The sequence below is a fragment of the Bradyrhizobium sp. 62 genome, assembly GCF_023073035.1.
Classification (GTDB): Bacteria; Pseudomonadota; Alphaproteobacteria; order Rhizobiales; family Xanthobacteraceae; genus Bradyrhizobium.
In genome coordinates this window covers 657,862-705,030 of sequence record NZ_JADPIT010000032.1, presented here as the reverse complement: position 1 = coordinate 705,030, position 47,169 = coordinate 657,862, and the positions used below count along the sequence as shown (strand labels likewise).

At 63.8% G+C, this 47,169-nt stretch carries 48 protein-coding genes and 1 pseudogene; 28 read left to right on the top strand and 21 right to left on the bottom strand.

The features are described from left to right. Positions 1-112, bottom strand: a pseudogene (locus IVB47_RS32690) (ferredoxin--NADP reductase); the annotation flags it as partial. Between the two features lie 208 nt (positions 113-320). On the opposite strand from IVB47_RS32690, the gene IVB47_RS32685 reads away from it, so the two are divergent. The 5 genes from IVB47_RS32685 (at position 321) to IVB47_RS32665 (ending at position 5,017) form a co-directional block, all read left to right on the top strand. Continuing rightward, positions 321-617 (top strand): gamma-butyrobetaine hydroxylase-like domain-containing protein, encoded by a 297-nt coding sequence (locus tag IVB47_RS32685; protein ID WP_027569172.1) that lies wholly within the window; start codon positions 321-323, stop codon positions 615-617. Between the two features lie 259 nt (positions 618-876). Next, positions 877-1,656 (top strand): Crp/Fnr family transcriptional regulator, encoded by a 780-nt coding sequence (locus IVB47_RS32680; protein WP_247288898.1) that lies wholly within the window; start codon positions 877-879, stop codon positions 1,654-1,656. A gap of 165 nt (positions 1,657-1,821) precedes the next feature. Next, the gene (locus tag IVB47_RS32675) at positions 1,822-3,243 is read left to right on the top strand and encodes an ABC transporter substrate-binding protein (RefSeq protein ID WP_247467627.1); all 1,422 of its coding nucleotides are present in this window, start codon (positions 1,822-1,824) and stop codon (positions 3,241-3,243) included. Between the two features lie 68 nt (positions 3,244-3,311). Continuing rightward, positions 3,312-4,148: an ABC transporter permease gene (locus IVB47_RS32670; protein WP_035963082.1), complete on the top strand. Its 837-nt coding sequence runs from the start codon at positions 3,312-3,314 to the stop codon at positions 4,146-4,148. Then, positions 4,145-5,017, top strand: coding sequence for an ABC transporter ATP-binding protein (locus IVB47_RS32665; protein WP_027569169.1), 873 nt, complete (start codon positions 4,145-4,147; stop codon positions 5,015-5,017). The genes IVB47_RS32670 and IVB47_RS32665 overlap by 4 nt, the downstream gene beginning before the upstream one ends. Before the next feature lie 77 nt (positions 5,018-5,094). Here IVB47_RS32665 and IVB47_RS32660 read toward each other — a convergent pair whose 3' ends face one another. Both IVB47_RS32660 and IVB47_RS32655 read right to left on the bottom strand, forming a co-directional pair. After that, positions 5,095-6,153, bottom strand: a complete 1,059-nt coding sequence (locus IVB47_RS32660; RefSeq protein WP_247288896.1) for a putative sulfate exporter family transporter — start codon at positions 6,151-6,153, stop codon at positions 5,095-5,097. A gap of 130 nt (positions 6,154-6,283) precedes the next feature. After that, positions 6,284-6,502 (bottom strand): hypothetical protein, encoded by a 219-nt coding sequence (locus tag IVB47_RS32655; protein ID WP_007593267.1) that lies wholly within the window; start codon positions 6,500-6,502, stop codon positions 6,284-6,286. Between the two features lie 201 nt (positions 6,503-6,703). Here IVB47_RS32655 and IVB47_RS32650 point away from each other — a divergent pair, with 201 nt between their 5' ends. After that, the gene (locus IVB47_RS32650) at positions 6,704-7,339 is read left to right on the top strand and encodes a DsbA family protein (RefSeq protein WP_247288895.1); all 636 of its coding nucleotides are present in this window, start codon (positions 6,704-6,706) and stop codon (positions 7,337-7,339) included. 9 nt (positions 7,340-7,348) lie between these two features. On the opposite strand, the gene ald is transcribed toward IVB47_RS32650, so the two are convergent. Continuing rightward, positions 7,349-8,464: an alanine dehydrogenase gene (gene ald / locus IVB47_RS32645; RefSeq protein WP_247467624.1), complete on the bottom strand. Its 1,116-nt coding sequence runs from the start codon at positions 8,462-8,464 to the stop codon at positions 7,349-7,351. Positions 8,465-8,598: 134 nt separating this feature from the next. Between ald and IVB47_RS32640 the strand changes: the two genes are divergently transcribed. From IVB47_RS32640 to IVB47_RS32625, 4 genes are all read left to right on the top strand, one after another. Then, positions 8,599-9,078, top strand: a complete 480-nt coding sequence (locus IVB47_RS32640) for an Lrp/AsnC family transcriptional regulator (RefSeq protein ID WP_247467622.1) — start codon at positions 8,599-8,601, stop codon at positions 9,076-9,078. Positions 9,079-9,216: 138 nt separating this feature from the next. Further along, entirely contained in the window at positions 9,217-9,708 is a 492-nt protein-coding gene (locus IVB47_RS32635; protein ID WP_247359813.1) for a (2Fe-2S)-binding protein, read from the top strand. After that, positions 9,705-10,721 (top strand): xanthine dehydrogenase family protein subunit M, encoded by a 1,017-nt coding sequence (locus IVB47_RS32630; RefSeq protein WP_027569163.1) that lies wholly within the window; start codon positions 9,705-9,707, stop codon positions 10,719-10,721. The genes IVB47_RS32635 and IVB47_RS32630 overlap by 4 nt, the downstream gene beginning before the upstream one ends. Positions 10,722-10,728: 7 nt before the next feature. Then, complete coding sequence (locus tag IVB47_RS32625) at positions 10,729-12,933, top strand: xanthine dehydrogenase family protein molybdopterin-binding subunit (RefSeq protein ID WP_247467620.1); 2,205 nt, start codon at positions 10,729-10,731, stop codon at positions 12,931-12,933. A gap of 61 nt (positions 12,934-12,994) precedes the next feature. Here the strand turns inward: IVB47_RS32625 and IVB47_RS32620 are convergent, their stop codons facing one another. Beyond that, the gene (locus IVB47_RS32620) at positions 12,995-13,207 is read right to left on the bottom strand and encodes a hypothetical protein (RefSeq protein WP_027569161.1); all 213 of its coding nucleotides are present in this window, start codon (positions 13,205-13,207) and stop codon (positions 12,995-12,997) included. A gap of 186 nt (positions 13,208-13,393) precedes the next feature. After that, complete coding sequence (locus IVB47_RS32615) at positions 13,394-14,443, bottom strand: hydroxyacid dehydrogenase (protein WP_247467618.1); 1,050 nt, start codon at positions 14,441-14,443, stop codon at positions 13,394-13,396. 267 nt (positions 14,444-14,710) lie between these two features. Between IVB47_RS32615 and IVB47_RS32610 the strand changes: the two genes are divergently transcribed. The 3 genes from IVB47_RS32610 (at position 14,711) to IVB47_RS32600 (ending at position 16,345) form a co-directional block, all read left to right on the top strand. Further along, complete coding sequence (locus IVB47_RS32610) at positions 14,711-15,277, top strand: thiamine pyrophosphate-binding protein (RefSeq protein ID WP_247467616.1); 567 nt, start codon at positions 14,711-14,713, stop codon at positions 15,275-15,277. A gap of 11 nt (positions 15,278-15,288) precedes the next feature. After that, positions 15,289-15,891 carry a thiamine pyrophosphate-dependent enzyme gene (locus IVB47_RS32605; protein ID WP_247467614.1) on the top strand — a complete coding sequence of 201 codons (603 nt, stop codon included), beginning with the start codon at positions 15,289-15,291 and terminating at the stop codon, positions 15,889-15,891. Positions 15,892-15,967: 76 nt separating this feature from the next. Then, positions 15,968-16,345, top strand: coding sequence for a VanZ family protein (locus IVB47_RS32600; RefSeq protein WP_247288887.1), 378 nt, complete (start codon positions 15,968-15,970; stop codon positions 16,343-16,345). Positions 16,346-16,387: 42 nt separating this feature from the next. On the opposite strand, the gene IVB47_RS32595 is transcribed toward IVB47_RS32600, so the two are convergent. The 11 genes from IVB47_RS32595 to IVB47_RS32545 all read right to left on the bottom strand — a co-directional run bounded on the left by IVB47_RS32595 (position 16,388) and on the right by IVB47_RS32545 (position 29,356). Next, positions 16,388-16,771, bottom strand: coding sequence for a DUF1236 domain-containing protein (locus IVB47_RS32595; RefSeq protein WP_007593296.1), 384 nt, complete (start codon positions 16,769-16,771; stop codon positions 16,388-16,390). A 115-nt stretch (positions 16,772-16,886) separates the two neighbouring features. Beyond that, the gene (locus tag IVB47_RS32590) at positions 16,887-17,774 is read right to left on the bottom strand and encodes a 2-hydroxy-3-oxopropionate reductase (RefSeq protein ID WP_247467612.1); all 888 of its coding nucleotides are present in this window, start codon (positions 17,772-17,774) and stop codon (positions 16,887-16,889) included. Positions 17,775-17,786: 12 nt separating this feature from the next. Continuing rightward, positions 17,787-18,572, bottom strand: coding sequence for a hydroxypyruvate isomerase (gene hyi / locus IVB47_RS32585; RefSeq protein WP_247467610.1), 786 nt, complete (start codon positions 18,570-18,572; stop codon positions 17,787-17,789). Positions 18,573-18,584: 12 nt separating this feature from the next. Then, positions 18,585-20,375: a glyoxylate carboligase gene (gcl, locus tag IVB47_RS32580; protein WP_247288884.1), complete on the bottom strand. Its 1,791-nt coding sequence runs from the start codon at positions 20,373-20,375 to the stop codon at positions 18,585-18,587. 153 nt (positions 20,376-20,528) lie between these two features. After that, complete coding sequence (locus IVB47_RS32575) at positions 20,529-22,331, bottom strand: adenine deaminase C-terminal domain-containing protein (RefSeq protein WP_247467609.1); 1,803 nt, start codon at positions 22,329-22,331, stop codon at positions 20,529-20,531. A gap of 85 nt (positions 22,332-22,416) precedes the next feature. Further along, a complete protein-coding gene (locus tag IVB47_RS32570) occupies positions 22,417-23,217 on the bottom strand; it encodes an NYN domain-containing protein (protein WP_247467607.1) in 801 nt (266 codons plus the stop codon). Positions 23,218-23,269: 52 nt separating this feature from the next. Next, positions 23,270-24,769 (bottom strand): tripartite tricarboxylate transporter permease, encoded by a 1,500-nt coding sequence (locus tag IVB47_RS32565; protein ID WP_247467605.1) that lies wholly within the window; start codon positions 24,767-24,769, stop codon positions 23,270-23,272. Further along, the gene (locus IVB47_RS32560; RefSeq protein ID WP_085352319.1) at positions 24,769-25,254 is read right to left on the bottom strand and encodes a tripartite tricarboxylate transporter TctB family protein; all 486 of its coding nucleotides are present in this window, start codon (positions 25,252-25,254) and stop codon (positions 24,769-24,771) included. The genes IVB47_RS32565 and IVB47_RS32560 overlap by 1 nt, the downstream gene beginning before the upstream one ends. Next, positions 25,251-26,219 (bottom strand): tripartite tricarboxylate transporter substrate binding protein, encoded by a 969-nt coding sequence (locus IVB47_RS32555; RefSeq protein WP_018458586.1) that lies wholly within the window; start codon positions 26,217-26,219, stop codon positions 25,251-25,253. Before IVB47_RS32555 ends, IVB47_RS32560 begins: the two co-directional genes overlap by 4 nt. 103 nt (positions 26,220-26,322) lie before the next feature. Next, complete coding sequence (locus IVB47_RS32550; protein ID WP_027569149.1) at positions 26,323-27,165, bottom strand: IclR family transcriptional regulator; 843 nt, start codon at positions 27,163-27,165, stop codon at positions 26,323-26,325. 61 nt (positions 27,166-27,226) lie between these two features. After that, the gene (locus IVB47_RS32545; protein ID WP_247288877.1) at positions 27,227-29,356 is read right to left on the bottom strand and encodes an acetate--CoA ligase family protein; all 2,130 of its coding nucleotides are present in this window, start codon (positions 29,354-29,356) and stop codon (positions 27,227-27,229) included. A gap of 350 nt (positions 29,357-29,706) precedes the next feature. Here IVB47_RS32545 and IVB47_RS32540 point away from each other — a divergent pair, with 350 nt between their 5' ends. The 4 genes from IVB47_RS32540 (at position 29,707) to IVB47_RS32525 (ending at position 34,111) form a co-directional block, all read left to right on the top strand. Further along, on the top strand, positions 29,707-30,399 hold the full coding sequence (locus tag IVB47_RS32540; RefSeq protein WP_197031202.1) for a GntR family transcriptional regulator: 693 nt from the start codon (positions 29,707-29,709) through the stop codon (positions 30,397-30,399). Positions 30,400-30,478: 79 nt separating this feature from the next. Beyond that, entirely contained in the window at positions 30,479-32,212 is a 1,734-nt protein-coding gene (gene oxc, locus IVB47_RS32535; protein ID WP_247359825.1) for an oxalyl-CoA decarboxylase, read from the top strand. Positions 32,213-32,277: 65 nt separating this feature from the next. Continuing rightward, entirely contained in the window at positions 32,278-33,555 is a 1,278-nt protein-coding gene (gene frc / locus IVB47_RS32530) for a formyl-CoA transferase (protein ID WP_007608365.1), read from the top strand. A 373-nt stretch (positions 33,556-33,928) separates the two neighbouring features. Beyond that, entirely contained in the window at positions 33,929-34,111 is a 183-nt protein-coding gene (locus IVB47_RS32525; protein WP_007608360.1) for a hypothetical protein, read from the top strand. 66 nt (positions 34,112-34,177) lie between these two features. On the opposite strand, the gene IVB47_RS32520 is transcribed toward IVB47_RS32525, so the two are convergent. The 3 genes from IVB47_RS32520 to IVB47_RS32510 form a co-directional block, all read right to left on the bottom strand. Next, a complete protein-coding gene (locus IVB47_RS32520; protein ID WP_027569146.1) occupies positions 34,178-34,402 on the bottom strand; it encodes a hypothetical protein in 225 nt (74 codons plus the stop codon). Between the two features lie 54 nt (positions 34,403-34,456). Then, entirely contained in the window at positions 34,457-34,699 is a 243-nt protein-coding gene (locus IVB47_RS32515; protein ID WP_007593322.1) for a hypothetical protein, read from the bottom strand. Positions 34,700-34,797: 98 nt separating this feature from the next. Further along, positions 34,798-35,007, bottom strand: a complete 210-nt coding sequence (locus IVB47_RS32510) for a cold-shock protein (RefSeq protein WP_007593324.1) — start codon at positions 35,005-35,007, stop codon at positions 34,798-34,800. Positions 35,008-35,404: 397 nt separating this feature from the next. Here IVB47_RS32510 and IVB47_RS32505 point away from each other — a divergent pair, with 397 nt between their 5' ends. After that, entirely contained in the window at positions 35,405-35,848 is a 444-nt protein-coding gene (locus IVB47_RS32505; RefSeq protein ID WP_247467603.1) for an SRPBCC family protein, read from the top strand. A 40-nt stretch (positions 35,849-35,888) separates the two neighbouring features. On the opposite strand, the gene IVB47_RS32500 is transcribed toward IVB47_RS32505, so the two are convergent. Continuing rightward, the gene (locus IVB47_RS32500; protein WP_247288867.1) at positions 35,889-37,220 is read right to left on the bottom strand and encodes an Hsp70 family protein; all 1,332 of its coding nucleotides are present in this window, start codon (positions 37,218-37,220) and stop codon (positions 35,889-35,891) included. A gap of 278 nt (positions 37,221-37,498) precedes the next feature. Between IVB47_RS32500 and IVB47_RS32495 the strand changes: the two genes are divergently transcribed. The 10 genes from IVB47_RS32495 (at position 37,499) to IVB47_RS32450 (ending at position 46,824) form a co-directional block, all read left to right on the top strand. After that, complete coding sequence (locus IVB47_RS32495) at positions 37,499-37,636, top strand: hypothetical protein (RefSeq protein WP_197031186.1); 138 nt, start codon at positions 37,499-37,501, stop codon at positions 37,634-37,636. A gap of 251 nt (positions 37,637-37,887) precedes the next feature. After that, complete coding sequence (oxlT, locus tag IVB47_RS32490) at positions 37,888-39,174, top strand: oxalate/formate MFS antiporter (RefSeq protein WP_027569143.1); 1,287 nt, start codon at positions 37,888-37,890, stop codon at positions 39,172-39,174. A gap of 260 nt (positions 39,175-39,434) precedes the next feature. Further along, a complete protein-coding gene (oxlT, locus tag IVB47_RS32485) occupies positions 39,435-40,757 on the top strand; it encodes an oxalate/formate MFS antiporter (protein WP_027569142.1) in 1,323 nt (440 codons plus the stop codon). A gap of 176 nt (positions 40,758-40,933) precedes the next feature. Further along, positions 40,934-41,359, top strand: coding sequence for a CBS domain-containing protein (locus IVB47_RS32480; RefSeq protein ID WP_027569141.1), 426 nt, complete (start codon positions 40,934-40,936; stop codon positions 41,357-41,359). Positions 41,360-41,463: 104 nt separating this feature from the next. Next, positions 41,464-42,483 carry a 2-dehydropantoate 2-reductase gene (locus tag IVB47_RS32475; protein ID WP_247467601.1) on the top strand — a complete coding sequence of 340 codons (1,020 nt, stop codon included), beginning with the start codon at positions 41,464-41,466 and terminating at the stop codon, positions 42,481-42,483. Beyond that, positions 42,483-43,268, top strand: a complete 786-nt coding sequence (locus tag IVB47_RS32470; RefSeq protein WP_247467599.1) for a fumarylacetoacetate hydrolase family protein — start codon at positions 42,483-42,485, stop codon at positions 43,266-43,268. The genes IVB47_RS32475 and IVB47_RS32470 overlap by 1 nt, the downstream gene beginning before the upstream one ends. Positions 43,269-43,550: 282 nt before the next feature. Beyond that, positions 43,551-44,957 carry a hypothetical protein gene (locus tag IVB47_RS32465; protein WP_247467597.1) on the top strand — a complete coding sequence of 469 codons (1,407 nt, stop codon included), beginning with the start codon at positions 43,551-43,553 and terminating at the stop codon, positions 44,955-44,957. Between the two features lie 19 nt (positions 44,958-44,976). Beyond that, the gene (locus IVB47_RS32460; RefSeq protein WP_247467595.1) at positions 44,977-45,735 is read left to right on the top strand and encodes a hypothetical protein; all 759 of its coding nucleotides are present in this window, start codon (positions 44,977-44,979) and stop codon (positions 45,733-45,735) included. Between the two features lie 170 nt (positions 45,736-45,905). Beyond that, positions 45,906-46,106: a hypothetical protein gene (locus IVB47_RS32455; RefSeq protein WP_247467593.1), complete on the top strand. Its 201-nt coding sequence runs from the start codon at positions 45,906-45,908 to the stop codon at positions 46,104-46,106. 67 nt (positions 46,107-46,173) lie between these two features. After that, the gene (locus tag IVB47_RS32450) at positions 46,174-46,824 is read left to right on the top strand and encodes a hypothetical protein (protein WP_027569137.1); all 651 of its coding nucleotides are present in this window, start codon (positions 46,174-46,176) and stop codon (positions 46,822-46,824) included. The last annotated feature ends 345 nt before the right edge of the window (positions 46,825-47,169 follow it).

The window sequence follows — 47,169 nt, the reverse complement described above, 5'->3', positions numbered from 1 at the left end:
CGAACTGGCCGTTCTGGAAGCGGAAGCCCGGATCGCGCGTCGCGGTGAAGCTGAACAGGCTATCGGTCCAGTGCCTGACCGACAGGACCGTTTCCTTCTGAAATGCGTTCATTGTCTCTCCTGATCTCGATTGCGCACAAGGTTTCGGAGAGACAGGAATCCGGCAACGCCGAACTGAAATTCCCGGTCGATTAGTTTCACATTTCGTGCGCAATGATCGAACGGCAGGCAGCGAAGATCAGCGTCGCGCACCTGCGCCTGGCAATTAGTTGCTATCGCAGCAGCGCTGCGGCAACGTAGAGAAGGGTCGGAGACACGTCATGACCTTGGTGGCACCGACCGTGGCAGATTACGAAGCAAGCGCCGACCTCGCGACGCTCCGCGTCCGCACCGCTAAGGACGACACGCTGGACTTGCCGGCGGAAACGCTCCGCCTCTCCTGCAAATGCGCCCACTGCACCCGCGCCCGCTTCGACGGCCGCTTCCCCGAGCGGTTTCCAGGCATCGCGATCACCGAGATCGGCGATCTCGGTTACGGGCTGAACATCTCGTTTTCGGATGGGCACAATCGGGGGATTTACCCGAAGCCGTATTTGTTGAGTCTGGCGGGGCGGTAGACGCCACAGGTCGTCCTCCAAACTCCGCTGTCATTCCCCGCGACCCGGCTACGCCAAGGCTTCGCCGGGGTTCAGGCCCAGGGGCGCCGAAGCTTTTAGCGTAGGCGGCAGGCGGGGAATCCCGTACGCCGCGGCTTCTCGATAACCCATTGACGTCTCTGGAATACTGGATCGCCCGGTCAAGCCGGACGATGACAGAGGAGTGAATCTGGCACGGACATTGCTCCTCTTTAGAACGATTTGAACGTTCCGGAGGCAGATGATGTTGCAGGCAGCGGCCAATGTGGTTCGCGGGACGGTTCCCGCAACGGTCCGGCCTGCCGGCGGTTCCTCGCTGCTGCTCACCGAGAACCAGCAATGGATCGGCGGACCGCCGGCGTTGATGGATAAGCTCAGCCAGCGCGAGCGGGAGTTGGTGCTGAAGCAGGGCCGCCGAAAAGTGCTCAACCGTGGCCAGACGCTGTTCAGCCAGGGTGGCAAGCATGACGGTATCTGGCTGATCGAAAGCGGCCGTATCCGGGTGTTCTACACCTCCCCGCTCGGCCGCGAGATCACGCTGGCCTATTGGCATGTCGGCAATTTCGTCGGCGGGCCGGAAGTGTTCGAAGGCACCGTGCATCAATGGTCCGGCGTTGCATCCAGCAATTGCAGCGTGGTGCATCTGCCCGGAAAGGAGCTGCGATCGCTTGCGGTCGAGATCCCGAACCTCGCGATCGGCCTGATCGAAGGTCTGACCTTCAAGGGGAAGTGCTATTCGGCTCTGGCCCAGATGCTGGGAACGCGCTCGATCACACAGCGCCTTGCGCATCTGTTGCTGCATCTCGTCGACCTCTATGGCGTCGATGACGCCGACGGCCGGGTGATCGCCGCCGCCTTCACCCATGCCGATATCGCCCACATGGTCGGCGCCACCAGGCAATGGGTCACGATCAGCCTGAAGCGCATGCAGGAGAAGGGAATCGTGCTGACCAAGCGCTCCCAGATCGTGGTCTGCCGGCCCGACGTGCTGGAAGAGATGCGAGGGCAAGGGTCTGACTAGGGCCGCTGCCCATGCAAGCAGCTTTATAGTGCAGGACTGCCCAAGGAGTATGCAATCAACTTTTCCCGGCAACTAATCGACTGTGGCGCTCATTCCGGATTTGCCCTGCCCACGCCCTCACCCAATCATGGCAACCACAGCACATCCAACCGAATGAGGATGAGAATGGTCCGCCATCTTCCCACGCTCTCGATCGCGATGTCGGTGACGTCGCTGGCGCTTCTCCTCGCGCAGCCGGCCGCGGCGGAAACCGTCACGCTCGGCATCGGAACGCAGGATACCACGACCAACACGGTGACCGCCGGGGTCGTCATCCGCCAGCTCCGTCTCCTCGAAAAATATCTGCCGAAGGACGGCAAATACGCCAACCTCAAGTTCGAGCTGGAGTGGCAGAACTTCACCTCCGGCCCGCCCGTCACCAACGCGATGATGGCGAACAAGCTGCAGATCGGCATGATGGGCGACTATCCGCTGATCGTGAACGGCTTCACTTTCGACAGCAATCCGGAGAGCAAGAGCCGGCTGATCGGAATCGCCGCCTACAGCCTGTCGGGCTCCGGCAACGGCATCGTCGTTCACAAGGATTCGCCCTACTACGATCTCGCCGATCTCAAGGGCAAGCTCGTGAGCGTACCGTTCGGCTCTGCCGCGCACGGCATGGTGCTGAAGGCGATGCAGGACCGCGGCTACGCGTCGGACTTCTTCCAGCTGGTCAGCCAAAGCCCGGAGGTCGGCTCGACCAATCTCCAGGAGAAGAAGATCGACGCTCATGCCGACTTCGTTCCGTTCGCCGAGTTGCTGCCGTTCCGCGGTTTTGCGCGAAAGATATTCGACGGCGTCGAGACCAATCTCCCGACCTTCCACGGCATCGTGGTCCGCACCGATTTCGCCGAGAAATACCCTGAGGTCGTCGTCGCCTACTTCAAGGCCGTGATCGCCGCCAATCAATGGCTGCGAGACGATCCCAAGCTCGCCGCCGAGAAGATCCAGGAATGGACCGGCATCAGCAAGGAGGTCGTCTACATCTTCCTCGGCCCCAGCGGCAACATGACCACCGATCCCTCGATCAAGCCGGCACTGATCGATGCCGCCACGGCCGACGTCAAAGTGCTGCAGAACCTCGGCCGGATGAAGGAGTTCGACCCGAAGAAATGGGTCGACGACAGCTACATCCGAAAAGCGTATGCCGAGATGAAGCTCGACTATGACGCGCAGCTTGCGAGCACCAAGAATTACGAGATCTCCGGCGACGATTCCTTCTGCAAGAAACCGATCTCCGATCCGCGCAAGGCCGGCGAGGTCTGGGTCGACGACTCAGGCATCATGCCCTTCTCGTCAGCCAGCTGCACGCTCGGCGCCTATGCCGACTACAAGGCCAAGGGCAAGAAGATCAACGTCGCCTACATCTTCGATACTACCCGCGGTATCAAGCTGTTCGCCGACCAGGCTTTCTTCGCGGTCGGCAATGGCGAGGTTGCGCCATTCCTGCTGAAGAAGGACGCCGAAGCCTATGCCGTCAAGATCAGCGGCAAGGTGCTCGGCTTCGACGACGCGGTAAAGGCGGCGGTCGGCGGGGGCAAGACGTGAGCAGTCCCGCCCTCCTCAGACATTCCGAGGACAGCATGCCGGCAAGTGCAATCGCGGAGGCAAGCGCCATGCCCGCCTCCACGCCACCCGCGTCTCCACCCTCCTTCGGCACGCTCGCACTGCGCTGGTACCGGCTCAACCGGGGCGGGCTGCGCGCGACCGCGATCGGCATCATCTCGCTGCTCGCCTTTCTTCTGGTCTGGCATCTGCTGACGACCTATCGCGTCGTGTTCTTCGTGCGCTTCACCAACGTGCCTTCGCCGCTCGCGGTCTATGCGAGCTTCACCAAGGCGATCCACGATCCGAAATTCCTGCTGCACGTCCTCTTGAGCTGCCGGCGCATCTTCTTCGGCTTCTCGCTTGCGGCGATCGTCGCGGTGCCACTCGGCCTGATCATGGGCCGCTTCAAGCTGATCCACGAGATCATCTTCCCAGTAGCGGAGGTACTGCGGCCGATCCCGGCGATTGCCTGGGTGCCGATGGCCATCATGCTGTGGCCGACCAACGAGCAGAGCATCGTCTACATCACGTTCCTCGGATCGTTCTTCCCGATCCTGGTCAACACGCTGCACGGCATGTCGCTGGTGGATCCCGTGCTGGTGCGTGCCGCGCAATGTCTCGGCGCGCGGGAGCGCTCGATCTTCCGCGATGTGTATTTTCCGGCCTCGCTCCCGCACATCTTCACCGGCCTGACCGTCGGCATGGGCGTGGCCTGGGTGTCGCTGATCGCCGCCGAGATGATCTCGGGGCAGTACGGCATCGGCTATTTCACCTGGGAGGCCTATTCGCTGGTTCAGTATGCCGACATCGCGCTTGGCATGATCGCGATCGGCGTGCTCGGGCTCGGATCGAGCATGTTGATCCGAGGCGCCGGACAATTGGTGATGCCGTGGAGATCAAGATGAGTGAGATCGTTGTCAAGGCACCGCAGGGCCATATCGAGGTCAAGAACTTCTCCCTCAGCTACGACAGCATCGAGGGGCCGGTCGAAGCCGTCACCGATACGCAGATTCATGTGAAGCCTGGCGAGTTCGTCTCGATCGTCGGACCCTCCGGCTGCGGAAAGTCGACGCTGCTCAACGCGGTCGCCGGCTTCCTCAAGCCGACCACGGGCATCGTCACCGTCGACGGCGAAAAGGTGAACGGCCCCAGTGCGGAGCGCGGCATGGTGTTTCAGCAATATTCGCTGTTTCCCTGGAAGACCGTGCGGGAGAACGTCGAGTTCGGCCTGAAGATGCGCGGCATGCCGCGCTCGCAGCGCGAGCGCGCCGCCCGCACGCTGCTGGGACTCGCAGGCCTCGAAGCCTTCGAAAAGCATTACCCCGAGAAACTTTCGGGTGGCATGAAGCAGCGCGTCGGCATCGTCCGCGCGCTCGCGACCGGACCCAAAGTGTTGCTGCTGGACGAACCCTTTGGCGCGCTCGATGCGCAGACCCGGGTCATCATGCAGCAGATCCTCACCAACATGTGGCAGCGGCTGAAGATCTCGGTACTGTTCGTCACCCACGACATCGACGAGGCGATTTTCCTGTCCGATCGTGTCTACTGCATGACCGCACGCCCCGGCTCGATCAAGGCGGAGATTCCGATCCCGCTCGAGCGGCCGCGGCAGCAGGCGATGATGATGTCATCGGAGTTTTTGGCGCTGCGCCGCGGACTGATGTCGCTGATCCGCGAGGAGAGCATCAAAGCGATGGGCGGCGAGCTCAACGACATGGGCATGCAGGGGTTGAACATCGAGCTGCACGGGCATTCGCTCGCGGATGTGATTTAGCGATTTCTCGACGCTTACCCTCTTAGTTCCCTTCTCCCCTTGCGCGAAGGAAGAAGAGTTCGCGGCTACAGCCGCCTTCACTTGAACCAGTGCACCAGTGCGATGCTGATGCCGAGCAGCAGCATCAGCGACAGCGTCACGGCCGCCGTCACCCTGCCCCCGACATTGGCCAGCACACGAACGTCGACACCCAGACCCAGCGCCGCCATCGACACCACCGTGAGAAAGCTGGTGATCTTCGTCACCGGACCAACCACCGTGCCTGGCACGATCTCCAGGGATCGCAGGGTCGCCAGCGCAAGGAAGCCGAGGATGAACCACGGGACCAGGCGGAAAAAGCCGACATTGGTCTTCTTGGCGTCGCTGTGCCAGCGCGAGGCCGTCAGCGAGAGGCCGACGACGACCGGCCCGAGCATCAGCACCCGCATCAGCTTGACGAGCGTGCCGATCTGCGTCGAGACGAGCCCCGCCGGCACAGTCGCCGCAAGCACCTGCGGCACGGCATAGACGGTGAGGCCTGCGAGGATGCCGTATTGCGTGGCCGATAGCTGCAGCAGCGGGATCAGCAGCGGCAGGCCGAGCACCATCATCACGCCGAGGATGGCGGTGAAGGAGATCGAGGATGCGATCTCGTCATTGTTGGCGCCGATGATCGGCGCCACCGCCGCAATCGCCGAGTTGCCGCAGATCGAGTTGCCGCAGGCGATCAGGATCGAGAGCCGCGTCGAGAGACCAAGCAGGCGGCTGATGCCGAAGGAGACGCAGAGCGCGACCACAACGACGGCCGCGATCGAGGCCAACAGCGCGACGCCGGACGCCGCGATAGCAGCAAAGCTGATCGAGGCCCCCAGCAGCATGACGGCGACTTCGAGCAGCTGCTTGGCGCTGAAGGCGATGCCGGACTGCCAGCGCGGCGCGGGCTTCCAGAAGCTGCGCACGGCCATGCCGAGCAAGATCGCCATCACCAGCGCCTCGACATAGGGATGCTCGAAGACGCCCAATTCCGCCCGTTCGAGCAGGGCCGAAACACCGGCCACGGCGATGCAGAGGAGGATCCCGGGAATCAGCGCGACAATGCGGCCAGTAGCCGTGGTCGGCTTGGCGTCGGCCGGGCTGGATGCTTGATTCTGCGACACAAATCTCTCCCCGAGGAGAAGGATTTATACGCAGCGCCATCCGATTGGGAAATAAGTTTTCGACATATCAGGGCTCAGGGAAGTTCTATCCTCAGCCCGGGATAATCCGGCTCGGAAGGTCAGGCGCGCCTTAGAAGATCAGGCTCTTGGCCAGCGAGGCGACGCGGCTGAAGCCGTCATAGACGCCGGGTTCGAAGAAGGCCGCACGCGCCAGCACGATGCCGGCGACCAGTGACCAGAACAGGCCGGTGCCGACCCGCAGCAGCAGCTTTGACCCACGCGAGCGCGGCTGGGTGTCCGTTGCGGACACCAATTGCTCGCCGAAAGGCTCAAACCTGGTGCGTTCCATGGCAGTCAATCCATCAATTTCTGATGGAAATGTCGTCGTTTCAGCCCCAAACAGCAATGGAAGCGATTGGCTTTTTTGTCTCCCGAAGGGGAAACTCCTTCCGCCGGACGGACCCGGGGCAATAGTTTTCTTCTTCCGGCCTATTTGAGCACCGGCGCCACGGCGAGCAGGTAGCGCCGCGCGTATGAAAGGAAACTGCCAATGCCAAACCCCCGCGTGCGCATCTACACCGACTACAAGAGCCCCTACGCATTCGTGGCCAACAAGCGCCTGTTCGAACTCGAGGAGACGCACGGCGTCGAGCTCGAGTGGCTGCCTTATACGCTGCGCGTTGCCGAATTCATGGGGACCGTGGAAGAGCGCACGCCGCATTTCTGGCGCAAGGTGCGCTACGCCTATATGGACGCCCGGCGCTATGCCAATGCGCAAGGGCTCGTCATGAAAGGGCCCCGGCGGATCTACGACGCGTTCTATTCCAGCGTCGGCATGCTGTTCGCCCAACAGCACAGCTTCTTCCGTCCGTATCACGATGCGGTGTTTCGGCGCTTCTGGAGCCATGAGCTCGAGATCGACGATCTCGCCGCCATCACGGACGTCATCACGTCCTGCGGTGGTTCAGCCAGTGAGTTCAAAGCCTACATCCATGGCCCCGCCCGCGCCGAGCATGACCGCATCATCGACGAGGCCGAAGCGCTCGGCGTGTTCGGCGTGCCGACCATGGTATTCAACGGCGAGCTGTTCTGGGGCGGCGACCGCATCGACATGCTGATCGAACGCATCGAGAAGCCTGAGACGATCGAAGCCGCGCTCGGCAGCCGCCATCGCAAGCCGGTATGAGCAGCAACGCTACGCCGCCAGCCCGCTCCCCACCGGAGCAAACTCCAGCCCGAGGCTTTCGGCCACCGCCTTGTTGGTGATGCGGCCGCGATGCACATTCAGCCCGTTGCGCAGATGTGGATTTTCCAGCACTGCAGCAAAACCCTTGTTCGCAAGCATCAAGCCGAACGGCAGCGTCGCGTTGTTCAGCGCCTGGCTCGACGTCACCGGCACCGCGCCGGGCATATTGGCCACGCAATAATGCACGATGCCGTCGACCAGATAGGTCGGATCGGCATGCGTGGTCGGGTGCGAGGTCTCGAAGCAGCCGCCCTGATCGATCGCGACGTCGACCAGCACGGCGCCCGGTCGCATCGATGTCAACATCGCACGCGTGACGAGCTTGGGCGCGCTCGCGCCCGGCACCAGCACCGCGCCGATCACGACGTCGGCAGCGAACACCTCCTCCTCAACTGATTCGATGGTGGAGAAGCGGGTGCGTACGCGCCCGGCAAAGAGATCATCAAGCTGCCGCAACCGAGGAATAGAGCGGTCGATCACGGTGATCTCCGCGCCAAGGCCCGCGGCCATGCGCGCGGCTTGCGTTCCCACTACGCCGCCGCCGAGAACGACGACCTGCGCCGGCTGCACGCCGGGAACGCCGCCCAGCAGCAGTCCGCGGCCCCCAGCCGAGCGCTTGAGCGCGGCGCCGGCGGCCTCGATGGCAAGGCGGCCGGCGACTTCGCTCATCGGCGCAAGCAGGGGGAGGTGACCGGCCGCGTCGGTGACGGTTTCATAGGCGATCGCAGTACAGCCGGAGGCGAGCAAACCCCTGGCCTGTTCGGGATCCGGCGCGAGATGGAGATAAGTGAACAGGATCTGGCTGTCGCGGAGCTGGGCCCACTCGCTTTTCTGGGGCTCCTTCACCTTCACGATCATGTCGGAGTTCGCGAAGATGTCGCGTGCGCTGTCGGCAATGATCGCCCCTGCCCGCCGGTAGACTTCGTCGGAGGCGCCGATGCCGCCACCCGCACCGGTCTCGACCGTCACCTGGTGCCCCGCCGCGACATATTCGCGGACTGCACCCGGGGTGAGCCCGACGCGATATTCCTGCACTTTGATTTCCTTGGGCACACCGACGCGCATCCCGGGCCTCCTTTTGATTCACGTCATGATCGTAGCGACCTGCCCGGTTTGGTTTCGTGCAAATATCCGCTAGCTTTGGCGTCCCTGCGCCGGTTTCCGGCGCGCAAACGCCCTTTCACGCTGGAAACGAAACTTTGGCCCTGGACCGGAAAGATCTCGCCATCCTCGCGGAACTCACGACCAATGCGCGGGCCAGCCACACCGAGCTCGCTAACAAGGTTGGGCTATCCAGCACCGCGCTCGCGCGGCGGCAGAAGGCACTTGAGGACGACAGCTACATCCAAGGCTATCAGGCCACGCTCGACCTCGCGCAATTCGGCCTCACCACCACGGTACTGGTCCGCATCGCGCTGGAAAGCCAGAGCGATGAGGCGTTGAAGGCGTTCGAGGCGGAGGTGGTGAAATGCCCGTCCGTCGTGCGCTGCTTCTTGATGTCGGGGACCGACGACTACATTTTGATCGTGCTCGCCCGCGACATCCAGGATTTCGAGCGCATCCACCGCATGGAGCTGTCGCGCCTGCCGCGCGTCGCGCGGGTCCAATCGAGCTTCGCGCTGCGCGAGGTCGTCAACCGCGCCGTGCCGAAGGTGGTGTTCGGCGAAGCAAAGCGCTGACGCAACCTCTCGGAAAGGCGAACTGCCTGCAAGGAACCAACCGGTCGGTGGTCCGTTGGGCGCTATTGGCCGGCGGAGGCGTGCCCCCGCGTCAACACGGCTGACGTCCGGCACGGTCGCCGTCGCAGGGAGCAGGACATGGGCGATGTCACGCATCAGATTTCCGAACGAATCCCGATCCATCTTGTCGTCAACGGCGTCAGTCACACGCTCGATCTCGTGCCATGGACCACGCTGCTCGACGCCTTGCGGGACCATCTTGCGCTGAGCGGCACCAAGAAGGGCTGCGACCATGGTCAGTGCGGCGCCTGCACTGTGCTGGTGGATGGCCGGCGCGTCAATTCGTGCCTCACGCTCGCCGTCATGAAGGACGGCGCAGAGATCACGACTGTCGAAGGTCTTGCCAAGGACGGCGCACTGCATCCCGTGCAACAGGCGTTTATCGACCATGACGCCTTCCAGTGCGGCTATTGCACGCCGGGACAGATATGTTCGGCGGCCGGACTGCTCGCCGAAGGCCGTGCCCGTGATTCCGACGAGATCCGGGAACTGATGAGCGGAAATCTCTGCCGCTGCGGCGCCTATCCGAACATCGTCGCCGCCATCCAGCAGGCAATGGGCCAGCCATGAACAATTTCCAATACGCCCGAGCCACGGATGTCGCCGACGCGATCCGCCTGCTCGCCGCCGATCCCGGCGCCAAGCTGATTGCCGGCGGCACCAATCTGATCGACCTGATGAAAGAGAATGTCGAGCGCCCCTCCCGGCTGATCGACATCTCCCGCCTGCCGCTCCGGGAGGTCCAGGAGACGACCGACGGGTCCTTGCGCATCGGCGCCCTGGTGCCGAACTCGGACCTCGCCTACCATCCATTGATCGAGCAGCGCTATCCCCTGCTCGCCAGCGCGATCCTAGCCGGCGCGTCGGCGCAATTGCGCAACATGGCCTCCGTTGGTGGCAATCTGATGCAGCGAACGCGTTGCGCCTACTTCTATGACACGGCCACGCCCTGCAACAAGCGACATCCCGGCAGCGGCTGCTCGGCGATGGACGGGCTGAACCGCAACCATGCGATCCTGGGCACGAGCGCCGCCTGCATCGCGACCAATCCATCCGATATGAGCGTGGCGCTTGCCGCGCTGGACGGGCTCGTGCACGTCGCGGGTCCTTCCGGCGAACGCACCATCGCGCTGACCGATTTCCATCGGCTGCCCGGCGACAAGCCTCATGTCGATACCAATCTCGGCACCGGTGAGATCATCACGGCGATCGAGCTGCCGCCGCGCGGCTTTGCACAAAACTACAGCTACCTAAAAATTCGCGACCGGATGTCTTATGCTTTCGCTCTGGTCTCGGTCGCCGCCGCGCTCGAATTGGAGGGCAACGCGATCAGCGGGGCACGCCTGGCGCTCGGCGGCGTGGCGCACAAGCCCTGGCGCAGCCTCGAAGCCGAAGCGGCGTTGCGGGGCCAGGCCGCAACGCCCGATCACTTCTCGCACGCCGCGGATCTCTTGCTCCAGGGATCAACGGCCCGCTCACATAACGGCTTCAAGGTCGAGCTCGCACGCCGCGCCATCGTGCGGACGCTCACACAGGCGGCGAACGCCACGCCGCAATCCCAGGCCCACAAGAAGATCGCGTGAGGACCCCATGAACGCTTATGTCGGAACGCCAACGTCGCGTGTCGACGGCCGGGCCAAGGTCACCGGCGCCGCCAAATACGCCGGCGAATTTCCGGCCGACAGGCTCCTCCATGGCTTCGTTGTCGAGGCCACCATTCCATGCGGGCGCATTGCCCGCCTCGACACCAATGCGGCGCTGCAGATCAAGGGCGTGCTCGACGTGCTCACGCATGCGAACCGTCCGCCGCTGGCCGATAAGGACGAGGCGTGGAAGGACGAGGTGGCGCCCGAGGAAGGCTCGCCTTTCCGTCCGCTTTATGACGACAAAATCAAGTTCAATGGCCAGCCGATCGCACTGGTCGTCGCGGAGGACTGGGAAACCGCGAAATTCGCCGCGACGCTCGTGCGGGTCGACTATGAGCAGCATGGTTTTGCGACCGACCTCGAAGGCGAGCGCGGCAACGCTGCCGAGAAGGACAAGCCGCATAAGCCGCGGGGCGACGCCGCAGCCGCCCTTGCGGGAGCTGATGTGCGCCATGTGGCGGACTACGTGATACCGACCGAGCATCACAACCCGATGGAGCTCTATGCGACCACGGCGGTCTGGGACAGCAATGGCAAGCTCACGATCTATGACAAGACGCAGGGCGTCCAGAACGTCCACAAATTTCTCTGCGGCGTGTTCGACAGGAAGCCGGAGGACATTCGGGTGATCTCGCCATACGTCGGCGGCGCCTTCGGTTCCGGCTTGCGGCCGCAATATCAGGTGGTGTTGGCAACGCTCGGCGCGCTCGCGCTGAAACGGTCCGTTCGCGTCGTGCTGACACGGCAGCAGATGTACGGGCTCGGCTACCGGCCAATGACCATCGAGCGCGTCGGGCTCGGCGCAAAGTCAGATGGTACGCTCGATGCGGTCACGCACGAGGCCATTGCCGTCACCTCGCGCTACGAGGATTTTGCCCGCAACGATACCGGCTGGGCCGAACAGCTCTACCGCAGCCCGAACAGCCGCTTGTCCCACAAGCTGGTCCACCTTGACGTCTCCACCCCCTGCGACATGCGCGCACCGGGCGCGGCGTCGGGCGTCTGCGCGCTCGAATGCGCGATGGACGAGCTTGCCGTCGCACTCAAGCTCGACCCGGTCGACCTGCGGCTGAAGTGCTACTCGGACCGCGACCAGAGCGAAAACCTGCCCTACACCAGCAAGCAGTTGCGGGCATGCTACGCGCGCGGCGCGGACGCCTTCGGCTGGAGCAGACGCAATCCTGCGCCGCGCTCGATGCGCGACGGCAGGGAGCTGGTCGGCTGGGGCATGGCCACTGGTGTGTGGGAAGCACTGCAAATGCCGGTCGCTGTCCGTATCGTGCTGACGTCGAACGGACATGCCGAGGTGTCATGCGCCGCATCCGACATCGGCACCGGCACCTACACGATCGTGGCGCAGGTCGCAGCCGATGCGCTCGGCCTGCCGATCGAGAACATCAGCGTCAGGCTCGCAGATTCCAGTCTGCCGCAGGCGCCTGTCGAGGGCGGCTCCTGGATGGCTGCCTCGAGCGCACATGCGGTGCTCGCAGCCGCTGAGGAGGTGCGCAAGGAACTGTTACGCCTGGCCGGGAAGATGCCAGGCTCGCCGCTCGCCGGCGCCGAGTTGGCCGATATAGTGCTGACCGACGGCAGCATTGCCAGGGCCAGCGACAACAGCCGCGCGGTCTCGATCGCCGACGCAATGCGCCATGGCGGGGTCGAACGCATCGAGAAGGAAAAGCTCAACCAGTTCGATGAGGACAAGAAGCACGCGCGCAACACCCATTCGGCCGTCTTCGCCGAGGTCAAGGTCGACGAAGAGCTAAACGTCGTTCGCGTGACGCGGGTCGTCAGCGCCGTCGCGGCCGGGCGGATTCTGAACACCAAGACTGGCCGCAGCCAGATCATGGGCGGCGTGGTCTGGGGAATCGGGATGGCCCTGCACGAGGAGACGGTGATGGATCACCGCTTCGGCCGGATCATGAATGCGAATATCGCCGAATACCACATTCCGGTGAACGCAGATGTTCGCGACATCGACGTGATCTTCGTCGACGAGCCGGACGCGCACATCAACGCGCTCGGCATCAAGGGCATTGGCGAAATCGGCATTGTGGGCGTCCCGGCGGCGATCGCAAACGCCGTCTATCACGCCACCGGCAAACGCATCCGCCGCTTCCCGATCACACTGGACAAGCTGCTCGACTGAGACGGTGCAGCGGTCCCGCTCGGCGCCAGCGTGACCTCACGGCGCCCGGCCGCCAAGCCCCTCACGACGGAAAGTCAGCCGGTCTGACCTGGATGCGGTCGGCATGCAACGACCAGTGGTGCAACGCCTGGTCCGCGCAAAACCTTGCCTTCGCCCGCTCTCTGGCTTCGTCCTCGTCGGAAGCGTCGACCTCGAGCGTGCCTTGGCACACCTCGATCTGTCGGCCGTATTGGCCGAGCACGTCCTTCATGAACCTGACCACATAAGTTGACATGGGACCTCCTGCCTGCCCCGGCGGCGCTCACTCTAATCCCATTTAGCCGGATTGCGGGAGGGAGATTTTGACGCGGATCAAAGTCGGGCGCGATTCCCGCCCGCCGGTCATTCGGTGGCGCATAGCGCTAACCGGGACATTGGGCAGCAGGAGCATCGCACCCCGGAAGGACAAAGCGACCATCGACTACGCCGGCGTCGCACCAAACGCCTGCTTGAATCGCTCCGCGTAGCGTGGCCAGACCTCGGGATTGATGATGCGCGGCGGGCGCTTGCCGTCCAGCGTCTGCAGCACCTGCTCGGCGGCGATCCGGCCCATGTTCTGCCGCGCCTCGATCGTGACGCCCGCGGTATGCGGGCTCGCCAGCACGTTGTCGAGCTGGAGCAGCGGATGCTCCGGTGGCGGCGGCTCCTTGGACCAGACGTCGAGACCGGCGCCCGCAATGCGCTTGTCACGCAACGCCTGGAGCAGCGCATCTTCGTCGTGGATGAAGCCACGCGCCGTGGTGATAAAGTACGCATGCGGCTGCATCAACCCAAACTCGCGCACGCTGATCATATTGCGGCTGCCCTTGTCGAGCGGACAGGAGATCGAGACGAAGTCCGCGCAGCGCAAAAGCTCGTCGAGCTCGACCTTCTCGCCACCCCGCTCGGCCATCACCTCGGCCGTCAGGTACGGATCGTAGGCCAGCACCTTCATGCCGAACAGGCCCTTGCACAGCGCGGCGATGCGCCGGCCGACATTGCCGAGGCCGATGATGCCGACCGTTTTGTGCTCGACCTCGTTGCCGACGAGCTCGTTGCGGTTGACGTTGGCCTCCCTGCGAAGCTTGCGGTCGGACTGGATGATGCGCTTGGACAACGTCAGCATCATCGCCAGCGCGTGCTCGGCGACGGAATGGGCATTGCCGCCGGACTGGTTGACGACCAGCACGCCGGCATCGGTGCAGGCCTCGACGTCGACAGGATCGAATCCCGCGCCGTTGCTGGAGACGAGCAGCAGGTTCGGCGCGCGCTTCAGGAAGGCAGCATCGACATGGAAGTGCGGGGCCAGTTCGTCGCGGGTGGCGCCGATCTGGTAGACATGAGCCGCTTCGATGATCGGCGCGAAAAAGTCCTCGAGGCTCTCGTTCTCGATGCGATCGAGCCGGACGTCGGGCCGCGCCTTCAGGATGTCGATGTAGATCGGATTGGCCAGATATTTGACGTAGAAGACGCGCTTGCTGTTGACGGACATCAGGACCCTTCCGGCTCTCTCCAGGAGATCCGCAGGGCCAGCGCTTCGCGCGCTCCTGTCATGCGTTCCTCCGTTCTCTTGTTATTGCCGCTTATGACACGGCGGCACCGGCCGCGGCAGGTCGTCTGGCGCAGATCACGGTGCAGCCCGGGCATGTTGACAATCCCGCTGCCTGCGTCAAGTTCGGCAGACCGCCGCGACGGCCAAGACGATGGCCACGACAAAGGCAAAACACCAAGAAGCATGCGCGGCCGAAGGGAGAACGCAATGGCGATTGCGGAGCAACAGACCTCGTCCGAGGCGGCGCAGACCTCCAGCGACAAGAGCTGGCACGGCATCGTCCTGCAAACCCTGAAGCGGAACGAGATCAGCCTCGTCCCTTACGTGCCCGACCGCGTGCTGACGCCGCTGATCAAGAACCTGCACGCCGATCCGTTCTTCACCACCTTTGCCACCGCCCGCGAGGAGGAGGCCGTCGGCATCGTCTCGGGCGCCTGGATGGGCGGACGGCGCGGTGCGGTGCTGATCCAGACCTCGGGCTTTGCGACGCTCGCCAACGTGCTGGCCTCGCTCGCGGTGCCCTACCAGATTCCGCTGATCATGTTCGTGTCCGAACGCGGCACGCTCGGCGAATTCAACTACGGCCAGTCACTGGTCTGCCGCACCATGCGTCCGGTGCTGGATTCTCTGGCGCTGGAGCATCACACCATCACCCGGCTCGACGAGCTCGAATTCATTGCCGACCGTTCGATCAAGCAGGCCGTGACGACGCAGGCGCCGGTCGCGCTGATCCTCAACCCGCTGCTCACGGGCGGCAAGGTGTTCGACAAGTGAGGCCGGCGCAAATGAATACAGACGCGCGCAACACCAAAGTGATGAACCGCTTCGACGTCACCTCGCGCCTGATCGCGAAACTCGAGCACGAGGAAGCCGTGATCGGCGGCATCGGCAACACCAATTTCGACCTCTGGGCCGCCGGCCACCGTCCGCAGAATTTCTACATGCTCGGCAGCATGGGGCTCGCCTTCCCGATCGCGCTGGGCGTGGCGCTGGCGCAGCCGGACCGGCGCGTCTTCGCGCTCGAAGGCGACGGCTCGCTGCTGATGCAGCTCGGCGCGCTCTCGACGATTGCGGCGTTGAAGCCGAAGAACCTCACCATGATCGTAATGGACAACGGCATCTATCAGATCACCGGCGCGCAGCCGACACCGGCCGCGAACGTGGCTGACATCGTCGCCATCGCGACCGGCTCCGGGCTTACCAACAGCGCCTGGGCCGCGGACGAGGAGGATTTCGAGCGTCTGGTCGAAGAAGCCATGTCGGCCGGCGAGCCGAGCCTGATCGCCGTTCGTATCGATGACAAGCCTGGCGTCGGCGCCACCCGACGCGACCCCGTACAAATCCGGGAACGCTTCATGCACGGCCTGGGCGTGCGTGAGCCGCTTTAACGTTTCGTCATTAACTACACGGCGATCTGATCCCGGCCCCTCGGCAGGCTGCTGCAATCCATGCTAAGCGGTGCGGATGTCCATTTTGGTTCGCTCCTCTGCCTGGCTGCTTGCCGCCGCCGTCGCCTTTGCAACCCTCGGCCCGCCCGGCCTGCGGCCCCATTCCGACCTTGGCCAGGACGGTGAACACGCCCTCGCCTTCGTCCTGGTGGGACTAGCCTTCGGCCTCGCCTATCCGCGCCGCCGCCTGTCGGCTACAGCCATCGCTGTGGTGCTGATCGGCCTGCTCGAACTGATGCAATTCTGGGCACCGGGACGACATGCGCGGCTGGAGGACTTTCTGGTCGATGCCGGCACCACCTGCATCGGCTTCGCCCTCGCGACCGTCGCCGATTGGGCCTTGACGCGGTTTCGCGCAAATTCGGCCCTGACGAGCCAAGGCCCCGCGGAGTGATGCTCCGCAGGGCCCGCCTTTCAAAGCTCACGCTCCGATCGATCAGTCGATGATCTTGACGACGCGGCGCGTGCGCGGCTCCACGATCACGCGGCGATCGTTCACGACCGCATAGCGATACTCGGTGTAGTTCGGCACGGGCCGCAGCACCACGGTCGGCGGCAGGGGCTCGCCGACCACGACGCGCTCGTGAACCACGACGGAATCATCACGCGGAATTCCGCCCAGGATCGCGTTCGGAATTTCAAGGCCGGCGCCCACGGCTGCACCGACGGTACCACCGACCATCGCACCGACCGGACCGCCAATGTCGCCGCCCGCGCGTGCGCCGTTCCTGGCGCCCTCTTCGGTCGTCGACTGAGCAAAGGCCGCACTCGACGCCAGCAGCGACGCGGCAGCCAACGAAATCGCAAGACGGGTTTTCATGTGCTTATGTCTCCAGTGATTGTTGTGCGCCTTCAACCGCGGGGCCGGATCATTGTTCCGGTTCCCTCGCCCGATCTAGGCAGAACCACAACGGAGACTGTTACCCGGTAACAGTTCAGGCCGCGGCGATCTCGTGCCCCGCCATCAGTTCCAGCGCGCGCACCATCGCCGAATGGTCCCAGCCCTTGCCGCCATGCGCGGCGCAGGACGAGAACAGTTGCTGCGCCACTGCGGTGCTCGGCAGCGACAGGCCGAGCGCGCGGGCGCCTTCAAGCGCGAGGTTAAGATCCTTCTGGTGCAGCTCGATGCGGAAGCCGGGATCGAAATTGCGCTTCACCATGCGCTCGCCATGCACTTCGAGAATCCGCGAAGACGCAAAGCCGCCCATCAGGGCCTGCCGCACCAGCGCCGGATCCGCACCGGCTTTCGACGCGAACAGCAGCGCTTCGCTGACCGCCTCGATCGTCAACGCGACGATGATCTGGTTGGCGACCTTCGTCGTCTGGCCGTCGCCATTGGCGCCGACGCGGGTGACGTTCTTTCCCACCCTGTCGAAGATCGGCTTCATGGTGTTGAAGGCGCGCTCGGGGCCACCGACCATGATGGTGAGGCTTGCCGCCTTGGCACCAACCTCCCCGCCTGACACCGGTGCGTCGAGATAATCCGCGCCGAGCGCCTCGATCTTCTTCGCAAACTCCTTGGTCGCCAGCGGCGAGATCGAGCTCATGTCGACCACGATCTTGCCCTTGGAAATGCCGCCCGCGACGCCGTCCTTGCCAAACAGCACGGCCTCCACCTGCGGGGTATCCGGCACCATGATGATGACCGCATCCGCCTCCTCCGCAACCTCTCTGCCTGACTTGCAGACAACGCCGCCGGCGGCGATCAGCTCGGGTGCGACCGGCCCGACATCGTGCAGGAGAACGCGATGGCCTGCGGCCAGAAGATGACCGGCCATCGGCCGTCCCATGGTGCCAAGTCCGATGAAGCCGATGTCGATCATGTCAAAGTTTCCTCAGGTCTCGAAAGTCTGCGCCGCGTGCCAGGACAGGCCGTCCAGCGTCGTGGTGCGCGGCTTGTATTCGCAACCGATCCAGCCGCGATACCCGATCGCGTCGAGATGGCGGAACAGGAAGGGATAGTTGATCTCGCCCGTGCCGGGCTCGTGGCGGCCGGGATTATCGGCGAGCTGGATGTGCGCGATCTGCGGGAGACATTCCTGCATGGTACGGGCGAGATCGCCCTCCATGATCTGCATGTGGTAGATATCGTACTGGATGAACAGATTGTTCGAGCGCACCTCGGAGATCAGCTGCACGGCCTGCTCGGTGCCGTTCAGGAAGAAGCCGGGAATGTCGAGCGTGTTGATCGGCTCGACCAGAAGCTTGATGTTCTCCCGCGCCAGGGTCGACGCCGCAAAGCGCAGATTCCCGACCAGCGTTTCGTTGAGCTCACGCGGATCGGCATCGACAGGCGCGATGCCGACGAGGCAATTGAGCTGCTCGCAATCGAGCGCCTTGGCATAGTCGATGGCGCGAAACACGCCGTCCCTGAACTCGCTGACACGATCCGGCAGGATCGCGATGCCGCGCTCGCTCGCGGCCCAATTGCCGGCCGGCAGATTGTGCAGCACCTGCGTCAGCCCAAGGCTGTCGAGCTGCTCGCGCAACTGCGCCTTCTCGAAATCATAGGGGAAGAGGTACTCAATCCCGGAAAAGCCCGCCGCTTTGGCCGCGGCGAAACGGTCCATGAACGGCATCTCGTTGAAGAGCATGGTGAGGTTGGCGGCGAATTTCGGCATGATGCTGGTCCCCTATTCCGCCGGCTGCAGCACGCCCGGCCGCGCGGTCGCCACCTCGTCGAGCGGCAGGTCCAGCACCTCCTCGAACTCGACGACGTTGTCGATTTCCGTGCCCATCGCGATGTTGGTGACGCGCTCGAGAATGAACTCGACCATCACAGGCACGCGGTACTTCGCCATCCATTCGCGTGCGGTGGCGAACGCGGCCTGCGCGTCCTTGGGATCGGTGACGCGGATCGCCTTGCAGCCGAGCCCTTCGGCGACGGCGACGTGATCGACGCCGTAGCCGCCGAGCTCGGGCGCGTTGATGTTCTCAAAGGAGAGCTGGACGTGATAGTCCATGTCGAAGCCGCGCTGGGCCTGCCGGATCAGGCCGAGATAGGAATTGTTCACGACGACGTGGATGTAGGGCAGGTTGAACTGCGCCCCGACCGCGAGCTCCTCGATCAGGAACTGGAAGTCGTAGTCGCCCGAGAGCGCGACGATATCGCGATCCGGGCACGCCGCGCGCACGCCGAGCGCCGCAGGTAGGGTCCAGCCGAGCGGCCCCGCCTGCCCGGCATTGATCCAGTTGCGCGGCTTGTAGACACCCAGGAACTGCGCACCGGCGATTTGCGAAAGGCCGATCACGGTGACGTAGCAGGTGTCGCGGCCAAACGCCTTGGTCATCTCCTCGTAGACGCGCTGGGGCTTGATCGGGACGTTGTCGAAATGGCTCTTGCGCAACATCGTCTTCTTGCGGTCCCGGCAGGAAGCCGGCCACGCCTGGCGCTCGCGCAACCTGCCTGAGCGGCGCCACTCCCTGGCGACGGCGACGAACAGTTCGAGCGCCGCCTTCGCGTCCGAGACGATGCCGAGGTCGGGATTGAACACGCGCCCGATCTGGGTCGGCTCGATATCCACATGCACGAAGGTGCGACCCTTGGTGTAGGTCTCGACCGAGCCGGTGTGGCGGTTTGCCCAGCGGTTGCCGATGCCGAGCACGAAATCGGATTCGAGCATGGTGGCATTGCCGTAACGATGGCTGGTCTGAAGACCGACCATGCCGGCCATCAGCACGTGGTCGTCGGGGATGGCGCCCCAGCCCATCAGCGTCGGCACAACCGGCACGTTGGCGATCTCGGCGAATTCCACCAGCAAATCCGAGGCGTCGGCGTTGATGACACCGCCGCCCGCGACGATCAGCGGACGCTCGGCCGCATTGAGCATCTCCAGCGCCTTTTCGACCTGCTTGCGGGTCGCGCTGGGCTTGTAGACCGGCAGCGGCTCGTAGGTCTCGTCGTCGAACTCGATTTCGGCGAGCTGCACGTCGAGCGGCATGTCGATCAGGACCGGGCCGGGCCTTCCCGAGCGCATCACGTGAAACGCCTGGCTGAACACGCGGGGCACCAGCGCCGGCTCGCGCACCGTCACCGCCCATTTGGTCACGGGCTTTGCGATCGATTCGATATCGACGGCCTGGAAATCCTCCTTGTAGAGCCGCGCGCGCGGCGCCTGCCCGGTGATGCAGAGGATCGGGATGGAATCGGCGATCGCCGAATAGAGCCCGGTGATCATGTCGGTCCCGGCCGGCCCCGAGGTTCCGATGCAGACGCCGATATTGCCGGCCTTGGCCCGCGTATAGCCCTCGGCCATGTGCGAGGCACCTTCGACATGCCGCGCCAGGATATGGCGGATCGAGCCGCGCTTCTTCAGCGCCGAGTAAAGCGGATTGATCGCGGCCCCAGGAACGCCAAAGGCAGTCGAGATACCTTCCTTCTCCAGAATTCGCACGGCAGCATCGATGGCTCGCATCTTCGCCATATCGGACCTCGCTTGAGTTGCATTGGCTCGAGCGAGATCATCGGGCCCGCGAGGGCTGCACTCAACGAGATCGATTTTATTTTCCACGATGCGGCAGCCGTGGAAAAATCGCGGCGGTCTCAATCGGTTAGATCGAGACTCGCGTGAAAGCGCTCACTCGAACAGCGGCGCCAGCTGCATCTGCGGCACCAGCACAAGGCCCTTGTCGGTGATACGAATTTCCGGAATAACCGACAGCGGAATCAGATTGAAGCCCATGTAGGGGATGGTGCAGCCGGCTTCCGCCCATTCCTTCTTCAGCACCTTGACCTCTTCCGCCACCTCCGTGACGCGTTTGTCGGACAAGAGCCCAGCGATCGGCAACGGCACCAGCGCCCTCACCTTTCCGTCAGCGACGAGGCAGACGGCGCCCTGTTGCTCCTTGATGGCGGCGACCGCGACCTGCATGTCGGCCTCGTTGGTGCCGGCAACGATGATGTTGTGGCTGTCGTGGCCGACGCTGGAGGCGACCGCGCCGCGCTTGAGGCCAAAGTCCTTCAAGAGGCCATAGGCGACATTGCCGGCCGATTTGCCATGGCGCTCGACCACCGTGACAAAGCACAGGCCGTAGCGGGCAAACAGCGTCGGCCAGTCCTTTGCGGGCTCGATCGCGATCTTCTCGTGGATCAGCGTGATGCCCGGCAGCGCCGTCTTGATCGCGTTGACGGTGCAGGCCTTTGCCGGCAGCTCCGGCGTCAGCTTCAGCTTCTCCGGCAGCTTCACAGTCGCGTAGGCCGCCTGCGGGTATTGATAGCGCTGCGACAGCGCCTGATCGAGCTTCGGCGTGATCTTGCGGTTCTCGACCACCAGCTCGCCGCCGTACCAGGTCGATTGCGGCTTGAGATTATCGTCCATCAGCACGAGATCGGCGCGGCGGCCGCCGCCGAGCCCGCCGATATCGCTGTCCATGCCGAAGCGCGTCGCGCCATGCAGCGAGCCCATCGACCAGGCCTGCTCCGGCGACATCCCTGCCTTCACGGCTTCGCGCACCACCCAATCGAGCCCAAATAGCAGGAGATCGTCGGCATCGCGATCGTCGGTGCACACGGCCGTGCGCTTGTGCGAGGCCCCGAGCTCGGTGATGGTGCGGATCGCCTGCGGCAGCGAGTGCCATGGCGTGGTCGGCGGTCCCCCGCGCAGGAACACCCAGACCCCGGCATCGAGCAGATCGTCGGCGATGTCGCGGTCGATCGCCTCATGGGTATCGGTGACGCCGGACGCTGCATAAGCCGCAACGAATTCGCGGCCATAGACATGGCCGGATACCGGCCGCCCGCGCTTTAGGGCGGCGGCGAGGATGGCGTGGCTTCGCTCGTCGCCCATGGTGACAGGCACAAAGTCCATCTTCTCGCCAAGCGCGACCGCTTCGGGCCAACGGTCGAACAGGCCGGCGATCTTGTCCGGCGTGAGGTCGCCACCCGCGGTCTCGAGTACGGCTGAGGTGGCCGGCACCGTGCTTGGCACGGTCAAAAAGATCGACAACGGCGCCTCGCGCGCGTCCTCCAGCATCGCCTCGACGCCGGCGACGTCCATGACGTTGCCGATTTCGTGGCTGTCGCAGAAGATCGTCGTGGTACCGTTGAGCAATGCGGCTTCGGCATAGGCGCAGGCCGTGACCATCGAGGATTCGATGTGGATGTGCGGATCAACCAGGCCCGGCGCGATAATGCCGCCAGCGGCATCGTAGGTCGTGACGCCGCTCCAGGCCTTCTTGGCCGTTCCAGCCGGCTTCACCGCCGCAATGCGGCCGCCGGTGGTCCAGACCTCACGTCCCTGATGGATGCGCTCCGAATAGGTCGAGAGCACCCGCGCGCCGGTGACGACGAGATCCGGCGCGACACGGGCCGAGGCCACATCGGCGAGACGCCGGGTCATCGAATGCAACGGTGCGACGGCGAAGCGGGTAAGTCTGGTCATCAGGACCCTCGCGTGGCGTTATGGCCCTGCGATGGTTACGCTCCGCGCCCGACCGGGCAAGCGCAAATATAACGGCACGCCCTGCTTACGCCTTAGGCGTCGAACCGCCTGCCGCCGCCGGCCTCGCGGGTCTGCGCGAGTTCCGCCTTCGCGGGGCCGGTGCGGCAGCGGGCTTGACCCGAATCCGCATCGACCTCCCGTTCTGCTCGTCGATCTCAAAGGAATTGGTCTTTCGCACGAGGTCGCTCAGTTTGCGGAAGCCGAACGTTCTCGGATCGAAATCGGACGCGAGATTGGCAAGTTGGCGACCGACTTCCCCGAGCGTCACCCAGCCGTCCTCGCTCTCCATCTGGGTGATGACCTTCTTGATGATGGGGCTTGCGGCATCGGGCGGCTGAAGCGACGTCGATCTCGAGGCGGCGTCCTGGGTGTTCGCCGGCGCGGGAAGCAGGTTCTCCGTGTAGACGAACCTTCGACAGGCCTGCCGGAAGCTCTCCGGCGTCTTCTGTTCGCCGAACCCAAAGACATCGATGCCCTGCTCCCGGATTCGGGCGGCGAGACGGGTAAAATCGCTGTCCGAGGACACCAGGCAAAAGCCGTCGAAACGGCCGCTGTGAAGCAGGTCCATCGCGTCGATGACCAGGGTGATGTCCGAGGCATTCTTGCCGGTCGTATAGGCAAACTGCTGCTGCGGGATGATGGCGTGCTTCGACAGGATGTCGGCCCAGCCCCTCGACCTGGCATTGGAGAAGTCGCCGTAGATGCGGCGAACGCTGGCCTCGCCGATCTTGGCAATCTCCTCGAAGAGTCCATCGGCGATCTTTGCCGAAGCATTGTCGGCATCAATCAGGACAGCGAGACGAGGCGAACGGAGCTCTGACGGCATGACTTTTCCCACGAGATGAACGTAGCATTAGAAGACGCTCGCGTCGGGATGGCTAGTCCTCGTTCGCCTGGAAGCGTCCCATCCCTTTCAGCACGAAGGGTGCCAGCAGCGCGATCAACGCCAGCGCAAGCAGCGTCGCCGAGATCGGGCTCTGGAGCAGCGTCATGGGATCGCCGAGGCTGATCGCGAGCGCGCGACGCAGCTGGCTCTCGGCGATCGGGCCGAGAATCAGGCCCACCACGACGGGCGCGATCGGAAAATCGAACCGCCGCATCAAAAAGCCGAGCACGCCGAAGCCGGCCAGCATCGACAGTTCGACCACCGACGGCTTTGCGGCGATGGTGCCCATGGTCGCGAACACCAGGATGCCGGCATAGAGCCACGGTTGCGGGATCGCCAGCAGCCGCACCCACAGGCCAACCAGCGGCAGATTGAGCACCAGCAGCATGCAATTTGCGATGAACAGGCTCGCAATCAGGCCCCACACGAGGTCGGGCCGCTCGGCGAACAGCAGCGGCCCCGGGTTGAGGCCGTATTGCTGGAACCCCGCCAACATCATCGCGGCCGTCGCCGAGGTCGGCAATCCCAGCGTCAGGAGCGGCACCAGCGTGCCCGCAGCCGAAGCGTTGTTGGCGGCCTCCGGTCCTGCGACGCCTTCGATCGCGCCCTTGCCGAATTCTTCAGGGTATTTGGTCAGCCGCTTCTCGCAGGAATAGGACAAAAAGGTCGGGATCTCCGCGCCGCCGGCAGGCAGCGCACCGATCGGGAAGCCGAACATGGTGCCGCGCAGCCACGGCTTCCACGATCGCTTCCAGTCTTCCTTGGTCATCCACAGCGAGCCGCGCACCGGCTCGAGCTTCTCCTCGGTGTGGTGGCGGCGCGACGCGACGTAGAGCGCCTCGCCCACCGCGAACAGGCCGACCGCGAGCGTTGTCACCTCGACGCCGTCGAGCAGCTCGGGCACTCCGAACGCAAGCCGCGCCTGACCGGTCAGCTTGTCGATGCCGACGAGGCCCAACGTCAGTCCGATGAACAGGCTGGTCAGGCCGCGGATCGGGGAATCGCCGAAGGTCGCCGACACCGTGACGAAGGCGACACACATCAGCGCGAAATAATCCTCCGGGCCAAAGCGCACGGCGAAATCGACCAGCCACGGCGCGAGAAAGGCAAGCCCGATGGTGGCGATGGTGCCCGCGACGAAGGACCCGATCGCGGAGGTCGCGAGCGCCGGCCCGCCGCGGCCGGCCTTGGCCATCTTGTTGCCTTCGAGCGCCGTCGCCATCGAGGCGCTCTCGCCGGGCGTGTTGATCAAGATGGCCGTGGTCGATCCGCCATACATGCCGCCATAGTAGATGCCGGCGAACATGATCAGCGAACCGCCGGGATCGAGCTTGTACGTCACCGGCAGCAGCAGCGCGACCGTCAACGCCGGGCCGATGCCGGGCAGCACGCCCACGGCGGTGCCGAGGAACACGCCGATCAGGGCGTAGAGGAGATTCATCGGCTGGACGGCGACCGCCATGCCATGCGCCAGCGCGGCAAAAGTGTCCATCACAGCAGTCGCTCCAGGGGGCCGGCGGGAAGGCTCAACGTCAACAGCCGGTCGAACGCGAGGTAAATGAGGATCGACATCACCAGGGCGATGGCGGAATCGACCAGGACGGCGCGGCGCCCAAATGCTGCCGAGGTCGTGACGAACAGCGCCGACGTCGCCAGGATGAACCCGCCGCCGAAGCCAATGATGCCGATCAGCAGCGCAAGACCAGCGAGGATCAAGACCACAGGCACAGGATCGGCGCTCTCGCGCGCCGGCAAATGACCGCGCAGCGCGTCGATGAGATTGCCGATCGCGAGCAGCGCGAGGCCGGAGGCGATCACGACCGGCATGGCTTCCGGCCCCATCCCGTACATCGTGGTCGATTGCAGGCCGCGCGCGTCCCAGACCAGCACCGCGGCAAGACCTGCGAGCAACGCAGCAATGACGACGCCGGCGCGATCAACGCGCCGCGGCGGCTGGACCGGATCGCCCGAGGTCATGACTTGACCAGGCCGACTGATCTCAGCACGTCGGTGACGCGCACGGTTTCCTTCTTCAGGAAGTCGGCGAAGGCGTCGCCGCCGAGATACGCATCCTCCCAGCCCTTCTGCTTGAGGATGTCCTTCCAGGCGTCCGACTTCACCATCTTCTCGACCGCGTCGCTCAGCGTCTTGCGCTGCTCCGGCGTGATTCCGGGAGGCGCGACCACCGAACGCCAGTTGGCGATCACGAGGTCGATGCCCTGCTCCTTGAAGGTCGGGATGTCGCTGCCTGGAATGCGCTTCTCCGAGGTCACGCCGATCGCGCGCAGCTTGCCGGACTTGATCTGCCCGTCATATTCACTGAGGCCGGAAATGCCGGCAGTGACCTTCGCGCCGAGAATGGCGGCGAGCGACTCGCCGCCGCCCGAGAACGGGATGTAGTTGATCTTCTTCGCGTCGGCGCCAACGGCGCCGGCGAACAATGCCGCCATCACATGATCGACGCCACCGGCCGAGCCGCCCGCGAAGGTCACCTTGGCGATGTCGGCCTTCACCGCTGCGGCCAGATCCTGCGCGGTCTTGATCGGTGAATTCGCCGGCACCACGATCACCTGGATTTCCTCGGTGAGGCGCGCGATCGGCGTCACCTGTTCGAGCGTGACGGGTGATTTGTTCATGGCGAGCGCGCCCACCATGACGAAGCCGTTGACCATCAGCTGGTTGCCGTCACCCTTGGCGCCGTTGACGAACTGCGCGATGCCGACGCTGCCGCCTGCGCCGGGAACGTTGGTGACCTGCACGCTGCGTGCGACGCCGGCAGCGACCAGCGCCTGCTGCATCGAGCGCGCGGTCTGGTCCCAGCCACCGCCCGGCGCCGCCGGTGCCATCAGCTTGAGCTCGAGCTGCTGGGCAAAGGCCGGCGTCGCTGCCGCAAGGGTCAGCGCGACGGCTGCGCCGACGAGGCGCGCGGGAAGTTGAAACATGGGACGTCTCCGGGCTCATGCGGACGTTTGCCGCATCGTGTCGTTTGGTCGCATATCAGCCAAAACAGCCGACACTGTCCAGTGACATACCCCGGGTTTCCGATTAGCGGGGTGTCGGAACTGCCCCGCCGAGCGCGGCCGTCAGTTCGGCAGCAACATCACGGACGATCTGCCCGATTTCCGGTAACCGCTGATCGGTCAGCCGGCTCGTCATGCCGGAGACCGAAATCGCCGCGAGCGGCTCGGCGCAGTCGTTGTAGACCACCGCGGCAACGCAGCGCAGGCCCATGCAGGCCTCTTCATCATCCAGCGCGTAGCCTTGCTTTCGGATCTTTTCGAGCTCCTTGAACAGATCGCTCGGCCGCACGATGGATTTCTCGGTCAAGCGTGGCATGCCGTGATGGCGGATGACGGCACCGACGTCCTCGTCGGAATAGGTCGCGAGCACCGCCTTCCCGACGCCGGAGGTCACCATGGGGACGCGGCCGCCGACTTGGGTCAGCGAACGCATGATCTCGCGGCTCTCCATGCGGGTCAGCACGATGATGAACTCGTCGTCGACCATGGCAAGATTAGCGGTCTCGCGGGTAAGATCGCGCAGCTTGCGCAAATAGGGGATGGCCTGGGCGCTGAAATTGCGCCGCCGCGCAAAGCTCGCGCCGACCGTGAAGCTGCGCACGCCGACATGCCATTTGGATTCGGCGCGGTCGAACTGGACGAAGCGGCGGCTTTCCAGCGTGGCGAGCAAGCGGTGCACGGTCGAGGCGGAGAGCCCGGTGCGAACAGCGAGGTCGCTGAGGCGATAGCCCTCGTCGTCCTCGGACAATGTCTCGAGGATCGACAGCGCGCGGTCGACGGATTGCACCCCGCCGTCGCGCGCGTCGTGGTCGGCCTCCGATGGCGATCGGGGCTCGATCGATTTGCGCCGGATCACGTTCCTGCTCATCGCGACCTGACTGTTCTCGCCTCTCCCCGCACGCGAGGAGAGGCGAAGCGGCATCGTCGACTCAGAGCAGCCCTGCCCCGCGCGCCCATTTGTACTTGGCGCCGAGCACTTCCACCGGCAGCTCAGTCGAGTATGCATAGGCCGGGATGCCGTTCTGGTAGAGATATTCGGCGGCCTCCTCGACCTCCACGTCGCCGGCGAGCGAGGCGACGATCGGCTTCACGAAGCCCTTGGCCTCCATCTCCTTCTTCACCTCGACCATGTTGCGGGCGAACACCATCGGCGGCGTGACGATGGTGTGCCAGTAGCCGAGAATGAGCGAATGGATGCGCTCGTCCGTCAGGCCGAGCTTCACCGTATTGACGTAGGTGATCGGCGGCTCGCCACCGGTGATGTCCACGGGATTTCCGGCCGCGCCAAACGGCGGGATGAACTTGCGGAAGGCCGCATCCAGATCCGCCGGCATCGCCATCAGCGACAGGCCGTTGTCGACGCAGGAGTCCGACAGCAGCACGCCCGAGCCGCCGGCGCCGGTGATGATCAGCACGTTCTCGCCCTTCGGCGTCGGCAGCACCGGCACGCCGCGCGCGAACTCGAGCAGTTGCCGCAAGCTACGGGCGCGAATCACGCCGGACTGCGCCAGGACATCCTCGTAGATCTTGTCGTTGCCGGCGAGCGCGCCGGTGTGCGACGAGGCCGCCTTCGCACCGGCGGAGGTGCGGCCGGCCTTGAGCACGATGACCGGTTTTTTCTTGGAGACGCGCTTTGCCGCTTCCGCAAAGGCGCGGCCGTCCTTGAGGTCTTCGCAGTGCTGCGCGATCAGGTTGGTGTTCGGGTCCTGCTCGAAGAAGGCGAGCAGATCGTCCTCGTCGATGTCGGACTTGTTGCCGAGGCCGACGATCGCCGACACGCCCATCTTGGCCGAACGGGAGAAGCCGATGATGGCCATGCCGATGCCGCCCGATTGCGAAGACAGTGCCGCATGGCCCTTGACGTCATAGGCGGTGCAGAAGGTCGCGCAGAGATTGGCAGGCGTATAATAGAAGCCGTAGATGTTCGGCCCCATCAGGCGGATGTCGTATTTCTTGCCGACTTCGACGATCTCGGCCTGGAGCTCCGGCGCGCCGGCTTCCGCGAAGCCCGACGGGATCAGGACCGCGCCGGGAATTTTCTTCTCGCCGCATTCGGTGAGCGCCGCGGCCACGAACTTCGCGGGAATTGCGAACACCGCGGTGTCGATCACGCCGGGCACGTCCTTGACGCTCTTGTACGCCTTGTAGCCGAGGATCTCGGCGGCCTTGGGATGGATCGGGTAGATGTCACCCTTGTAGCCGCCGTTGATGAGATTCTTCATCACGGAATTGCCGATTTTGCCGTCTTCGGCCGAAGCGCCGACCACGGCAACCGCCTTCGGCTGCATGATGCGGCTCATCGCCGCGACGATCTCTTCGGTCGGGCGCGGCTTCGGCTTGGGCACGTAAGCGAAGTCGACGACGATGCGGACGTCGGCCGCGATCGCGTCCTTGGCCGTCGCGAACACCGGGTTGAGATCGAGCTCGACGATCTCGGGGAAATCGGTGACGAGCTGCGAGACCTTGACGATGACATCGGCGAGCGCGGTGCGGTTCACCGGCTCACCGCCGCGAACGCCCTTCAAAATTTCATGCGCCTGGATGCCGTCGAGCATCGACAGCGCATCTTGCTTGGTCGCGGGCGCGAGGCGGAAGGTGATGTCCTTCAGGACTTCGACCAGCACGCCGCCGAGACCGAAGGCAACCAGCTTGCCGAACGAGGCGTCGGTGATCGACCCGACGATCACTTCGGTGCCGCCGGCCAGCATCTGCTGCACCTGGACACCCTCGATCTTGGCATCAGACTTGTACTTCCTGGCGTTGCCGAGAATGGTCTCGTAGGCCTTCTCGGCGTCCTCGGCCGACTTGAGGCCAACGATGACGCCACCGGCTTCGGTCTTGTGGAGAATGTCCGGCGAGACGATCTTCATCACCACCGGGAAGCCCATTGAGGCGGCCATCTTGCCGGCCTCGCCGGCCGACTTCGCCACCCCCTCCTTCGGCACCGCAATGCCATAGGCGTCGCAGACCAGCTTACCTTCCGGCGCGGTCAGGCTGGTGCGCTTGTCCGCCTTGACCTGGTCAAGCACCTTGCGGACGGCATCTTTGGAATTGGACATGTGGCTTCTCCCTTGACCTTGGTTCTTGCGTTCTCAAAGCGCGCGCGTGTTGCGGCTGCCCGTGATGCTTTTCCATTCGCCGCGCTCTGTTCCATGTTGCGGAACGGAGTGGCATAAAGCCGAGATTACTCCGCCGGCTTGGATCAAAAATGGCTGGCGATGGCATTTGGTATGCCAGAAGCCAACTTGTCAAGCTGCAGCGCACCTTAGAACGCTGCAAAAAATAGGCAGCTTGACATTCTGGTATTTGGTATGCCAAAAACTTTCCCGTTAATAATCCTGTAAAAGACGACTCCCACTGGAGGAGATTCGTCGTGTCACTGCGGAAACCAACCAAGGCGTTGCCGAACATGGCCGAGGCAGATATCGCAATCGTTCGTATTGCCCCGGAGTCGAGCTTCAAGAACAAGGCGTATGACGCCTTGAAGGAAGCCATCCTCAAGATGGACATTTACTCGACGCCCGAGCCGGTGATGCTCGACGAGCGCGCGTTGTCCGAGCGCCTGGGCGTGAGCCGCACGCCGATCCGCGAAGCCATCGCGATGCTCGAGCAGGACGGTTTCGTGAAGACGGTTCCGCGCCGCGGCATCATGGTGGTGCGAAGGACCAAGAGCGAGATCGTCGACATGATCCGCGCCTGGGCGGCGCTGGAGAGCATGGCGGCCCGTCTCATCACCGCCACGGCGCGCAAGAAAGACATCACGGCGCTGCGCGACTACTTCAAGGATTTTGGCAAAGACCGCCTCCCCGAGGATCATGTCGAGGAATATTCGCGCGCCAACATCGCCTTCCACCAGGCGCTGATCTCGCTGTCGGAATCGCCGGTGCTGGTCGATCTCACCAACGACCTGCTGCTGCACGTGCGTGGCTATCGGCAACTGACGATCGGACGCAAGGACCGCACCGCGACGTCGTTACCCGAGCATCTCGGCATGATCGAAGCCCTGGAGGCGCGCGATACCGAACTCGCCGAGAAGCGCGCCCGCGATCACACCCTTGGCCTTGCCGCTTACGTCGAAGCGCATGGTCAGGAACTCTTCTAGCCAGCAACGTTCACCAGAAGGGCGAGGCATCGCCCCCAAAAGCCTGAAACGGCATCTTGAGACCAGGGAGACAAGGCCCATGCTGAATACCGCGACCAAGTCCGAAGCACCGGGCACCGAGCAGGAATTGACGGATGGTTTTCATCTCGTCATCGACGCGCTCAAGCTGAACGGCATCAACACCATCTACAATGTGCCGGGCATCCCGATCACGGATTTGGGTCGCATGGCCCAGGCGGCCGGTATTCGCATGATTTCGTTCCGCCACGAGCAGAACGCCGGTTATGCGGCGGGCATCGCCGGCTACCTCACCAAGAAGCCCGGCATCTGCCTGACCGTTTCCGCGCCCGGCTTCCTCAACGGTCTCACCGCACTCGCGCACGCCACCACCAACTGCTACCCGATGATCCTGATCTCGGGCTCCTCCGAGCGCGAGATCGTCGACCTCCAGCAGGGCGACTACGAAGAGATGGACCAGCTCGCGATCGCCAAGCCGCTGTGCAAGGCAGCCTATCGCGTGCTGCACGCCCAAGACATCGGCATCGGGCTTGCCCGTGCCATCCGTGCCGCCGTCTCCGGCCGTCCCGGCGGCGTCTATCTCGACCTTCCGGCAAAACTGTTCGGTCAGGTAATGAACGCCGATGCCGGCCGGAAGTCGCTGGTCAAGGTGATCGACGCGGCTCCCGCGCAGATCCCCTCGCCCGCTTCGATCAAGCGCGCGCTTGATGTTTTGAAGAGCGCAAAACGTCCGCTCATCATCCTCGGCAAGGGCGCGGCCTACGCGCAGGCCGATGAGGAGATCAAAACCTTCGTCGAGAAGAGCGGCATCCCCTTCCTGCCGATGAGCATGGCCAAGGGCCTCCTCTCCGATACGCATCCGCAGTGCGCAGGCGCCGCCCGCTCGACGGTGCTGAAAGAATCCGACGTCGTGCTGCTGATCGGCGCCCGGCTGAACTGGCTGCTCTCGCACGGCAAAGGCAAGAACTGGGGCGAAGCGCCCAAGAAGTTCATCCAGGTCGACATCGAGCCCAGGGAAATGGACTCCAACGTCGAGATCGTCGCGCCCGTCGTCGGCGACATCGGCTCGGTCGTCTCCGCCTTCAACCAGGCGATGGCTTCGGGCTGGACCGCCCCGCCGGCCGAATGGACCAAGGCGATTTCGACCAAGCGCGAAGAGAACGTCGCCAAGATGGCGCCGAAGCTCATGAACAACAAATCGCCGATGGACTATCACGGCGCGCTCGGCGTGCTGAAGAACGTCATCAAGGATCATCCCGAGGCGATCCTCGTCAACGAGGGCGCCAACACGCTCGACCTCGCCCGCGGCGTCATCGACATGTACAAGCCGCGCAAGCGTCTCGACGTCGGCACCTGGGGCGTGATGGGTATTGGCATGGGTCAGGCGATCGCGGCGGCTCTCGAGACCGGCCATCCCGTGCTCGCGGTCGAAGGCGACTCGGCCTTCGGCTTCTCCGGCATGGAGGTCGAGACCATCTGCCGCTACAATTTGCCGATCTGCGTCGTCATCTTCAACAATGACGGCATCTATCGCGGTACCGACGTCAACAGCGTCAACGCCGATCCGGCGACGACCGTGTTCGTCAAGGGCGCCCGCTACGACAAGATGATGGAAGCCTTCGGCGGCATCGGCGTGAACGCCACCTCGCCGGACGAGCTCAAGCGCGCCGTCAACGAAGCCATGGCCTCGGGCAAGCCGACGCTCATCAACGCTGTGATCGATCCAGCCGCCGGTTCCGAAAGCGGTCGCATCGGCAACCTCAATCCGCAGAGCGTTCTGCAGAAGAAGAAGTAAGCACTCCCCTTCAACCCATAAGGTCCCTGCGGGTGCAGGGGTAGATCAGAGTACGGAGCAACACGATGACAAAAGCGCTCGAGGGCGTTCGCATTCTCGACTTCACCCACGTCCAGTCCGGGCCGACCTGCACGCAGTTGCTCGCATGGTTCGGCGCCGACGTGATCAAGGTGGAACGTCCAGGTGTCGGTGACATCACCCGCGGCCAGCTGCAGGACATCCCGAACGTGGACAGCCTGTATTTCACCATGCTCAACCACAACAAGCGCTCGATCACGCTCGACACCAAGAACCCCAAGGGCAAGGAAGTCCTCACCGAGCTGATCAAGAAGTGCGACGTGCTGGTCGAGAACTTCGGTCCCGGCGTGCTCGACCGCATGGGCTTCCCCTGGGAGAAGATCCAGGCGATCAATCCGAAGATGATCGTCGCCTCGATCAAGGGCTTCGGTCCCGGACCGTACGAAGACTGCAAGGTCTATGAGAATGTTGCACAGTGCACCGGCGGCGCCGCCTCCACCACCGGCTTCCGCGACGGCCTGCCGCTGGTCACCGGCGCGCAGATCGGCGACAGCGGCACCGGTCTGCATCTGGCGCTCGGCATCGTCACCGCACTCTATCAGCGCACCCATTCCGGCAAGGGCCAGAAGGTGACGGCCGCGATGCAGGACGGCGTGCTCAACCTCGCGCGCGTCAAGCTGCGCGACCAGCAGCGCCTCGCCCATGGTCCACTCAAGGAATACAGCCAGTTCGGCGAAGGCATTCCGTTCGGTGATGCCGTGCCGCGTGCGGGCAACGATTCCGGCGGCGGCCAGCCCGGCCGCATCCTGAAGTGCAAGGGGTGGGAGACCGATCCCAACGCCTACATCTACTTCATCACCCAGGCCCCGGTCTGGGAGAAGATCTGCGACGTGATCGGTGAGCCCTCCTGGAAGACCGATCCGAACTACGCCAAGCCGGCCGTCCGCCTGCCGCGCCTCAACGAAATCTTCGGCCGCATCGAACAGTGGACGATGACGAAGACGAAGTTCGAGGCGATGGAAATCCTCAACAAGGACGACATCCCCTGCGGCCCGATCCTGTCGATGAAGGAGATCGCCGAAGACCAGTCGCTGCGCGCGACCGGCACCGTGGTCGAGGTCGACCACCCCACCCGCGGCAAGTACATCTCGGTCGGCAACCCGATCAAGCTGTCGGACTCCCCGAGCGAGGTGGAGCGCTCCCCGCTGCTCGGCGAGCACACCGACGAGATCCTGCGCACCGTGCTTGGCTTCTCGGACCATCAGGTCGCCGATATCCACAAGTCCGGCGCGCTCGATCCGCCGCAAAAGCAGGCCGCGGAGTAAGCGGGCTTATCTCACGACGCGAAAGGCCGCCGGCTTCGGCGGCCTTTTTGTTGGCGCGCAAAGGCTGCATCGCACGATCGGCGCGCTTGCCGCGCCGCCAAGGCTGGATTAAAGATTGTTTCGCGAGGAACAGATGCGGTGGCCGGCCGTTACTCCTCGACCGGCGTGCTCCCGGAAATGCGAGCATGCCCGGAAAAGCCAGCATGCAATCTCCACGGCGAGTGCAGCACGCCTCGCAAAGAACCTGCCCCACGCTGAAGAACTGGTCGCCTCCGCTTCCGAGGATGGCAAGTCGGCCTTTCAGTTCGGGCACAGGTGGCGTCGCGTCCGGCACTCGCCAGGACCACGCTCGTTGATCAAATTGAGGGCTTAAATGTCGAAAGATCAATCCTCTGATCGCGCCAAGCGTGAAGCCAACAAGGCGTTCAAGCCTGCGACAACGCAGAAGCCGATCAATGACTATGCGAAGGACCAGAACTCCTTCAACGAGAATCGCGAACGGCTGAAAGCGGAGCGATTGGCCCGGGAGGCGAAGCCGGGAAGCGGCTCCGAATAAGAGCGTCGGTCCCAGACTCCGATCGCGGATTGCACTGAAGGCGCGGCACTGAAACCTGCGCCTGCCCTACAGCATCGATAGCACGACGATTCCGTCTTCGACTGCACCAGAAGCGAGCCGCGCCCGCGCCATGCGCTCGAACTCGGTCCGGTTCTTGCGAAGATAACTGAAAGCCTGCTTCTGCGTCAGGAAGGTCGTCGCAAGACGGCACATCTGTCGTCCCGCGCCAAGCGCGAGAAAGAAGGTGATGGTGCCTCCGCCATCCGACTTGATTCTAGGCACGACCCGCACTCTTTGGCATGTGATCGGCCCTCTCCGAGGTGTCGTCGGCGCAATGGAAGCCAGCTATGGCGTCACCTTCTTCTTGCGCTTCGTCGGGGTGGCGGCGGGCAATGATGCCTGAAGGGCGGCGTCTGCCGCTTCCTTGGCTTCGCGCAGCTCTCGAAGCCGCGCCATGTTCTTGCGAACATCGACGGCTTGCTTTCCAACATCCACCATCGCCCGAGCGCCTTCCTCTGCGGCCAAACGCTGACGGTTAGTACGCGCGATGCTTTCGGGTGACGGTTCGGCCGGTCTCTTGGCGCTCATTATTCACCCTGCTCTGCAACGGACAAAAACCCGCTCAATCCTGGGATCGAGCGGGTGGCATGGCCGTTTCAGCACATCCGTGAAACGGCACCAAGGCTTTAGGCCAGCGAGAGATTCTCGGCGCTGACCTTGCCCCGCATCTTGTCGGTCTTGAGCTCGAAGTTGACCTTTTGGCCTTCAGCGAGACCTGCAAGACCAGCCCGCTCGACCGCGCTGATGTGAACGAACACATCGTTGCCGCCGTCGTTCGGCTGAATGAATCCAAAGCCCTTCTGGCCGTTAAACCACTTCACAGTACCTGTCGTCATTTTCTTCTCCAAAGCGCATACGCGCAGGTTCCGCGTGCTCGTCACGCAGAACAAATTCTATTCGTCGATGTCTATGGAAAAGGAGCCCGCGGGCGCATTCAACAAGGCACAGCGGCTGAACGAACAGCCTCAACGTATACCACATCCTCGCTATTTGCAAGGCTTGGCCGAATTTAACGGCGCGGGAGCCCGGCGGTAGGTACAGGACGTGCGCTATTCGGCGCTCATCGCTCGCCCCCGGCGAGCTGCTCTGGGAGGGCTGCCGAGCGCCACATGCGTGGATCCATCAAAAAATTAGAGATGCCCCGTCGGATCGGCGGCACCTCGTCCGTCATCTGGACATGAACTGGCAATAGACGCTGACGTCGAGCCCGGCGCTTCACGAGGAAGACTGATCATGCCCAGCACTGTCCGCCTGCACCGCGTTCTCACGACCAGCCCGCAGAAAGTCTATCGCGCCTTCCTGGAGGCGGATGCGCTGGCGAAATGGCTTCCGCCGAACGGCTTCACCTGCACCGTCCATCATTTCGAGCCGAAGGTCGGGGGCACGTTCAAGATGTCGTTCCGCAACTTCACGACGGGCAACAGCCACGCCTTCGGCGGCGAATATCTCGAGCTCGTCCCCGGCGAACGTCTCCGCTACACCGACAGGTTCGACGATCCCAATCTGCCAGGCGAGATCCAGGTCACCGTGATTCTGAAGAAAGTATCCGTCGGCACTGAGCTGGATATCACGCAGGCCGGCATACCCGACATCATCCCGCCGGCGGCATGTTATCTCGGCTGGCAGGAATCGCTGCGCAATCTGGCGAAGCTCGTCGAGCCTGAGATCAAGCAATAGCGACCGGACGGGACTTAGGGGCGGCCGCGCGTACCGCAGGCTACGCGCCCGCCCTCGACTGGAGGCCGCCACTTGCGGTCCAGCGGTCGGGATCCGGGCTATGTCCGATCAAAGCAAGGCCGTAGGCGATCGACTCGAACTGGTCGCCTGACATCAGCCGTTCGTTGCCGAACCGCTCGGCGAACAGTCTTCGAACGGCTGGCACGAAGGACGTGCCGCCGGTCAAAAACACCTTCTCGATCTCGCGCGCGGTAATGCCGGCTTCGCCAAGCACCTTGTCGACGGTAGCCCCGAGCCTCGCGATATCGTCGGCAATCCAGGCTTCGAAATTCTTCCGCGTGATGGTCGAGCCGATGTCGACGCCACCGCCTTTGAAGCGGAACTCTACCTGGTCCTGCGCCGACAGTGCGACCTTGGCGTCGGACACCGCGCGGTACAGCGCAAAGCCGAGGTCGAGATCGACGATGGTGATGAAATCCTCGAGCAGAGCCGGCTTCACCGCGGTGCGCGCAAGCTCCCGGAGTTCGCGCAGGTCGCCGTTGCTCTTCATCATCGCGAGCTGATGCCAGCGCGCGAGATTGGTGTAGTGGCCGGTGGGGATCGGTAGCACCTTGTCGAACGAGCGGAAGCTCGAGCCCTTGCCCAGCCGCGGCGAGACGACGTGATCGACGATGCGGTAATCGAAGGTGTCGCCCGCAATCCCGATGCCGGCATGGCCGAGCGGCTCGGCGCGCAAGGCCCCGCCGGCACGCGAGAACCGCATCACCGAGAAATCGCTGGTGCCGCCGCCGAAATCCGCGACCAGCACGGTCGCATCGCGCTCCAGTCGGCGGGCGAAGGAGAACGCGGCTCCGACAGGCTCGTAGACGTAGCGGGCGTGGCCGGCCCCAAGGCGCTCGAACGCGGCCCGGTAACGTTGCATCGCCAGCGCCTCGTCGGGATTGCCGCCGGCGAAGCGGACGGGGCGACCGACCGTGATGGTGGACGTCTCGAAGCCGAATTTATCGCCGCCATGACGCGCCAGCGTCCGCAGGAACGCCGCCAAAATATCCTCGAACTTGTAGCGCTGCCGGAACACCTGGGTGGTGTTGAAGCTGGAGCTCGCGGCGAAGGTCTTGAACGACTGGAGGAAGCGGTAGACATGGCGGCCTTCGAGGAACTGCTCGATCGCCCACGGGCCGCCTTCGGCCTGGGCGCCGGCGCCCGGCCGGTCCTCCCAGAAACACAGCGCCGACACGAAGACGCTGTGGCGCTGTCCGCCATGGTCGAAGCGGATGGCTTCGACCCGGCGGTCGTCCGCTGCAAGGGCCACGACCGTGTTGCTGGTCCCAAAATCGATGCCGATCGAGACGGCGGGCGAGGCGCTCGACATGAACCACTCTGACAGATGATTGGAAGGGGGCAGACCACTAACGGCTTCGTGTACCGCTGCCAAGGCTCCGTTTTTGGACATCGACGGTCAAATGGTTCAGTTTCGGCCGGTCTTGGGCATATCCCGCTCAAACCTGCCCATTTAACGGATTGTTATGCTGCAATGCGAAGAGCTAAATGCTGCTATGCAATGGCATGCATAGACATTGGCATCTGGTATACATAAATTTCCCTTCGAAATGAGACAGCACTACTGACCGTCTCAAGAAAGGGAATTCGATGTCCAAGACCGCTTCCGTCGCTCTCGCGCCCTCCTCCTCGCTGTTCGCCCGTCTGATGGCCACGATCGACCGCCTCCTGATGGCGAGCGCCAGGATCTCGAATCACAACGGCGACCTGCCGCGCTTTGGCCTGTGACCCGGGCAGCCTCCCGCCCCTGCGCGCACAGCGGCAGACGGTTTTAGATCAGTCCGCATACTACTTTTGATGAATGGCCCCGGATGACGGGGCCATTTCTACTTGTGCTGTCCTGAGTCACAGCCGCAACCGGGCAAGGTCCTGCGGCATTTGCGCACGGTGACCGGACCAGCGCTTGAAGCTTGGCATAATGCATACAAGAATGCCGTTCCAGCGCTCGCAGAAAAATGAGAGGCGCCACGGGAGGCTTTATGACGGACATGGTGCAAGCAACCGCCCCGACAGCCGCGCGCGTTAGCGACACGTATCGCTGGACGCAATTGGCGGTCGGTGTCGCGGCGATGGTGATGATCGCCAACTATCAATACGGCTGGACGTTCTTCGTCCCCGACATCCAGAAGAAGTTCGGCTGGGATCGCGCGTCGATCCAATGGGCCTTTACCCTGTTCGTGCTGTTCGAGACCTGGCTCGTGCCGATCGAAGGATGGTTCGTCGACAAATACGGTCCGCGCCTCGTCGTCCTGGTCGGCGGCGTGCTCTGCGCCGCCGGCTGGGCGATCAACGCGCAGGCGACCACGCTCAACGGCTACTATCTCGGCATGATCATCGCGGGCATCGGCGCCGGCGGCGTCTACGGCACCTGCGTCGGCAACGCGCTGAAGTGGTTTCCGGACAAGCGCGGTCTTGCCGCAGGCATCACGGCCGCGGGCTTCGGTGCAGGCTCTGCGCTGACCGTCGCGCCGATCCAGGCCATGATCAAGGACAGCGGTTTTCAGACCACCTTCCTCTATTTCGGCCTCGGACAAGGCATCATCATCTGCATTCTCGCCTTCTTCCTGCTGGCGCCCAAGGCAGGCCAAGTGCCCAGCGTGGTGGCGAACGCCAATCTGCAACAGACCCGCCGCAACTATCAGCCGACCGAAGTGCTGCGCCAGCCAATCTTCTGGCTGATGTACTTCATGTTCGTGATCGTCGGCGCCGGCGGCCTGATGGTGACGGCCAATTTGAAGCCGATCGCGGCCGACTGGAAGATCGACAACGTGCCGGTCACGCTGATGGCGGTGACCATGACCGCGGTGACCTTCGCGGCCACGATTGACCGTGTGCTCAACGGCCTGACACGTCCGTTCTTCGGCTGGATCTCCGACATGATCGGCCGCGAGAACACGATGTTCATCGCCTTCGGCATGGAAGGTATCGGCATTTGGATGCTCTACCTCTGGGGCCAGGATCCGCTCTGGTTCGTGCTGCTCTCGGGCTTCGTGTTCTTCGCCTGGGGTGAGATCTACTCGTTGTTTCCCTCGACCTGCACCGATACGTTCGGCGCCAAGTTCGCGACCACCAATGCCGGCCTGCTCTACACCGCAAAGGGTACGGCCGCGCTGCTGGTCCCGATCGGCAACTACATGCAGCAGTCGTCGGGCAGTTGGGACAACGTGTTCATCATCGCAGCCGGCGCCAACATCCTGGCCTCGGCGCTGGCGATCGCGGTGCTCAAGCCCTGGCGCAAGGTGGTGGTCGCGCAATCGACTGTCTGACGCGCTCCAAAAGCGCCTTCTCGTGCAAAACGCCCGGCCTCACGGCCGGGCGTTTTCGTTTTGCGCAACGTCTTCATGAGTCCGCCGTTCCCAAACGGAACCCCGCATATTTTTGTCAGTGGCGCGCCAAGATAGGGCTTGCAATCTGGAATATGGTATACCAAGGTCCTCATCGCGCTTGCGACGATAAGCCACAATATTGCGACATCAGGTCATCTTGCGACCGGTGTCGAACCAGACAGGCGCTCGGGAGGTTTTTGATGATTTCCAGCACCGATGGCGCTGTCACGGCCGCGCCTCTTCGCACAGGTTTCCGTTGGCTCCAGCTGGTCATGGGCATCGTCTGCATGGCGATGATCGCCAACCTGCAATATGGCTGGACGCTGTTCGTCGATCCGATCGATCACGCGCACCATTGGGGACGCGCCGCGATCCAGCTCGCTTTCACCATCTTCGTCGTCACCGAAACCTGGTTGGTGCCGATCGAGGCCTGGTTCGTCGACAAATACGGCCCGCGCATCGTCATCATGTTCGGCGGCGTCATGATCGCGCTGTCCTGGATTCTCAACTCCTATGCCGATAGCCTCACCTTGCTTTACGCGGCCGCGATCATCGGCGGCATGGGCGCGGGCGCGGTGTACGGCACCTGCGTCGGCAACGCACTGAAATGGTTTCCCGATCGCCGCGGCCTTGCTGCCGGTGCGACCGCCGCCGGCTTCGGCGCAGGCGCCGCCCTCACGGTCGTGCCGATCGCGACCATGATCGCAACGAGCGGCTATCAGCACGCGTTTCTCACCTTCGGCATCGGCCAGGGCGTGATCGTCTTCGTGCTCGCCTTCTTCATCCAGCCGCCGCGGATTTCGATCCCGCCGAAGAAGAAGCAGCTCAATCTGCCGCAGACCAAGATCGACTTTACCCCGCCCGAGGTGCTGCGCACCCCTGTTTTCTGGGTGATGTATCTTGTGTTCGTCATGGTTGCCTCCGGCGGCCTGATGACCGCGGCGCAGATCGCCCCGATCGCGCACGACTTCAAGATCGCCGACACGCCGGTCACGCTCGCCGGCTTCCAGATGGCGGCATTGACGTTCGCGATCTCGCTCGACCGCATCTTCGACGGTTTCGGACGGCCCTTCTTCGGCTTCGTCTCCGACACGATCGGCCGCGAGCACACCATGTTCATCGCCTTCGGCACCGCCGCGCTGATGCTGCTGACGCTGTCGGCCTATGGCCACGTGCCTGTCGTCTTCGTGCTCGCCACCGCAGTCTATTTCGGCGTGTTTGGGGAGATCTACTCGTTGTTCCCCGCGACCTGCGGGGACACCTTCGGCTCGAAGTTTGCAACCACCAACAACGGCATGCTCTACACGGCGAAGGGGACGGCGTCCCTGCTCGTTCCGCTCGCAAGCGTGATCTCGGCCACCTACGGCTGGAAGGCCGTGTTCGTGGTCGCAGTCGCGCTGAACGCGACGGCAGCCCTGACGGCGCTGTTCGTGATCAAGCCGATGCGCCGCTCCTTCATCCTCGGCAAGGAAGCCGAGAGCGCCAACGCCGCGACGGGGAACGCCAAGACCGAGACGGCCTAACGAACACGCACCTTGCACGGGTTAGCAGGGGCGCAGCGATGCGCCCCTTTCTTTTTGGCTTCTCGACAAATGTCAGCATTGCTGCCGCAAGAATTTTCGGATCAGCCAAACCGAACGCTTGACGATTGGCATTATGTATACCACACTTGCCTCATCATTCACCCAGGGAGGTTGCAATGCTGGTCGGAGACATTCTGCGCAAGAAGACACCGCGCGTTGTCACGGTGCGAATGAACGAAACGGTGGGTATCGCCGCCAAGCTGATGCGCGCCAACAACATCAGCGCACTGGTGGTGAAGGACGTGGTCCGCTCGGAGGGTAACACCGCGGTCGGCATGTTCACCGAACGCGACGTCGTGCGCGCGGTCGCCGAGCACGGCGCCAATGCCGTCAACGTCAAGGTCTCGCAGCTCGTCTCGGTGCAGCAACTCGTGTCCTGCACCTCGAGCGACACGATCGAGCACGTCCGCCATCTGATGAACCGGAATCACATCCGGCACCTGCCTGTCATCGACGATTACAGCCTCGTCTCGGTCATCAGCATGCGCGACATCGCGGCCGTCATCGACGAAGCACTCAACGGCACGCCGCAAGCAGCTTAAAGCGCCTCACTTCCCCTGCGACTACCGGCCCCGGCTCGGACCCTTCCGAGCCGGACCGGATCTTTCGTCCCGAAATCCGGCTTCTGCTGCTCCGCGAGGATTCCATGAAGATCTGCATCTACGGCGCCGGCGCAATCGGCGGATATCTCGGGGTTCAGCTCGCGCGTGCGGGCGCCGATGTCAGCCTCGTCGCACGCGGCGCGCACCTTGCCGCGATGCGCGAGCGCGGCCTGACGCTGCTCGCGGGCGAGGAGAAGCACACCGTGCATCCGCGCTGCACCGACGATCCGGCCGAGCTCGGCGTGCAGGACTACATCATCATCACGCTGAAGGCGCACTCGATCACCGGCGTGATCGAGACAATGCAGCCGCTGCTCGGCCCCCACACCCGCATCGTCACCGCCGTCAACGGCATCCCCTATTGGTACTTCTACAAGCACGGCGGCCAATACGAGAATTCGACGCTGGAGAGCATCGACCCCGGCGGACGGCAGTGGCGCGAAATCGGCGCCGAGCGCGCCATCGGCTGCATCGTCTATCCCGCCACCGAGATCGAGGCGCCCGGCGTGATCCGTCACGTCTACGGCAACAACTTTCCGCTCGGCGAGCCCTCCGGCGAGACCACCCCGGACGTGCAACGCCTCGCCGATCTCTTCGTCGCAGCCGGGCTGAAAGCGCCGGTGCTCGACCGCATCCGCGACGAGATCTGGCTCAAGCTGTGGGGCAATGTCTGCTTCAACCCGATCAGCGCACTCACCCATGCAACACTCGACGTGATCTGCACCGATCCGGCGACCCGCGCGCTGTCGCGCGCGATCATGATGGAGACGCAAGGCATCGCCGAGACGTTCGGCGTCAAATTCCGCGTCGACGTCGAGCGCCGCATCGAAGGCGCCCGCAAGGTCGGCGCGCACAAGACCTCGATGCTCCAGGATCTCGAGCGCGGCCGTCCGATGGAGATCGACCCGCTCGTCACCGTCGTGCAGGAGATGGGCCGCCTCACCGGCATCGTCACCCCCGCGCTCGATTCAGTGCTGGCGATGGTGACCCAGCGCGCCCGCATCGCCGGTCTCTACGACGGCATCTCGACACGATCGGATCCGCGCGCACTGGCGGTGGCGTGATGGCTCGCGAGATCAAACAATGGCTCCGCTTCCGCAATAGCGGTGCCACCGGCTTCGGCACGCTGAATTCGTCACGCATCAGCGTGCATGAGGGCGACATGTTCGGCCGCCATGCGGCAACCGGCAAGACGCTGGCGCTGTCGGAGGTCGAACTGCTCGCGCCCTGCGCGCCCAGCAAGATCGTCGCGCTCTGGAACAATTTTCACGCGCTCGCGGCCAAGCTCAGCCAGCCCGAGCCGCCGGAGCCGCTCTACCTCCTGAAGGCCACCACCAGCATCACGACACCAGGCGCGGTGATCCGCCGTCCCTCTTATTACGACGGCAAGACCACGTATGAAGGCGAGCTCGGCATCGTCATCGGCAAGACCTGCGCCCGGGTGTCGCCGGCGGAAGCGGACAACTTCATCTTCGGGTACACCTGCGTCAACGACATCACTGCCAACGACATCCTGACCAGCGATCCCACTTTCCCGCAATGGGCGCGGGCCAAGGGCATCGACGATTACGGCCCGTTCGGCCCCGTCATCGCCACCGGTCTCGATCCGGCAAAGCTGGTGGTCCGCACCATCCTCAACGGCGCGGAGCGGCAGAACTATCTGATATCGGACATGATCTTCTCCGCGCAGGAGCTGGTCAGCAGGATCTCCCACGACATGACCCTGCTCCCCGGCGACCTCATTGCCGTCGGCACCTCGGTCGGCGTCGGCGTGATGAAAGAGCCGGTGAACATCGTGACCGTCGCGATCGACAGCATCGGCGAGCTGACCAACGAGTTTCGGCTGTAGCCACCAACGCGGTGCGGTAGCCCGGATGGAGCGAAGCGAACCCCGGGGCTGGCACTCAAGGCTTGCAGAACCCGGCTTGCGCTTCGCTCCATCCAGGCTACGGACACTTCGTCCAAGCTCGGGAAATCCCGGCAACCAACTTCTCCTCCACCGATCGGCTGACGCATTCAGCCGTGGATCGTGCGACCGGACCTATCCGGCAAGCCCGCGCCGCCCTTGATCTCGGTTCCGCTCTCCAATAGCAATTATGGCGATAATGTGTGCCGGCGTGAGGAAGTCACGATGTGGCTGTTTTTCCTGGTTGCCTGGTTTGTTCTGCTCACCGCCATCGCGATCTTCGCCCAGCAGGCGCTCGGTTACGATGTCGGCCACCTGCCTGCCTGGTTCGGAGGCCTGCCTGTCCCGCAGCGGTTTGCGACCGGCGCGATCCTGGCTCTGGTGCTGGCACTGATCGGCGCCTCCGCCTGGCGGCTCTCGCGCCAGGACCGGCGCCTCGACACATTGCGCGACCGCCTCAAGAAGACCCGCGAGGACGTCGTCGTCGCTCATGCCCTGCAGAACCACCTCGACGCTACCGTCCAGCATCTGATCGAGAGCGATCCCCGGGAGGCCGTCTCCGCCCTCCATGACAAGCTGGGCGAGACCGAGCAGCGCGCCCTGCTGCAGCGGGGCCGCAACGAATCTACCGACATGCACGACCAGCTCGCCGAAATCCGCCGCCGCCAGCAGGAACTGCGCGACATGGTGGGCAAGGTCGCCGAGCAGCGCCGCGCGGTCGAGCCGGTTTTCACCGAGATCCGCGACCGCCAGAACCAGCTCGAACGCTCGCTGCACGACCTCGAGACCGACGACCGCAAGAACAATCTCGCCGACCGGCTCAAGGACATCGCGCGCGACGTATCGACGTTGCTATCCCGGGTCGGCACGGTCCAGGGCACCTTTGCGACCCTGAACCAGTACAAGGAAGATCTGGCGAAGTCCCACGCCGAGCTGGTGCCGCTGCGCGCCTCGGACGCCGGCCTCAATGCCTTGATTGGCGAGCTGGGCCTTAGCCATGAGCGCCTCGTCAAGAGCGTCGACGAGCTCGAAACCGTCGGCGAAGCGCCGCTTGGCACCCGCGTCGAGACGCTGTCGAAGAACAAGGTCGAGATCGAGCAGCGCCTGGCCCGCATCGACGACAGCTTCCACATCCTGAAAGGGATCGGGCTCGACTTCGAAGAACTCGGCCAGCGTCGGGCCCAGCTCGAACGCTCGCTCGCCGGTGTCGAGATCGACGCCGAGGGCAAGACGCTTGCCGACCGCCAGAATGCGCTGAACGATTTTGTTCTCCAGTCGCGCCAGCGCCTCGGCGCCTTACAGGAAACGCTGGCGACGCTGAACGCCTTCAAGACGGAGCTGTCGAAGTCGCAGGCTGACCTCGTCCCACTGAAGGCGCCCGTGTTCGGAATCGAGGCCATGATCGCGGACGTCGGCACGACGCGCGACCTCCTCGCCAAAACCGTCGGCGAGATCGAGGCGAGCGGCGACGTCAGCCTCGCCTCGCGCGTCGACGCGCTGACCAAGAGCAAGCGCGAGGTCGAGGACCGCCTCGCCCGCATCTTCGACAATTTCAACGCGCTCGACGGCCTGCGAAAAGACATCGGCGGCATCTTCTCGACCATCAGGAACACCCTGAACCGGATCGGGTGAAGGCACCCGATCCTTCGGGATGGTTCGAACCGCGATCCCCATCCGCGCGACCAATCCGGACATGCGCTTGATCCTCGGCCTCTTCTCCGCCCTGCTCGGCGCGCTCGCCGGCTGGTCCGCCCTTGCCGCACTGGTGATCGCGCTGGCCGGGCCAGACCGCGATGGCGGCATCGCCATGGGCGCCTTCTTCGACATCGGTCCGATCGGCGGTGTGGTTGGCCTGATCGCCGGCATCTGGCTGTTCGTGCGCTTCGGCCTGGTCCGGAACGCAACGCCACAGCCGCCCACGGAAACCTCCGACACTACGCCTCACCGCACCACGCAGCTCTCTGCGCCCTTTGCTCTGACCGTTCTGCTCATCGCGGCAATCCTTGGCTATTGGGGCTGGTACGAACTCATCCGCTCGCCCTATCTCAGTCACGGCTACATGACGCTCCACATCGAGTTTCGCCTTCCCGCCGGCATGACGCTGCCGGACAAGGCGGAGGATGTGCACATCGAGGTCGAGGAAGCGACAGGTTATGCCAATGCCAATTTGCCTCCGAACTGGCGCGCGCATGAAGGCGAGCGCAAAGCGATCATTGCCTCCACGTCGTTGACGTACAAAACGCGTCACCGCGCCGTCAGCCTGACGCTTCCGGGTTCGCCGACGCAGAGCTGGCCGATCGATCTCCCCTCCGATCCTGATCCCACCCCTGGCTTTTCACCCTGGCGCGTGGCGGGCGATGCGTCACCCGCGAAGATCGAGATGCATTTCCGCCTCAGCGCCGATCACTGACCAACGAGGGGCGCGAAGGCGAACATTCAGACACATCACGTCTCCGCGCGCCCGGCAGATGCCGCCAACATGTCGCGCGGATGCCGCACTGTGGACGCATTCGGCCGCCCTTCTGTGAGGCGTGTCTGGGGGCACGGCGGTGCCGTGTTTGGACCAAACCTTCTAGGGGTATGACTGTGAAGAAGATTATATTTGTCGTGGGTGCTACGCTTGCTCTGGTGACGGTTGCGAATGCTGCGGATCTGCCGCGCCGCCAGCCCGTTCCGGTCTATTCCGAGCAGGCGCCGATCGGCAAGATGCCGATTGGCAAGAGCCCGGTTGGAAAGGCCCCGATCGGCAAGGCGCCCGGCCCCGTCGCCGCGCGCTACTGACGCGCAGCGAAATACGCAGAAGCAAGCGTAGACTCTGCGTGAGTGGCCGACATTCGAGGGGCATAGCGTGACGAACAAACCTGATCGATCGGGACCCTGCATCCTTGCGGGATTCGCGCTCGCGGCCATGCTCGCGTGCACGACACCCTCGGCCTCGGCCCACGAAGCGAACAAGCGCGTTGCTGACGCAAACGCGCTTGCCACGACCGACGCCGTATCACGACCAGCGCCGCAAACGACGCGGCGCGCAGTCGCGCGCGCTGAGAAAGGTCCGTACTACGTCGATTTCCGCGCCCGCACGGCCGCGAGCTGGGGCCACGCCTTCGTCTGGTACGGCAAGACCAGCGAGCGCGCCGTCGAGGTCGCAGGGCTCACGCCCGCCGGCGACACCTGGGCCTATGTGCTCGGTCACCTCACCTGGGTGCCGGCGGAGACCGGCGCGAGTTACGGCGATCTCGACCCCGATTACCTGACCGCGAACTACCGCGTCTATTTGAACGAAGCCGACGCCAAGCGTGTGTTTGCCTATATCAAGAAATTGCAGGCGAGCTCGCCGGTCTGGAATGCCGAGACCACCAATTGCACCGGCTTCATCGGCGACATCGCCGAGTACATGGGATTGAAGGTCCCCAACCGCTGGCAGCGCCCGGAAAACTTCGTCAACAGCCTCAAGGAAATGAACGGCGGCCGCCAGATGGTGCGGTTGTCGGCGGAGTAGCTGAAGCCGTCTTGCCCGTCGGGCAAAACACCCGCGCAACTTCCCGCGTCGCCTGTCAATCCCGGCTCGCCAAAATATTCCACTTTACCGAAATTCGGATTTGTCGTACGTACGCGATACCCTGACCCGGGACAAGGGGCGGATCGCGATCGTCACGAACCGCGGGTTGGGCAGCGATGGACGCGACGGCGTCGGGCGCGGCGAGCCTTGCAGGGCGGAAAACCGTGAGCACAGGCTTTCGCGCCTACGACACGGCGCCGACAGCGTCTTCGCATGGCTTCGGGTGCGAGCACACGCCAGCCCCGAAGGCCCAGCGAGGACGTGCGCGGACGAACAAGTCGTGTG

Coding starts and splice junctions, on each gene's coding strand:
- IVB47_RS32620 (WP_027569161.1), bottom strand. CDS start 13,207: ATGTCAACTTATGTGGTCAGGTTCATGAAGGACGTGCTCGGCCAATAC.
- IVB47_RS32590 (WP_247467612.1), bottom strand. CDS start 17,774: ATGATCGACATCGGCTTCATCGGACTTGGCACCATGGGACGGCCGATG.
- IVB47_RS32455 (WP_247467593.1), top strand. CDS start 45,906: ATGACTGTGAAGAAGATTATATTTGTCGTGGGTGCTACGCTTGCTCTG.
- hyi (WP_247467610.1), bottom strand. CDS start 18,572: ATGCCGAAATTCGCCGCCAACCTCACCATGCTCTTCAACGAGATGCCG.
- IVB47_RS32515 (WP_007593322.1), bottom strand. CDS start 34,699: ATGAGCGCCAAGAGACCGGCCGAACCGTCACCCGAAAGCATCGCGCGT.
- oxlT (WP_027569142.1), top strand. CDS start 39,435: ATGATTTCCAGCACCGATGGCGCTGTCACGGCCGCGCCTCTTCGCACA.
- IVB47_RS32560 (WP_085352319.1), bottom strand. CDS start 25,254: ATGACCTCGGGCGATCCGGTCCAGCCGCCGCGGCGCGTTGATCGCGCC.
- IVB47_RS32470 (WP_247467599.1), top strand. CDS start 42,483: ATGGCTCGCGAGATCAAACAATGGCTCCGCTTCCGCAATAGCGGTGCC.
- IVB47_RS32555 (WP_018458586.1), bottom strand. CDS start 26,219: ATGTTTCAACTTCCCGCGCGCCTCGTCGGCGCAGCCGTCGCGCTGACC.
- IVB47_RS32545 (WP_247288877.1), bottom strand. CDS start 29,356: ATGTCCAATTCCAAAGATGCCGTCCGCAAGGTGCTTGACCAGGTCAAG.
- IVB47_RS32675 (WP_247467627.1), top strand. CDS start 1,822: ATGGTCCGCCATCTTCCCACGCTCTCGATCGCGATGTCGGTGACGTCG.
- IVB47_RS32480 (WP_027569141.1), top strand. CDS start 40,934: ATGCTGGTCGGAGACATTCTGCGCAAGAAGACACCGCGCGTTGTCACG.
- IVB47_RS32475 (WP_247467601.1), top strand. CDS start 41,464: ATGAAGATCTGCATCTACGGCGCCGGCGCAATCGGCGGATATCTCGGG.
- IVB47_RS32565 (WP_247467605.1), bottom strand. CDS start 24,769: ATGGACACTTTTGCCGCGCTGGCGCATGGCATGGCGGTCGCCGTCCAG.
- IVB47_RS32685 (WP_027569172.1), top strand. CDS start 321: ATGACCTTGGTGGCACCGACCGTGGCAGATTACGAAGCAAGCGCCGAC.
- frc (WP_007608365.1), top strand. CDS start 32,278: ATGACAAAAGCGCTCGAGGGCGTTCGCATTCTCGACTTCACCCACGTC.
- oxc (WP_247359825.1), top strand. CDS start 30,479: ATGCTGAATACCGCGACCAAGTCCGAAGCACCGGGCACCGAGCAGGAA.
- IVB47_RS32625 (WP_247467620.1), top strand. CDS start 10,729: ATGAACGCTTATGTCGGAACGCCAACGTCGCGTGTCGACGGCCGGGCC.
- IVB47_RS32540 (WP_197031202.1), top strand. CDS start 29,707: ATGGCCGAGGCAGATATCGCAATCGTTCGTATTGCCCCGGAGTCGAGC.
- IVB47_RS32600 (WP_247288887.1), top strand. CDS start 15,968: ATGTCCATTTTGGTTCGCTCCTCTGCCTGGCTGCTTGCCGCCGCCGTC.
- gcl (WP_247288884.1), bottom strand. CDS start 20,375: ATGGCGAAGATGCGAGCCATCGATGCTGCCGTGCGAATTCTGGAGAAG.
- IVB47_RS32460 (WP_247467595.1), top strand. CDS start 44,977: ATGGTTCGAACCGCGATCCCCATCCGCGCGACCAATCCGGACATGCGC.
- IVB47_RS32670 (WP_035963082.1), top strand. CDS start 3,312: ATGCCCGCCTCCACGCCACCCGCGTCTCCACCCTCCTTCGGCACGCTC.
- IVB47_RS32510 (WP_007593324.1), bottom strand. CDS start 35,007: ATGACGACAGGTACTGTGAAGTGGTTTAACGGCCAGAAGGGCTTTGGA.
- ald (WP_247467624.1), bottom strand. CDS start 8,464: ATGCGCGTCGGTGTGCCCAAGGAAATCAAAGTGCAGGAATATCGCGTC.
- IVB47_RS32635 (WP_247359813.1), top strand. CDS start 9,217: ATGGGCGATGTCACGCATCAGATTTCCGAACGAATCCCGATCCATCTT.
- IVB47_RS32680 (WP_247288898.1), top strand. CDS start 877: ATGATGTTGCAGGCAGCGGCCAATGTGGTTCGCGGGACGGTTCCCGCA.
- IVB47_RS32605 (WP_247467614.1), top strand. CDS start 15,289: ATGAATACAGACGCGCGCAACACCAAAGTGATGAACCGCTTCGACGTC.
- IVB47_RS32615 (WP_247467618.1), bottom strand. CDS start 14,443: ATGTCCGTCAACAGCAAGCGCGTCTTCTACGTCAAATATCTGGCCAAT.
- IVB47_RS32595 (WP_007593296.1), bottom strand. CDS start 16,771: ATGAAAACCCGTCTTGCGATTTCGTTGGCTGCCGCGTCGCTGCTGGCG.
- IVB47_RS32575 (WP_247467609.1), bottom strand. CDS start 22,331: ATGACCAGACTTACCCGCTTCGCCGTCGCACCGTTGCATTCGATGACC.
- oxlT (WP_027569143.1), top strand. CDS start 37,888: ATGACGGACATGGTGCAAGCAACCGCCCCGACAGCCGCGCGCGTTAGC.
- IVB47_RS32610 (WP_247467616.1), top strand. CDS start 14,711: ATGGCGATTGCGGAGCAACAGACCTCGTCCGAGGCGGCGCAGACCTCC.
- IVB47_RS32465 (WP_247467597.1), top strand. CDS start 43,551: ATGTGGCTGTTTTTCCTGGTTGCCTGGTTTGTTCTGCTCACCGCCATC.
- IVB47_RS32570 (WP_247467607.1), bottom strand. CDS start 23,217: ATGCCGTCAGAGCTCCGTTCGCCTCGTCTCGCTGTCCTGATTGATGCC.
- IVB47_RS32650 (WP_247288895.1), top strand. CDS start 6,704: ATGCCAAACCCCCGCGTGCGCATCTACACCGACTACAAGAGCCCCTAC.
- IVB47_RS32630 (WP_027569163.1), top strand. CDS start 9,705: ATGAACAATTTCCAATACGCCCGAGCCACGGATGTCGCCGACGCGATC.
- IVB47_RS32655 (WP_007593267.1), bottom strand. CDS start 6,502: ATGGAACGCACCAGGTTTGAGCCTTTCGGCGAGCAATTGGTGTCCGCA.
- IVB47_RS32500 (WP_247288867.1), bottom strand. CDS start 37,220: ATGTCGAGCGCCTCGCCCGCCGTCTCGATCGGCATCGATTTTGGGACC.
- IVB47_RS32505 (WP_247467603.1), top strand. CDS start 35,405: ATGCCCAGCACTGTCCGCCTGCACCGCGTTCTCACGACCAGCCCGCAG.
- IVB47_RS32550 (WP_027569149.1), bottom strand. CDS start 27,165: ATGAGCAGGAACGTGATCCGGCGCAAATCGATCGAGCCCCGATCGCCA.
- IVB47_RS32525 (WP_007608360.1), top strand. CDS start 33,929: ATGTCGAAAGATCAATCCTCTGATCGCGCCAAGCGTGAAGCCAACAAG.
- IVB47_RS32495 (WP_197031186.1), top strand. CDS start 37,499: ATGTCCAAGACCGCTTCCGTCGCTCTCGCGCCCTCCTCCTCGCTGTTC.
- IVB47_RS32665 (WP_027569169.1), top strand. CDS start 4,145: ATGAGTGAGATCGTTGTCAAGGCACCGCAGGGCCATATCGAGGTCAAG.